General features: G+C 72.2%; 52 protein-coding genes and 1 tRNA gene (1 of these 53 running past the window's edge). 26 read left to right on the top strand and 27 right to left on the bottom strand.

What is annotated here, in order from left to right; translation table 11 throughout:
* Positions 1-92 precede the first annotated feature (92 nt).
* A complete protein-coding gene (locus ABZ930_RS21395; RefSeq protein ID WP_361549985.1) occupies positions 93-251 on the bottom strand; it encodes a hypothetical protein in 159 nt (52 codons plus the stop codon).
* A 124-nt stretch (positions 252-375) separates the two neighbouring features.
* Between ABZ930_RS21395 and ABZ930_RS21400 the strand changes: the two genes are divergently transcribed.
* From ABZ930_RS21400 to ABZ930_RS21410, 3 genes are all read left to right on the top strand, one after another.
* Positions 376-726 carry a DUF485 domain-containing protein gene (locus tag ABZ930_RS21400; protein ID WP_361549987.1) on the top strand — a complete coding sequence of 117 codons (351 nt, stop codon included), beginning with the start codon at positions 376-378 and terminating at the stop codon, positions 724-726.
* A 29-nt stretch (positions 727-755) separates the two neighbouring features.
* Entirely contained in the window at positions 756-2,360 is a 1,605-nt protein-coding gene (locus tag ABZ930_RS21405; RefSeq protein ID WP_361550163.1) for a cation acetate symporter, read from the top strand.
* A gap of 124 nt (positions 2,361-2,484) precedes the next feature.
* Positions 2,485-2,934: a hypothetical protein gene (locus ABZ930_RS21410; RefSeq protein WP_361549989.1), complete on the top strand. Its 450-nt coding sequence runs from the start codon at positions 2,485-2,487 to the stop codon at positions 2,932-2,934.
* Positions 2,935-2,952: 18 nt separating this feature from the next.
* Here ABZ930_RS21410 and ABZ930_RS21415 read toward each other — a convergent pair whose 3' ends face one another.
* Positions 2,953-3,477, bottom strand: coding sequence for a CAP domain-containing protein (locus tag ABZ930_RS21415; protein WP_361549991.1), 525 nt, complete (start codon positions 3,475-3,477; stop codon positions 2,953-2,955).
* A 187-nt stretch (positions 3,478-3,664) separates the two neighbouring features.
* On the opposite strand from ABZ930_RS21415, the gene ABZ930_RS21420 reads away from it, so the two are divergent.
* Complete coding sequence (locus ABZ930_RS21420; protein ID WP_361549993.1) at positions 3,665-4,507, top strand: ABC transporter ATP-binding protein; 843 nt, start codon at positions 3,665-3,667, stop codon at positions 4,505-4,507.
* Entirely contained in the window at positions 4,504-7,032 is a 2,529-nt protein-coding gene (locus tag ABZ930_RS21425) for an FtsX-like permease family protein (protein ID WP_361549995.1), read from the top strand. Before ABZ930_RS21420 ends, ABZ930_RS21425 begins: the two co-directional genes overlap by 4 nt.
* 47 nt (positions 7,033-7,079) lie before the next feature.
* On the opposite strand, the gene def is transcribed toward ABZ930_RS21425, so the two are convergent.
* The 5 genes from def to ABZ930_RS21450 all read right to left on the bottom strand — a co-directional run bounded on the left by def (position 7,080) and on the right by ABZ930_RS21450 (position 13,494).
* Entirely contained in the window at positions 7,080-7,682 is a 603-nt protein-coding gene (gene def / locus ABZ930_RS21430; protein ID WP_361549997.1) for a peptide deformylase, read from the bottom strand.
* 107 nt (positions 7,683-7,789) lie between these two features.
* A complete protein-coding gene (locus ABZ930_RS21435; protein WP_361549999.1) occupies positions 7,790-8,719 on the bottom strand; it encodes a cellulose-binding protein in 930 nt (309 codons plus the stop codon).
* A gap of 146 nt (positions 8,720-8,865) precedes the next feature.
* Positions 8,866-9,939 carry an LCP family protein gene (locus ABZ930_RS21440; RefSeq protein ID WP_361550001.1) on the bottom strand — a complete coding sequence of 358 codons (1,074 nt, stop codon included), beginning with the start codon at positions 9,937-9,939 and terminating at the stop codon, positions 8,866-8,868.
* A gap of 80 nt (positions 9,940-10,019) precedes the next feature.
* Entirely contained in the window at positions 10,020-12,488 is a 2,469-nt protein-coding gene (locus tag ABZ930_RS21445) for an SUKH-4 family immunity protein (protein ID WP_361550003.1), read from the bottom strand.
* A gap of 7 nt (positions 12,489-12,495) precedes the next feature.
* The gene (locus ABZ930_RS21450) at positions 12,496-13,494 is read right to left on the bottom strand and encodes an HNH endonuclease (RefSeq protein WP_361550005.1); all 999 of its coding nucleotides are present in this window, start codon (positions 13,492-13,494) and stop codon (positions 12,496-12,498) included.
* A 243-nt stretch (positions 13,495-13,737) separates the two neighbouring features.
* Between ABZ930_RS21450 and ABZ930_RS21455 the strand changes: the two genes are divergently transcribed.
* Positions 13,738-14,286, top strand: a complete 549-nt coding sequence (locus ABZ930_RS21455; protein ID WP_361550007.1) for a YwqJ-related putative deaminase — start codon at positions 13,738-13,740, stop codon at positions 14,284-14,286.
* Positions 14,286-14,792, top strand: a complete 507-nt coding sequence (locus ABZ930_RS21460) for an SUKH-3 domain-containing protein (protein WP_361550009.1) — start codon at positions 14,286-14,288, stop codon at positions 14,790-14,792. The genes ABZ930_RS21455 and ABZ930_RS21460 overlap by 1 nt, the downstream gene beginning before the upstream one ends.
* A 305-nt stretch (positions 14,793-15,097) precedes the next feature.
* Here ABZ930_RS21460 and ABZ930_RS21465 read toward each other — a convergent pair whose 3' ends face one another.
* Positions 15,098-16,432: a histidine kinase gene (locus tag ABZ930_RS21465; protein WP_361550011.1), complete on the bottom strand. Its 1,335-nt coding sequence runs from the start codon at positions 16,430-16,432 to the stop codon at positions 15,098-15,100.
* Between the two features lie 165 nt (positions 16,433-16,597).
* On the opposite strand from ABZ930_RS21465, the gene ABZ930_RS21470 reads away from it, so the two are divergent.
* The 7 genes from ABZ930_RS21470 (at position 16,598) to ABZ930_RS21500 (ending at position 22,214) form a co-directional block, all read left to right on the top strand.
* Positions 16,598-17,470 carry a hypothetical protein gene (locus ABZ930_RS21470; RefSeq protein ID WP_361550165.1) on the top strand — a complete coding sequence of 291 codons (873 nt, stop codon included), beginning with the start codon at positions 16,598-16,600 and terminating at the stop codon, positions 17,468-17,470.
* A gap of 11 nt (positions 17,471-17,481) precedes the next feature.
* Positions 17,482-17,552 (top strand) — tRNA-Gln (locus tag ABZ930_RS21475).
* 118 nt (positions 17,553-17,670) lie between these two features.
* On the top strand, positions 17,671-19,128 hold the full coding sequence (gene glmU / locus ABZ930_RS21480) for a bifunctional UDP-N-acetylglucosamine diphosphorylase/glucosamine-1-phosphate N-acetyltransferase GlmU (protein ID WP_361550013.1): 1,458 nt from the start codon (positions 17,671-17,673) through the stop codon (positions 19,126-19,128).
* Positions 19,129-19,248: 120 nt separating this feature from the next.
* On the top strand, positions 19,249-20,226 hold the full coding sequence (locus tag ABZ930_RS21485) for a ribose-phosphate diphosphokinase (RefSeq protein WP_361550015.1): 978 nt from the start codon (positions 19,249-19,251) through the stop codon (positions 20,224-20,226).
* 200 nt (positions 20,227-20,426) lie between these two features.
* Positions 20,427-21,011 (top strand): 50S ribosomal protein L25/general stress protein Ctc, encoded by a 585-nt coding sequence (locus ABZ930_RS21490; RefSeq protein ID WP_361550017.1) that lies wholly within the window; start codon positions 20,427-20,429, stop codon positions 21,009-21,011.
* A gap of 111 nt (positions 21,012-21,122) precedes the next feature.
* Complete coding sequence (pth, locus tag ABZ930_RS21495) at positions 21,123-21,716, top strand: aminoacyl-tRNA hydrolase (protein ID WP_361550019.1); 594 nt, start codon at positions 21,123-21,125, stop codon at positions 21,714-21,716.
* 33 nt (positions 21,717-21,749) lie between these two features.
* Positions 21,750-22,214, top strand: a complete 465-nt coding sequence (locus ABZ930_RS21500) for a hypothetical protein (protein WP_361550021.1) — start codon at positions 21,750-21,752, stop codon at positions 22,212-22,214.
* 1 nt (position 22,215) lies between these two features.
* On the opposite strand, the gene ppc is transcribed toward ABZ930_RS21500, so the two are convergent.
* Entirely contained in the window at positions 22,216-24,954 is a 2,739-nt protein-coding gene (gene ppc, locus ABZ930_RS21505; RefSeq protein ID WP_361550023.1) for a phosphoenolpyruvate carboxylase, read from the bottom strand.
* 359 nt (positions 24,955-25,313) lie between these two features.
* Between ppc and ABZ930_RS21510 the strand changes: the two genes are divergently transcribed.
* Together ABZ930_RS21510 and ABZ930_RS21515 are read left to right on the top strand one after the other, a co-directional pair.
* Positions 25,314-26,312, top strand: coding sequence for a fatty acid desaturase (locus tag ABZ930_RS21510; protein WP_361550025.1), 999 nt, complete (start codon positions 25,314-25,316; stop codon positions 26,310-26,312).
* Between the two features lie 12 nt (positions 26,313-26,324).
* Positions 26,325-27,008: a TetR/AcrR family transcriptional regulator gene (locus tag ABZ930_RS21515; RefSeq protein ID WP_361550027.1), complete on the top strand. Its 684-nt coding sequence runs from the start codon at positions 26,325-26,327 to the stop codon at positions 27,006-27,008.
* On the opposite strand, the gene ABZ930_RS21520 is transcribed toward ABZ930_RS21515, so the two are convergent.
* Entirely contained in the window at positions 27,005-27,373 is a 369-nt protein-coding gene (locus ABZ930_RS21520; protein WP_361550029.1) for a VOC family protein, read from the bottom strand. The two genes, ABZ930_RS21515 and ABZ930_RS21520, sit on opposite strands and share 4 nt — an antisense overlap.
* On the bottom strand, positions 27,370-28,185 hold the full coding sequence (locus tag ABZ930_RS21525) for a trans-aconitate 2-methyltransferase (RefSeq protein ID WP_361550031.1): 816 nt from the start codon (positions 28,183-28,185) through the stop codon (positions 27,370-27,372). Before ABZ930_RS21525 ends, ABZ930_RS21520 begins: the two co-directional genes overlap by 4 nt.
* A gap of 89 nt (positions 28,186-28,274) precedes the next feature.
* Between ABZ930_RS21525 and ABZ930_RS21530 the strand changes: the two genes are divergently transcribed.
* Positions 28,275-28,772: a MarR family transcriptional regulator gene (locus tag ABZ930_RS21530; protein WP_361550033.1), complete on the top strand. Its 498-nt coding sequence runs from the start codon at positions 28,275-28,277 to the stop codon at positions 28,770-28,772.
* Between the two features lie 286 nt (positions 28,773-29,058).
* Here ABZ930_RS21530 and ABZ930_RS21535 read toward each other — a convergent pair whose 3' ends face one another.
* Positions 29,059-29,808, bottom strand: a complete 750-nt coding sequence (locus tag ABZ930_RS21535; protein WP_111665963.1) for a response regulator transcription factor — start codon at positions 29,806-29,808, stop codon at positions 29,059-29,061.
* Between the two features lie 265 nt (positions 29,809-30,073).
* On the opposite strand from ABZ930_RS21535, the gene ABZ930_RS21540 reads away from it, so the two are divergent.
* Positions 30,074-30,520: an N-acetyltransferase gene (locus ABZ930_RS21540; RefSeq protein WP_361550035.1), complete on the top strand. Its 447-nt coding sequence runs from the start codon at positions 30,074-30,076 to the stop codon at positions 30,518-30,520.
* Positions 30,521-30,618: 98 nt separating this feature from the next.
* Here ABZ930_RS21540 and galK read toward each other — a convergent pair whose 3' ends face one another.
* The 3 genes from galK to galT are packed head-to-tail and all read right to left on the bottom strand — an operon-like array spanning position 30,619 to position 33,840.
* On the bottom strand, positions 30,619-31,782 hold the full coding sequence (gene galK, locus ABZ930_RS21545) for a galactokinase (RefSeq protein ID WP_361550037.1): 1,164 nt from the start codon (positions 31,780-31,782) through the stop codon (positions 30,619-30,621).
* 13 nt (positions 31,783-31,795) lie between these two features.
* The gene (gene galE, locus ABZ930_RS21550; RefSeq protein WP_361550039.1) at positions 31,796-32,776 is read right to left on the bottom strand and encodes a UDP-glucose 4-epimerase GalE; all 981 of its coding nucleotides are present in this window, start codon (positions 32,774-32,776) and stop codon (positions 31,796-31,798) included.
* Positions 32,776-33,840 (bottom strand): galactose-1-phosphate uridylyltransferase, encoded by a 1,065-nt coding sequence (galT, locus tag ABZ930_RS21555; protein ID WP_361550041.1) that lies wholly within the window; start codon positions 33,838-33,840, stop codon positions 32,776-32,778. Before galT ends, galE begins: the two co-directional genes overlap by 1 nt.
* 230 nt (positions 33,841-34,070) lie before the next feature.
* Between galT and ABZ930_RS21560 the strand changes: the two genes are divergently transcribed.
* Together ABZ930_RS21560 and ABZ930_RS21565 are read left to right on the top strand one after the other, a co-directional pair.
* A complete protein-coding gene (locus ABZ930_RS21560) occupies positions 34,071-35,756 on the top strand; it encodes a sodium:solute symporter family protein (protein ID WP_361550043.1) in 1,686 nt (561 codons plus the stop codon).
* Between the two features lie 18 nt (positions 35,757-35,774).
* Positions 35,775-36,068, top strand: coding sequence for a hypothetical protein (locus ABZ930_RS21565; protein ID WP_361550045.1), 294 nt, complete (start codon positions 35,775-35,777; stop codon positions 36,066-36,068).
* A 247-nt stretch (positions 36,069-36,315) separates the two neighbouring features.
* On the opposite strand, the gene ABZ930_RS21570 is transcribed toward ABZ930_RS21565, so the two are convergent.
* The 10 genes from ABZ930_RS21570 to rsmI all read right to left on the bottom strand — a co-directional run bounded on the left by ABZ930_RS21570 (position 36,316) and on the right by rsmI (position 47,214).
* Positions 36,316-37,020 (bottom strand): response regulator transcription factor, encoded by a 705-nt coding sequence (locus ABZ930_RS21570; protein WP_361550047.1) that lies wholly within the window; start codon positions 37,018-37,020, stop codon positions 36,316-36,318.
* 231 nt (positions 37,021-37,251) lie between these two features.
* Entirely contained in the window at positions 37,252-38,922 is a 1,671-nt protein-coding gene (locus ABZ930_RS21575; protein ID WP_361550049.1) for a PQQ-binding-like beta-propeller repeat protein, read from the bottom strand.
* A 105-nt stretch (positions 38,923-39,027) separates the two neighbouring features.
* The gene (locus ABZ930_RS21580) at positions 39,028-40,833 is read right to left on the bottom strand and encodes an ABC-F family ATP-binding cassette domain-containing protein (RefSeq protein ID WP_361550051.1); all 1,806 of its coding nucleotides are present in this window, start codon (positions 40,831-40,833) and stop codon (positions 39,028-39,030) included.
* A 139-nt stretch (positions 40,834-40,972) separates the two neighbouring features.
* Positions 40,973-41,209: a hypothetical protein gene (locus ABZ930_RS21585; RefSeq protein ID WP_361550053.1), complete on the bottom strand. Its 237-nt coding sequence runs from the start codon at positions 41,207-41,209 to the stop codon at positions 40,973-40,975.
* A gap of 48 nt (positions 41,210-41,257) precedes the next feature.
* Positions 41,258-42,157, bottom strand: coding sequence for a 4-(cytidine 5'-diphospho)-2-C-methyl-D-erythritol kinase (locus tag ABZ930_RS21590; RefSeq protein ID WP_361550055.1), 900 nt, complete (start codon positions 42,155-42,157; stop codon positions 41,258-41,260).
* Entirely contained in the window at positions 42,154-43,020 is an 867-nt protein-coding gene (gene rsmA / locus ABZ930_RS21595; RefSeq protein ID WP_361550057.1) for a 16S rRNA (adenine(1518)-N(6)/adenine(1519)-N(6))-dimethyltransferase RsmA, read from the bottom strand. The genes ABZ930_RS21590 and rsmA overlap by 4 nt, the downstream gene beginning before the upstream one ends.
* Before the next feature lie 237 nt (positions 43,021-43,257).
* Positions 43,258-44,595 carry a ubiquitin-like domain-containing protein gene (locus tag ABZ930_RS21600; RefSeq protein ID WP_361550059.1) on the bottom strand — a complete coding sequence of 446 codons (1,338 nt, stop codon included), beginning with the start codon at positions 44,593-44,595 and terminating at the stop codon, positions 43,258-43,260.
* A gap of 149 nt (positions 44,596-44,744) precedes the next feature.
* Entirely contained in the window at positions 44,745-45,626 is an 882-nt protein-coding gene (locus ABZ930_RS21605) for a TatD family hydrolase (protein WP_361550061.1), read from the bottom strand.
* A 23-nt stretch (positions 45,627-45,649) separates the two neighbouring features.
* Complete coding sequence (locus tag ABZ930_RS21610; protein WP_361550063.1) at positions 45,650-46,105, bottom strand: hypothetical protein; 456 nt, start codon at positions 46,103-46,105, stop codon at positions 45,650-45,652.
* A 197-nt stretch (positions 46,106-46,302) separates the two neighbouring features.
* On the bottom strand, positions 46,303-47,214 hold the full coding sequence (rsmI, locus tag ABZ930_RS21615; RefSeq protein WP_361550065.1) for a 16S rRNA (cytidine(1402)-2'-O)-methyltransferase: 912 nt from the start codon (positions 47,212-47,214) through the stop codon (positions 46,303-46,305).
* A gap of 183 nt (positions 47,215-47,397) precedes the next feature.
* Between rsmI and ABZ930_RS21620 the strand changes: the two genes are divergently transcribed.
* The 5 genes from ABZ930_RS21620 (at position 47,398) to ABZ930_RS21640 (ending at position 54,173) form a co-directional block, all read left to right on the top strand.
* A complete protein-coding gene (locus ABZ930_RS21620; protein WP_361550167.1) occupies positions 47,398-49,092 on the top strand; it encodes a phospholipid carrier-dependent glycosyltransferase in 1,695 nt (564 codons plus the stop codon).
* 126 nt (positions 49,093-49,218) lie between these two features.
* Positions 49,219-50,874 carry a penicillin-binding transpeptidase domain-containing protein gene (locus ABZ930_RS21625; RefSeq protein ID WP_361550067.1) on the top strand — a complete coding sequence of 552 codons (1,656 nt, stop codon included), beginning with the start codon at positions 49,219-49,221 and terminating at the stop codon, positions 50,872-50,874.
* A gap of 288 nt (positions 50,875-51,162) precedes the next feature.
* A complete protein-coding gene (locus ABZ930_RS21630; RefSeq protein WP_361550169.1) occupies positions 51,163-52,770 on the top strand; it encodes a penicillin-binding transpeptidase domain-containing protein in 1,608 nt (535 codons plus the stop codon).
* Between the two features lie 57 nt (positions 52,771-52,827).
* Positions 52,828-53,331 (top strand): YbaK/EbsC family protein, encoded by a 504-nt coding sequence (locus tag ABZ930_RS21635; RefSeq protein ID WP_361550069.1) that lies wholly within the window; start codon positions 52,828-52,830, stop codon positions 53,329-53,331.
* Entirely contained in the window at positions 53,328-54,173 is an 846-nt protein-coding gene (locus tag ABZ930_RS21640) for a DMT family transporter (RefSeq protein ID WP_361550071.1), read from the top strand. The genes ABZ930_RS21635 and ABZ930_RS21640 overlap by 4 nt, the downstream gene beginning before the upstream one ends.
* A gap of 188 nt (positions 54,174-54,361) precedes the next feature.
* Here the strand turns inward: ABZ930_RS21640 and ABZ930_RS21645 are convergent, their stop codons facing one another.
* Positions 54,362-55,135, bottom strand: coding sequence for an SDR family NAD(P)-dependent oxidoreductase (locus ABZ930_RS21645; protein ID WP_361550073.1), 774 nt, complete (start codon positions 55,133-55,135; stop codon positions 54,362-54,364).
* 110 nt (positions 55,136-55,245) lie between these two features.
* Between ABZ930_RS21645 and ABZ930_RS21650 the strand changes: the two genes are divergently transcribed.
* Positions 55,246-55,830 carry a hypothetical protein gene (locus tag ABZ930_RS21650; protein ID WP_361550075.1) on the top strand — a complete coding sequence of 195 codons (585 nt, stop codon included), beginning with the start codon at positions 55,246-55,248 and terminating at the stop codon, positions 55,828-55,830.
* On the opposite strand, the gene ABZ930_RS21655 is transcribed toward ABZ930_RS21650, so the two are convergent.
* Positions 55,776-56,648: the 3' portion of a serine hydrolase domain-containing protein gene (locus tag ABZ930_RS21655; RefSeq protein ID WP_361550077.1), read on the bottom strand. Its footprint extends 300 nt past the window's final position; the window shows 873 of its 1,173 coding nt (coding positions 301-1,173); its start codon lies beyond the right edge, outside the window; it ends in the stop codon at positions 55,776-55,778. The two genes, ABZ930_RS21650 and ABZ930_RS21655, sit on opposite strands and share 55 nt — an antisense overlap.

Genomic DNA, 56,648 nt, shown 5'->3' on the forward strand with positions numbered 1-56,648 from the left:
GTGAACGACGAGGTGTTCACGATCGACCCGCCGCCCGCCTCGGCGATCTCCGGGGCGATGGTCTTGATGCCGAGGCCGCCCCCGGGCGGGTCCTACTCGTAGACGACGGTGACCGGGGCGTGGTCCGACCAGCGCTCCGCGTGGGTGGCCACGCTGATCCTCGGGCGGGTGCCGGACTCGCTGGAGCAGTGGCTCGCGGGGTACCGAAGGGGCGCGGGGAACTGCGCGACCAGCCACGACGAAAGCCGCACCCGACGACCGGTTCGTTCAAACCCTCCCCCAACTCGCCTACCTACGAGTAACGTTCCGGCTCCCCACGCCCCTCCCTGCGGTCCGCCCGTCCCCGGCGGCCCCGAGCCAGGCAAGGAGACCGGGATGCCGCACCGCCCACCCCAGGCACACACCCACCGCCTCCCCCGACACCCCGACCTGCCACCGCCCTCAGGCCCGACCGGCGACCTCCGTCTGCTGCGCACCGCCTACCGCTGGCAGCGCCGCGTCGCCACCCTCACCGCGCTCGGCTACTTCACGCTCTTCCTGCTCCTGTCGGCGTTCGCCCCCGGCCTGATGAACCGCTCCGTCACCGGCGGCCTCTCCTCGGGGCTCCTCATCGGCCTGCTCCAACTTCCCGTCACCTGCCTGGCGTTGTACCTCTACGAGCGCACGGCCCGACGCCGCGTCGACCCGCTGGCCCACCGGCTGCGCCGGATCGGTGGCCGGAAGTGACCGCGCTGGTGGACACCCCGGCCGAGTCCATGTCCCTGGCCGCGTTCACGGCGGTGGCGACGGCCACGCTGCTGCTGTGCATCGTCACCAGCCCCGAGCGCGACGACCTGGAGGAGTTCTACACGGGCTTCGGCCGGCTGACGCCGATGCGCAACGGTCTGGCGATCGCGGGCGACTACATCTCCGCGGCGACCGTGCTGACCACCACCGGCATCGTCGCGCTGGTCGGCTACGACGGCGTGGTCCTGGCCCTGAGCACCGCGCTCTCCCTGATGCTGCTGATGTTCCTGCTGGCCGAACCGCTGCGCAACGCGGGCCTGTTCACCATGGGCGACGTCCTCGCCCGCCGGATGCCGGGGCGGGCGGCGCGCATGGCGGCCTGCGCGGTGACCCTGGCCGCGCTCATCCCGCTCATGCTGGTGCAGCTCGCGGGCGCGGGCGACCTGCTGGCGTTCCTCCTGGGCTTCAGCAACCAGACCTTCAAGACGGTCTGCGTGATCGGCGTCGGCGGCCTCATGATCAGCTACGCGGCGATCGGCGGCATGAAGGGCACCGCCGTCATCCAGATCTTCAAGATCGTGATGCTGCTCGGCTCGGGCATCGCCGTCTCGGCGGTGATCCTGCACCGCTTCGACTGGGACCCGGGCGCCCTGCTCGCCCAGGCGGCCGCCCGCAGCGGCGTGGGCCGCGCCTATCTCACCTCGGGGTTGCAGTTCACCGGCAGCAGCTTCCCCCGCCTGGACATGATCAGCTCGGAGCTGACCGTGGTGCTCGGCGGCGCCGCGCTCCCGCACGTCACCATGCGCATGTACACGGCGCGCAACGCCCGCGAGGTGCGCCGCTCGATGTCCTGGGCGGTCTCCGCGGTCGGCGTCTTCGTGCTGGTCATCGCGGTGATCGGGGTCGGAGCGGCGGCCCTGGTGGGACGTACGGGGATCGTGGCGGACAGCGCGCAGGGCAACACGGCGTTCCTGCTCGGCGCGCGGGCGGCGTTCGGCGCCACCCTCTCGACGGCGGAGTCGCTCCTGTTCACGGCGGTCACCACGGCCATCTTCCTGACGCTGCTGGCCTCGGTGGCGGGCATGATCCTGGCCTGCGCCAACTCGCTGGCCCACGACGTGTTCGCGTACGGCAGGAAACGGCTGACGCCCCGCGGGGAACTGAAGACGGCCCGGATCTCGGCCCTCGCCGTCGGCGTCCCCGCCATCCTCCTGGCCACCGTGGTCCAGCACCGCAACCTCCAGCCCCTGTCGACCCTCTCCTTCTGCCTGGGCGCCTCCGCCCTGGCCCCCGCACTGATCTACAGCCTCTTCTGGCGCCGCTACACGAGAGCGGGCCTGCTGTGGACCCTCCTCGGCGGCACCGCGGCCTGCCTGATCCTGATGACGGGCTCCAATCTGGTCTCGGGCTCCCCCACCTCGGCCTTCCCGGGGCACGACCTGAACTGGTTCCCGTTCACGACCACCGGCATCGTCTCGATCCCGCTGGGCTTCCTCTTCGGCTGGCTGGGCACGGTGCTGACCTCCCCGGGGAAGGCGGCTCAGCAGCAGCGGCAGTACGAGGCGGTGGAGGGCTGGATCCTGGCCGGGGCGAGCAGGCCGGTACCGGGCACGGACCGGCGCTCCGCCCGCTGACCCGTTCCCCGCCTGCCGTACGCGTCACCCGCGGGCCTCCGCCGGCCACCGGCCGGCAACCTGACGCCGGCCATCCTGCTACGTTCCCCCGAACACACGAACAGCGAAACCGAGTTCGGAGGGCATGGGCATCGTGGGTGCGTCAGGGTGGGAGTACTACGTCCCGTACCGGGAGGATGTCGCGGCGGCTCTGGAGGAGCTGCGGGCGCGGGTCTTCCGGGACGAGGACTACTACTGGTCGGGGGATCATCCGCTGGGCGAGGACGCTCCCACGCCCCGGCCCGCCACGATCGAGGAGCTCTGGGAGGACGAGGGGGTCCAGGAGGAGGGCACCCACTCGATACTCGACATGGAGCGGGTCCTGCGCCCCGGCGAGCGCCCCCGCGTCGGCGCGGTCCGCCCGGTCCAGCCCGACGAGGCCTGCCGCCTCACCGGGACGGACATCCTCACGCGCGAGCACGTCGAGGCGATCGAACCCCTGGTCGGGGAGGGCTGGTCCGGACGGGTGGCGGTCCTGCACGACGGCGCGGGCCGGCCCAGCGAGCTGTACTTCTGGGGCATCTCGGGGGACTGAGCCCCGCCCGCCCCGCCGTCAGGCGGCCGGTGCGCAGACCGGGGCCCGGGTGACCAGTCCGCGGTGCGGGCCGAGGAGGTCCACGTCCCAGTACGTCCGGTCGTAGCCGATGCCGACGGCCGTGACACCGGGGTCCATCAGGGACGCGTAGATGTCGTTGCCGGGGTCCGGGTCCGTGATCGTGTCCGCGAAGTAGCCGTCGTCGCGGTAGCCCGCGTACATGAACTCCTCGGCGTGGGCGGAGAACAGCCCGGCGTCGGTCAGCCGGGACCGCAGGTCCCGGCCGTCGCTGCCCGTGCCGGTGAGCTTCCCCTGGCCCGCCATGTCGCGGGCGTGGGCGGTGGCCACCTCGGCCGCCTTGTCGGACAGCCGCAGCCCCGGCAGCCCGTGCGCGGCCCGCTCCTCGTTGACCTGGCAGGTGATCCAGTCGACGTCCGGGTAGTAGGCGGGTGCGGCGGCCGCCGCGGCGGGCAGCGCCGTTCCCACGGTTCCGCCCAGAAGGGCCACCACGGCCGCCGCCATCGCCATCGTCCTGCGCTTCACGCTCGTCCCTCTCCGCACGCCGCGCCCCCGGACCGTTCACCGGAGGCGTTGCGAGCAGTGTGCCGACGAGGAGGGGCGGGAACCGGCGCAACATGCCGGTGGAACCTGGGGTCCACCGAGTGGTGGACCCCAGGTTCCACCGGGCGAGGCTGTCGGCGTGCGGGGCGCCCCGGACAGCATTGCTCCCATGATTGATTCCCTTGCGGACACGGCGAGTTGGACAACGGACAGCACCGGCCGGGACGACGTCGTACGGCTCGACGACGTGCGCCGGGTCTACGGCGGAGCACGCGGCAGGCGCGATCGGGTCGCCGCCCTCGACGGGGTGAGCATCGGGCTGCGGCGGGGTTCGTTCACCGCCGTGATGGGCCCCTCCGGCTCCGGCAAGAGCACCTTCCTGCACTGCGCGGCCGGGCTCGACCGGCCGACCTCCGGGTCGGTGACGCTCGACGGGGTGGAGCTGGGCACGCTCGGCGAACGCCGGCTGACCCGGCTGCGCCGCACCCGCATGGGTTTCGTCTTCCAGTCGTACAACCTGCTGCCCGCGCTGACCGTGCGGGACAACGTCACGCTGCCGCTGCGGCTCGCCGGCCGCCGCGTGAAGCGGGCCGAGGTGGACGAGGTCCTGGAGCGCGTCGGCCTCGCGGGACGGCAGCGCAGCCGCCCCGGCGAACTGTCCGGCGGTCAGCAGCAGCGCGTCGCCGTCGCCCGCGCCCTGGTGACCCGGCCCGCGGTCGTCTTCGGCGACGAGCCCACGGGCGCGCTGGACACCACCACGGCCCGGGAGGTCCTGACCCTGCTGCGGGAGGCCGTCGCCCGGACGGCGCAGACGGTGGTGATCGTCACGCACGACCCGGTGGCCGCCGCCCACGCGGACCGGGTGGTGTTCCTGGCCGACGGCCGGATCGCGGGCGCCCTGGAGCGCCCGACCGTGGACGCGGTCGCCGAGCGGATGACCCGGCTCGGCGCATGGGACGCGTCGGTCCGGCAGAACGCACCGGCCCCGAAGAGCGCCGAGGCACGGCGATGACCGGGCTCGCGCTGCGCACCCTGCGCTTCCACAAGGGCGGTTTCATCGCCTCGTTCCTCGCCCTGTTCCTCGGCGCGGTGCTCGTCATCGCCTGCGGCGGGCTCCTGGAGACCGGCATCCACCAAGCGGCCCCGCCGCAGCGGCTGGCCGCCGCGCCGGTCGTCGTCACCGGCGACCAGCGCTACCACGACACCGTCGAGGAACTGGTCTTCCCCGAGCGGATCCGGCCCGCGGCCGCCCTCGCCGACCGGCTGGCGAAGGTGCCGGGCGTGCGCGCGGCGGTGCCGGACGTGTCGTTCCCGGTCACGCTCGACCGGACGGCGGCGACGGGCCGGGCCACCGGTCACGGCTGGTCGTCCGCCGCGCTCGCCCCCTACCGCCTCACCGGCGGCGCCCCGCCCGCCGGGGCCGGCCAGGTGGTCGTCGGCGCCGCCCTCGCCGACCGGGCGGGCCTGCGCGTCGGCGCGCGCGTCGACCTGCTCGCCCACGGCACGGCCAAGCGCTACACGGTCTCCGGCATCGCCCGCGGCACGGACGACGGCGACGCCCTCTTCCTCTCCGACACGGAGGCGGCCCGCGTCTCGGGGCACCCCCGACACGCCGACTCCATCGCCCTGTTGACCACCCCGGGCACGGATCCCGGCGCACTCGCCCGGGACGTGCGCGGCGCGCTCGCGGGCAGCGCCACCCCGCTCGCCGTGCTGACCGGCGACGCGCGCGGCCGGGCCGAGGACCCGGCCGTGCTCGCCGACGGCGGCGACCTGATCCCCCTCGCGGCGGCGTTCGGCGGCCTCGCGGTGCTGGTCACCGTCTTCGTCGTGGCCGGCACCCTCGGCCTGTCGATCCGGCGGCGGGAACGGGAGCTGGCCCTGCTGCGCGCCGTCGGCTCCACCCCGGGACAGCTGCGGCGGATGATCGTCGCGGAGACGCTGGTGCTCGCCGCCGTCGCCACCGCGCTCGCCTGCGTACCCGGTCCGCGCGCCGGCCGGTGGCTGCTCACGGCGTTCGCGGACGCGGACGTGGTGCCGGGGTCGCTCGCGTACCGCGCGGGCCAGGTGCCGCTGATCGTCGGGATCGGCACCGCACTGCTCACCGCGGTGTGCGCGGCACTGGTCGCCGCCCACGGCGCGGCCCGCACCCGGCCGACGGAGGCGCTGGCCGACGCGGGGCCGCAGCGCCGCTGGTTCAGCGCCGCCCGCACGGTCCTGGGGGTGCTCTGCCTCGCCGGGGGCACCGCGCTGGCGCTGGGCACGGCCCGCTCGGCGGGACCCGACGCGGGCGGCGTCGCCACCCCGGCGGCGCTGGTGTGGACGGCCGGTTTCGGGCTGCTCGGGCCGGTGCTCGCCCGTGCCTGCACCGCGCTGCTGAGCCGCCCGCTGGGCGCGCTGCCCGGGCTCGCCGGGCAGCTGGCCGCCGCGAACGCGCGGGCCCGCACCTCGCGGCTCGCCGCCGCCGTCATGCCGGTCATGCTCGCCACCGGCCTGGCCCTGACCCTGGCCTACCTCCAGACCACGCAGTCGGCGGGCGCCGAGCGGGCGTTCGACGAGAGCCTGCGCGCCGACCTCGTGGTCACCTCACCGTCCGGCGGGCTGACGCCCGGGACGCTGGCCGCGGTCCGCGCGACCTCCGGCGTCGCGGCGGCCACCGCGCAGATCCCCGGCACCGGCTACCTGGAGTCCGACCGGGCCCGGTCGGCCGGACCGCGCCCCACCGAACTGGCCCTGCGCGGCGTCACGGCCGAGGGCCTGGAGCGTACGACGTCCTACCGGGCCGCCACCGGCAGCCTCGGCGCCCTGCTCGGGCGCACGGTCGCCCTCCCCACGGCCGACGCCGAGGCCCGGGACCTCCGCATCGGCGACCCGGTCCCCTTCCGGCTCGGCGACGGCAGCCCCGTCACCCTGAAGCTGGTGGCCACGCTGGACGCCCGCCGCGGCTACGGGACCGCGCTGGTCCCGGCCGCGCTCATGCTCGCCCACACCGACTCGGGCCTGATCCCCCAGATCATGGTGACGGCAGCCGAGAACACCGACCGCGCCGCCCTCACCGCCGCGCTCACGGACCGCTCCGGGAGCGGTCCGGTGCTGACGGTGACATCACGGGACGCCGTCGCCGCCGCGTACTCCGAACAGGACGACACCCAGGCCTGGATGGCGTACCTGGTGCTCGCGGCGGTCGTCGGTTACGCGGTGATCGCGCTGGTCAACACCCAGATCCTGGCGACGACCGAGCGCCGCCGCGAGTTCGCCCTGCAGCGGCTGATCGGGGCGACCCGCGGTCAGGTCCTGCGGATGACGGCGGTGGAGTCCGTGCTGACCGCGGCGGTCGGCATCGCGCTGGGCACGCTGGTGGCGGCCTGCACCCTGGTCCCGGCGGGCCTCAGCATCCTGGGCTCGGCACTGCCCAGCGGCTCCCCGCTGATCCTGGGCACGGTCCTCGCCGCGGCGCTCGGCCTGACGGTGTCCGCGACCCTGCTCACCACGGGCGCGGTCCTGCGCACCCGCCCGGGCGACGAGGCGGCCGCCTGAACGAGGAGACGTCCGGGGCGCGGCGGCCGACGGCCGCCGCGCCCCGCTCACTTCCCCAGCCGCTCCGCCACCGCCGCCCGCCGGGCCAGCACCCCGTCGCGCAGCTCCTCCATCTCCCGCAGCGCGTCCCGGCGTTCCCGCTTGCCGAGACGGTCGAGGTACAGCCGACCGTAGAGATGGTCCGTCTCGTGCTGGAGGCAGCGGGCGAAGTAGCCGCGGCCCTCCACCACCAGCGGGGCGCCGTCCTTGTCCTGCCCCCGCACGACCGCGTGGTCGGCGCGGGCGACCGCCTTGTAGGGGCCGGGCACGGAGAGACAGCCCTCCATCCCCTCGACGAGCCTGCGGTCGGCGGGCGGCTCCTCGTCGAGCACCGGGTTGGCGATGGCGCCGGTGTGCCGCACGCCCCAGTCGTCCTCCATGTCGTACACGAACAGCTGGAGGTCCACGTCGACCTGGTTGGCGGCGATGGCCGCGCCGTGCGCGACATGGTTCGTGGCGAACATGTCGTCGATCAGGCGGGCCAGTCCGGGGGTGCCGAAGTGCTCCTGCGTGACCGGACTGCACCGCCGCCGCAGCACGTCCTCACCGACCACGGTGATGCGCCGCACGTCCCCCCGCTCGACCTCCGGCAGCAGCCGCCCTCCACTCATCACCGTCAACCCCTGTTCTCCGTGAGCCACTTGACGCCTCTTCACGGCAACGTAGCGCACGCGTGCCCCCGTCAGGGGCGCGGGGAACCGCGCGAGCGACCCGGCCCCTACTCGGAGTCCGCCGGTGCCCGCCCCGTCAGCGCCGCCAGAGAACTCCGCACATGATCCATATGGGCCCGCATCTCGTCCCGCTCCTCGGAATGCTCGCGCAGCACCCCCTCGGTCTCCCGCCCGATCCGCTCGGCCCGCGCCCGCGCCTGCGCCACCAGCTCCGCGCCGGAGGCCTCCGCGTCCTCCTGCCGGTGCCGCGCCGCCTCCTCGGCCTCGGCCAGGGCCCGCTTCGCCTCGGAGAGCCGCGCCTCGGCCCCGGCGACGGCGGCGGCCTCCCACTCGTCCGCGGCGGACTCGCGCCCGGCGCTCTCCCGCTCCAGCGCGTCGATCCGCTCGGCCTGCTCCTTGGCCTGGTCGGCGAGGACGCCCTCGCAGCGGCGCCGCATCTCGCGCAGCGCCTCCAGCGCCTCGCTCCGCGTCTCCTTCACGTCGCGGCGGGCGGCGATCCGGATCTCGTCGGCGGTGGCCCGGGTGGCGGCCTCCCGGGCCGTGGCCCGCTCCTCGGCCGCGCCGCGCACCTCGTCGGCGTGGGCCTGGGCGGCGTCCCGCAGCTCGCCGCCCGCCCGCTCGGCGGCCTCGGCGGCACTCTGCGCGTCGCTCCGCCCGGTGTGCCGCACCGCGGCGGTCTCCTCCTCCACGAGCTCCAGGAGGTACTGGGCGCGCTTGCCCAGCGAGGCGTACGTCTGCGGGGCGAGCCGCTCGACGGCCGCGCGCAGCCGCTCGGCCTCCGCCTCCATCTCCTTGTGCAGGACGGTCAGCCGCGCGGCCCGCTCCCACGCGTCGTCCCGTTCCTTGGACAGCCCCGCGGCGAAGGACTCCACCTGCTCGGGGCGGTATCCGCGCACACCCCGGCCCCTCGTGACCACGAAGCCGTACGCCGACGCCTGGGAGGCCGACGCACCCGTACCCGCACCGCTAGCGCTCATTCTGGGTTTCCCCTCTCCACACCGACACAGCGACCGACCGACGCACGACGTTCTGCGTGATTGGCGCACATCTTTGTGGATCAGACGGAAGCGCTCATAACGCGACACACGTGACACACCGCATGACCCACTCGGTCAAGGATGCGTCAATTGCTGCCGAAAGTCGGAATCGTCGTGTCGGCGCGCAGGGCGGAGAAGAGTTCGGCGGCCTCCGCCGCGTTCCACTCGACGACGTCGCCGACCCCGGGGACGGAGGGTGTGGCGGCGATCGGCACGGTCGTCGTGGAGCCGTCGCCGTGGGAGATGTCGTCCATTTCGAGGCCCAGTTTCCCGAGGTTCAGCAGGCCCGCGTCCCGGTCGACGGTGAGCGCGTTCAGCGAGGCGTTCAGGAACGGCAGCAGCTTCCACGGGGCCAGCAGCGTGCCGGGGCTCAGCGCCTTGCCCGCGATCGCCGCGATCAGCTGCTGCTGCGCCTTTACGCGGCCCAGGTCGCCGTCGGCGTAGCTGTGCCGGTCGCGGGCGTAGGACAGGGCCTCGGTGCCGTTCATCGTCTGGCAGCCGGCCTTGAAATCGGCCCCCGAGTACGAGTCGTTGAGATCCTTCGGGACACAGACGTCGACGCCGCCCAGCGCGTTCACGACGTCCACGAACCCGGCGAAGTTCACCTCGGCGTAGTGGTCGAGGCGCAGCCCCGTCGCCTGCTCGACCGTGCGCGCGAGCAGCGCGGGGCCGCCGAGCGCGTACGAGGCGTTGATCTTGTTCTTGCCGTGGCCGGGAATGCTCACGTAGCTGTCGCGCGGGAGGGAGACCAGGTACGGGCCGCTCGCGCCGTAGTGCAGCACGATGATGGTGTCCGTCTCGTCGCCCGAGTCGGAGCCGACGTGCAGCTCCCGCTGCTGCTCCTTGGTGAGGTTCTTGCGGGTGTCGGAGCCGACGAGCAGCCAGTTCGTGCCCTTGCCCGCGGCGGGCCGCCCGCTGTAGTCGCCCAGGGCGTCCGTCCGCTGGACCTGCCCGACCGCCCAGATCCCGACGCCGACCGCGTACGCGACGACCACCACGCACACCACGAGCAGCGTCAGGAGGATCCTTTTGGGCAGGCTCCGGCGCTTCTTGCCGTTCTTCCCGCTCCTCCCGCGGGTGCGCCTGCCCGAGGCCCGGTACACCGTGGTGCTGCTCGCGGGCGGCAGCGGGTGCTCCGGCGGATCTGGCGGCGTCGTCATGGAACGAACCTGACACAGCACCAGAAATGCCGCAGGGCGACACACCCTTACGGTGCATCGCCCCACGGCTCACGGCCCCGCTACAGCAGGCCGTCCCACATCTGCTCGAGCAGCACCGACCACCAGGTCTCGGGCGAGCCGAGCGCGGCCGGGTCGAGCGCGCTCAGCTGGGCCTGGAAGTCGACGGTCCAACGGCCCGCCTGCTCGGGGTTGAGCCCGTAGCGCAGCCGCCACATCCGGCCGAGCAGCGCCAGCGACCGGGCGAACTCCGGCAGCCCGCTGTTCACGAACTGCGGCGGCACCGGCGCCCCGCCGCCCTCGACCGGCACGGCCACGATGTGCGCCGTCCCGTACTGCACGCAGAGCGCCTTGCCGAAGTCGGAGCCCATCACCAGGTACGAGCCCGCGTCCGGCCCCGGCTGCGCCCCGCGCTCCTGCGCCAGCTCGGCCAGGGTCGGCACCGGGCGGCCCGGCTGGGCCTGCGCCCAGAAGAACGGGCCGAAGTCGGCGGGCAGCCCCGCGACGACGAGGGTGTGCGCGACGACGTCCGGCACGCCCTGGCGCGACACCGCCCGCTGGTCGAAGCGGAACACCCCGGGGCCGAAGGCCGACGCCAGCTCCTGCGCGATGCCCTCCGGCGGGATCGGCGGCGCGGGCTGCGCGGGCGGCAGCGGCGCCCGGACCGGCGCCGGACGCGCCGGACCGTCCGCGACCTGGTGCAACTCACCCTGGTGCGCGAGCAGTTGCCGCATGCCCTGCTGGCGCGAGGCGTGATCGGTGCCGTACGGCGCGATCGACGTGATCCGCGCCTGCGGCCACTGCTCGTGGATCATGCGGGAGCAGTAGGCGCCGGGCAGCGCGCACGACTCCAGCTCCGTGTGCAGCTCCAGGACCTGGTCCGGCGGGATGTTCATGCCGCGCAGCTCGTGGAAGATCTGCCACTCCGGGTGCGGCACACCGGGCGCGGAACGCCGGATGAGCTGCTGCTCGGAGCCGTCGGGCGCGCGGTAGCGCAGCACCGCCTGGTAGCCGGGGCCCACGGTCGGCGGACCGGCCGGGCGGCCGGGGGGCGGCTGCGTCTGCGGATATCCGTACGCGGGCGGCGGCCCACCGGGGATCTGCTGCCCGGGCACGGGCGGCGGCATCGCACCGGGCGGCATCCCGCCGGGCGGCGGCGGCTGCATCCCGGCGGGTGCCGGGGGCTGCATTCCGGCGGGCGGGGGCGGCTGCATCCCCGCGGGCGGAGGCGGCTGCACACCGGCCGGCGGAGGCACCTGTGGGCCGGGGCCCGACAGCATCGTGGCCGCGTGGTGCACCGAATCGCCGCCCTGCGCCGGGGGCGGCGGGGGGCCGGGCGGACCGGGCGGGGGCGGGGTGCCGGGAGCGCCGGACGGGCCGGGCTGACCGGGGGCGCCGGGAGCTCCGGGCGGGCCCGGGGGCAGCGGCGCACCGGGCGGACCCGGCGGCGGCGGAGTGCCGGGCGCGCCGGGGCCCGCGATCGGCGGGCCGGAGAGCATGGTCGCGGCGTGGTGCACCTCGGCGCCGGGCGGCGGGGGCTGCGTCGCGGCCGGGGGCTCGGGCGGTCCGGCGGGGCCGGGCGCGGGCACCAGCTGCGTCGGGACGTAACCGCCGCCGGGCAGACCGGGGCTGCCGGGCGGCGGCGGGGTCTGCGCGCCCCCGCCGCGCGGCGGCCGCGCCTTGCTGGTGGCGGCGTTCGCGATGTCCTCGGCGTCGGGCGCGAGCGGGCGCCCGGTGGCGTCCCGGCCCGCGGCGGGCGCGGAGCCCTGCGGATACCCGTAGGCGGGCACGGCGCCGGGCGGCGGCGTGATCGGCACGGCGGTCCCCGGCACCGGCGGCGGCAGCGTCCCGCCGTCCTGGCCGGGCCCGGACGGCGGGGGCGGCGGAGGCGGAGGCGGGGCGCCGACCGGCGCCGGGTCGGGCTTCGCGTCCTCGGTCAGCGGCGGCGAGAACACGGTGTCGGGCAGCGGGACCAGACGGTCCTCCTCGTCCCCCACACCGTTGGTGTCCGTACCGGCCCACGGCGTCGCGTCGACGGGCACCGGCGCGGGCGGCGGCGGTGGTGGCGGCGGCGGGGCGGACGCGGCGGCCGGCACCGCGTCCTGCGGCTCGGCGTCGTCGGCCGGCGCCGCGGCGGACGCGCCGCCCCCGGCGATCCCCAGCTTGTCCGCCGCCTCCTGGAGCCACTCCGGCGGCGACAGCAGGAACGACGTCTGATTGAGGTCCACGCGCTCCGGCGGCCGCGGCGCCGCGGGCCCGGCCGGGGCCTCCGGCAGCCCGTACTCCTCCTCGTACCGCCGGATCACCTCGCCCACCGGCAGCGCGGGCCACAGCGTCGCCTCGGCGGAGTCCCGGGCGATCACGAGCCGCTGGCGGCCCCCGTCGGAGACCGCACCGCCCTCGCGGTCCTCGGCCCACACCACGAACCCCAGCTCGAACTCCCGCACCCGCACCTCACGGTGCTGGTACGCGGGCACATCGCCGTTGATCCACTCCTCGGCGCGCTCCTGCGCCTGTGCGAACGTCACCATCGGACCCTCACCCCTCGTCCGGTGCGTCGGTCGGTACGGCGTGCGCGAAACCGCCGTCCACCATCAGGTTCGCCACCGTCTCCAGCTCCGGCGGATTGCCCGCGAGCCGGGACAGGAAGTCGTCGAAGTCGGCGCCGCAGGGCAGCAGCAGCCGCTCCACCCGCTCGGGCACCGACCAGTGCGCCGTGTCGCCGCCGTCGCGCGCGTCGTCGTACGCGCAGAACCACACCGACCCGATCGCCTCGCCCTTCACCTTCACGGCGAGGATCCCGCCCTGCACGAAGGCGACGCCCAGGTAGTCCTTGGTCAGGTGATCGCGCAGACACTTGTTGACGTACACCACGTCGTTGACCGCCGCCTCGTCGCGCACCGTGAAGAACGGCTGGTCGATCAGCAGCCCCAACTCGGCGTCCAGCGCGGCCCCCACCGGGGCGCACCCGCCGCCCGCCTTCAGGAACGAGCGGTACGCGCCCGGCAGCCGACAGCCCAGGTCCTCCTCGACGCCCAGCACCTGATGCTCGGTCACCGCCACCGCCGACTTCGGCAGGGCGAAGTGCGCGGGCCGGGTGTCCTGGAGGGAACGCGTCCCCCGCTTGTGCTGGTCGACGGCGGCCGTGGCCAGCCCGCCGTGATGACGCAACAGCGCCTTCACCTCCACGGGCACCAACTCGAGCCGGCGCGAGCCGCGCACGTGGTGCCACGTCCAGCCGTGCGGCGTCGCCACCGGCGGGATGGTGTCCCACAGTTCGTGCCCCGCCGCCGCCTGCACCGCGTTCGCCGACACATAGTCCGTGAGCCGCAGTTCGTCGACGCCGAACCCCTGCGGCGGCTCGGCGATCTCGGCCGCCGCGCGCGCGTACGCGGAGAAGTCCGGATAGCCGTCATGGTCCACCCGCACTCCTCTCGGGTGCCGGGTGGCACGGACCGGGTCCGGGAAGTGCACTACCTGCCCGGCATAGGCCGCGTTCGGCGGCGCGGCCTGCTGCCCGAGCCGACCTGTCGTCATGGCGGTTGCCCCCTGCGGCGCTGTGGACGATGTTGATGGTTAGCCGTCATGACAGCCTATGCGGTTGTACGACACCGGTCATCGGGCCTCCGGTTCCATGACCAGCAGTCACCCCACTGTCACCACCCCGTGACGATCGGGCGTGTCGCGGGGGACCGACTACCGCACCGCCCGCCCCATTTGGCACTCTGTCCAGGCAACCCGGGGGTTTGCAGCGGGCGACCGCAGGAGGGGAAGCACCACATGAACAGCGGCACGGCAGAGTCCGTCACACCCACCGACAGCGGGGTGGGTGCCGACCCACGCGTGGGCTGGAGCGCCACCGACACGGCTCCGGCCCCGGTGCTGCGCGGCCGTCGGGACGGGATCCTGCCGACGGTCGCCGCGGCCCTGTCCGTGCGCGGCAGCACCCTGACGTCCACCGCGGCCCGCGGTGAACAGGCGCCGGTGCTGCATCCGTTGGTCCAGGACTTCCTCGACACCCTCACCTCCGCCCAGCGCGACCGCTTCACCGGCCGCTGCGCGGAGGCCATCCTCATCTCCCGGCACCTCGCCTCGACCGACACCGAGCGCACGGAGAAGTCGAAGCGGGCCCGGCGCCGGCCGATGACGATGAGCGAGGCCCGCAAGTCCCTCAAGCACGCCAAGCTCACCACCCGCCGGATCCGCGAGGACGGCGACCCGCTGCACGGCGGCTTCGCCCGCCCCTGCCGTGGCTGCGCCGCGCTGACCGCCCACTTCGGCGTCCGCGTCGTGGACCCGACCGACGACTCCGACGAGGCCGCCCGCTGATGCCCGACTCCGCCACCGCGAACGGCACTTCGCCCGCCCGCTTCACCACCCCCGCCGACGCGGCCCTGCGCGCCGCCGGCTGGCAGCCCGGCCGCTGGGACATCAAGCAGGCCGAGTTCTGGGCCGACGCGCTGCGCACCCATGTCTCCCCGGCCGGCCACCGGCACGCCGTCTTCCCGGCGGCGGTCGAGGCGTGGGCCGAGTTCGGCGGCCTGCATCTCACGCCGACCGGGCCCGGCCGGCACATAGCCCCGTCCCAGCCGCACCTCGACCCGCTGCACGGCCTGCACATGGCACGCACCCTCGGCGACCTCGGCCGCGCCCTCGACACCGAGGTCTGTCCGCTGGGCGCCGAATCGGGCACCGAGGCGCTGCTGGCCATCGACACCGAGGGCCGGGTCTACGCCCTCGACCACAGCGGCGACTGGTATCTCGGCCCCACCATCGACCAGGCCCTGGAAACCCTGACCACCGGCCTCCAGCCACCCCGCCTCCAGTCGGCATAACCACGAACCAGCCCCTCACACGCGGCTCTCGTCGTGGCTGGTCGCGCAGTTCCCCGCGCCCCTGAGATGCGCACTGCGTGCGCCATCTCATCAAGAGAGGCGCGGCGGAGCCGCAGCCTCAAGGGGAGGCTGCGCGTCAGCGCATGCCTCAGGGGCGCGGGGAACTGCGCGACCAGCCACGACGGTGGCGCACACGAAGAACGGCCCAGGGGCGCGGGGAACTGCGCGAGAAGCGGCCGCCGGGTCGTCACCCGGCCGACCACCCGACCAGCCACGACGAGAGGCGCGGACGGACGGGCCCCCGGTCAGGCCCCGGCGCCGAGCACCCCCGCCGGCAGCACGGCCGACACCCGAAATCCCCCCGCGTCAGTGGGCCCGGACACAAACACCCCGCCGAGCCCGGCCACCCGCTCCTTCATCCCCACCAGCCCGTTCCCCCCGGAGGGCAACCCCACGGAGGCCGCCGTGAGAACCGGCGGCGGCTCGTTCTCCACCTGCATCGCCACCTCGGCACCCCGGTGCGCGAGCCGTACATAGGTCTTCGCGCCCGACGCGTGCTTGTGCACATTGGTCAGCGCCTCCTGCACCACCCGGTACGCGGTCTGCTCCACCACGGCCGCGTACACCCGCACATCCCCCTCGACCAGCATCTCCACGACCATCCCGGCGGCCCGCGACTGCCCCACCAGCTCCTCCAGCTCGGCCAGACAGGGCCCGCCCTCCCCCTCCGCCTCGGCCTCGGCCCGTGAGGCGGCCGCCGCGGCGGCGACCCCGACGGCCTGGAGCGGCACCTCGGGCACCCGCTGCGGCGCGGCCTCGCCGGCGCGCAGCACCCCGAGCATCTCCCGCAGCTCGGTCAGCGCCTGGCGGCCCATGTCCCCCACGAGCGCGGCGTTCTTCACCGCCTTCTCCGGGTCCTTGCGGGCCACCGCCTGGAGCGCCGCCGCGTGCACCACCATCAGCGACACCCGGTGCGCGACGACATCGTGCATCTCCCGCGCGATACGGGTCCGCTCCTCGCCCCTGGCCCACTCGGCCCGCTCCTCGGCCCGCTCGGCCAGCAGCGACAGCTCGCGCTCCAGCGACTCGTTGCGCTCCTGGAGGCTCTCCATCAGGCGCCGGCGCGCTCCCACGTACATGCCGAGCAGCAGCGGCGGAGCCGTGACGCCCAGCGCCGTGGTGATCGCGATGAAGGGCACCAGCCAGCTGCCCACCTGGAACGCGTCGACCCCGCGCGCCGCGTCCTGCTGCGCCCGTACGACCGTCACGATCAGCGTCCCCGCGAACGACATCGATGCCAGCGCGCCGATGATCCGCCGGGGCATCTCGGACGCCGCCAGGGAGTACAGGGCGACGACGGTCATCAGAACGCCCATCTCGGCCGGTGTGATCGCCACCGACACCAGGACCACCGCGATCGGCCACTGGCGGCGCAGCACCAGGGTCGCCCCGGCGAGCACGCCGAAGACGACACCGACCGCGGCCGGCAGCCCGGCCTTGTGCGCGAACGAAACTCCCTCGACCGCGCACTCCGCGGCCGACAACACCCCCAGTCCCGCGTCGAACAGCGCACTGCGCCGCCGCTCCCACCACCACGGCCCCCCGGCCGTGGCTCGGTGAACTTCCCCCGTCGTGGTCATACCTCCACCCTACGGGCGCCGCACAAGGGTTTTCCGGTGAGTTTTGTGGACTGCCCTGCACCACGTACCGGTCTCGAACAGAAGCGAAACCGCCTGGAATCACTCGAACTGCTGGCCCCCATGCGTTTCAACCCGGAACGCTGCCTTCCGTCCGAGCCTTTGCCTATGGCAGACACCACAGGCAAGTACGCCGATTTCGAGTCGCTGCGAGAGAGCGCAGTACATCTGCGCCGGGAGGGACTGAGCCGCCGCCAGATCCGCGACCGGCTGCACATCGGCAACAACGACATCCTCAACCGCCTCCTGGAGGGCGAGCCCCCTCCGGACTGGACCAGGCGCCCGAACGCCAAGGCCGACCTTCGCGGCCGCGCTCGCGAACTGCGCCTCCAGGGCTGGACCTATGACCGCATCCAGGTCGAGCTGGGCTGCTCGAAGAGTTCGATCTCGCTGTGGGTGCGGGATCTGCCGAAGCCGGAGCGGCGCGACCCGTCCGAGCAGGCGAAGCTGGCGGCACGCAAGCGGTGGGAGCACGAAAGCGCGATGCGGGAGAACGCGCGACAGCAGACCAAAGACGCGGCACGGCGAGCCGTCGGCACGCTGTCGGATCGCGAACTGTTCCTCACAGGTGTCGCCCTCTACTGGGCGGAGGGCACGAAGGACAAACCGCACGCGCGCCGGGAGACCGTCACCTTCGTCAACAGCGACCCGGGCATGATCCAGGTGTTCCTCGCCTGGCTCGACCTTCTCGACGTCGACCGCGGTGACCTCCGCTTCGGCGTGCTGATCCACGAATCCGCGGACGTGGCGGGCGCCGAACAGTACTGGGCCGACCTGACAGGAGCGCCCCGAAACGCCTTCTACAAAACGACGCTCAAGACACACAATCCCAAGACGGTCCGCAAGAACGTGGGCGAGAGCTACCGGGGCTGTCTCGTGATCAAAGTCCGGCAGAGTGCCGACCTGTACCGTCGCATCGAAGGGTCTTGGTACGGCATAGTAGGGGCGGCGCTCGACACCGACTCAACGAATCGGACATAAGGCGCAGGCGATCCCGAGTCGTCTAATGGCAGGACAAATGGTTTTGGTCCATTGAATGAGGGTTCGATTCCTTCCTCGGGAGCACCACTACGGGGCCCGACCTATCACCGGTCGGGCCCCGCCCTTATTTCCCCCCAGAAACCCCCCGGTATCCTGCGAATGTCCACCCCACATCGCATCCAGAGCCGAAGGGCACCCCCGTGAGCAGCGCCACGAACCCGGCCGCCGTAGTCGTTCTCGCCGCGGGTGAGGGCACCCGCATGAAATCGGCCACCCCCAAAGTCCTGCACGAGCTCTGTGGCCGCTCACTGGTCGGCCACGTGCTGGCCGCCGCACGGGAGTTGAGCCCGGAGCGGCTCGTCGTGGTCGTCGGCCACGAGCGCGAGAAGGTCACCGCGCACGTGAACACGATCGACGCGGGCGCCGTCACCGCGATCCAGCACGAGCAGAACGGGACGGGCCACGCCGTCCGCATGGGCCTGGAGGGCATCGACCCGTCCGGCTCCCTCGACGGCACCGTGATCGTGGTGTGCGGCGACACGCCGCTGCTCACCGGCGGCACCCTGACCGACCTGGCCGCCACCCACACCGCGGACGGCAACGCCGTGACGGTGCTGACCGCCGAGGTCCCCGACGCCACCGGCTACGGCCGCATCGTGCGCGAGAGCGGCACCGGCGCGGTGACGGCGATCGTCGAGCACAAGGACGCCACCGAGGCGCAGCGCGCGATCAGCGAGATCAACTCGGGCGTCTTCGCCTTCGACGGCCGCCTCCTGGCCGACGCCCTGAAGAAGGTCCGCACGGACAACAGCCAGGGCGAGGAGTACCTGACCGACGTCCTCGGCATCCTGCGCGAGGCCGGCCACCGGGTCGGCGCGTCGGTCGCCCGCGACCACCGCGAGATCGCCGGGATCAACAACCGCGTCCAGCTGTCCGAGGCCGGCCGCATCCTGAACGACCGGCTGCTGCACGCGGCGATGCTGGACGGCGTGACCGTGATCGACCCGGCGTCCACCTTCGTGGACGTGGCGGTGACGTTCGAGCGGGACGCGACGGTCCTGCCCGGCACCCAGCTGCACGGCACGACGCACCTCGCCGAGGGCTCGGTCGTCGGCCCGAACACCCGGCTGACGAACACGGTCGTGGGCGCCGGCGCCCGGGTGGACAACACGGTCGCGTACGACTCGGAGATCGGCCCGCAGGCGTCGGTCGGCCCGTTCGCGTATCTGCGTCCGGGCAGCCGTCTCGGCGTGAAGGCCAAGATCGGCACGTACGTCGAGACGAAGAACGCGACGATCGGCGACGGCACGAAGGTCCCGCACCTCTCCTACGTGGGTGACGCGACGATCGGCGACTTCACCAACATCGGCGCCGCCAGCGTCTTCGTGAACTACGACGGCGAGAGCAAGCACCACACGACCGTGGGGTCGCACTGCAAGACCGGATCCGACAACATGTTTGTGGCGCCTGTCACGGTCGGGGACGGTGCCTACACCGCCGCGGGCTCCGTGATCACGAAGGACGTACCGGCCGGTTCGCTGGCCGTGGCCCGGGGCCAGCAAAGGAATATCGAGGGTTGGGTGGCCCGCAAGCGTCCCGGGAGCGCGGCCGCGAAGGCGGCCGAAGCCGCTGCTCGGGAGCAGGGCAACGAGGGCTGACCGGAAACAGGTGCGTCCGACACGGCGTACCGTGATAGGTGCACACGATTCGCCTGGCTCGCTGCTATAGGGACGCGCGGGCAGCTGCGGCGGACGAACTCGTCTGAGGAGACTAGTGCTGTGAGCGGGATCAAGACGACCGGCGAGAAGAAGCTCATGCTCTTCTCCGGCCGCGCCCACCCCGAGCTTGCCGAGGAGGTCGCGCACCAGCTCGGTGTCGGGATCGTTCCGACCAAGGCTTTCGACTTCGCCAACGGCGAGATCTACGTCCGCTACCAGGAGTCCGCTCGTGGCGCCGACTGCTTCCTGATCCAGAGCCACACGGCTCCGATCAACAAGTGGATCATGGAGCAGCTCATCATGATCGACGCGCTGAAGCGCGCGTCGGCCCGCTCCATCACCGTCATCGTGCCGTTCTACGGTTACGCGCGGCAGGACAAGAAGCACCGCGGACGTGAACCGATCTCGGCGCGTCTGATCGCGGACCTGCTGAAGACGGCGGGTGCGCACCGGATCCTCACGATCGACCTGCACACGGACCAGATCCAGGGCTTCTTCGACGGCCCGGTGGACCACCTGTTCGCGCTGCCGATCCTGGCGGACTACGTGGGCGCGAAGGTCGACCGCGACAAGCTGACCGTCGTCTCCCCCGACGCCGGCCGCGTGCGCGTCGCCGACCGCTGGTGCGACCGTCTCGGCGCCCCGCTGGCGATCGTCCACAAGCGCCGTGACAAGGACGTCGCGAACCAGGTGACCGTGCACGAGGTCGTCGGTGACGTGAAGGGCCGCGTCTGTGTCCTGGTCGACGACATGATCGACACCGGCGGCACGATCTGCGCGGCCGCGGACGCCCTGTTCGCGCACGGCGCCGAGGACGTCATCGTGACGGCGACGCACGGTGTGCTGTCCGGTCCCGCCGCGGACCGCCTCAAGAACTCGAAGGTGAGCGAGTTCGTCTTCACGAACACGCTGCCGACGCCGAACGAGCTGGAGCTCGACAAGATCACGGTCCTGTCGATCGCCCCGACGATCGCCTCCGCGGTGCGCGAGGTCTTCGAGGACGGCTCGGTCACCAGCCTCTTCGAGGGCGAGGCCTGATCCTCGTAGGGATCTCGAAGTAGAAGATCCATTTGGGTGCGGCCTCCTTCGCCGGGTAATCTGTCCAGGTTGCTCGGCGAGGGAGGCCGCACTTCTGTTCTCAGAGGTCGCGGCGGTCCGTTATCGACGCGCTCTTCGTAGCAGGCCGTTCGTGGCCGGGTGACCTTTCCCCCGAGAGATCTACGAGGAGTTGAGAGCACATGTCCGAGGTCAAGCTCGCCGCCGAGACCCGTTCCGAGTTCGGCAAGGGCGCCGCCCGCCGCATCCGCCGTGAGAACAAGGTTCCCGCGGTCGTCTACGGCCACGGTGGCGACACCCTCCACATCACGCTGCCGGGCCACGAGCTGCAGCTCGCCCTGCGCACCCCGAACGTGCTGCTGTCCCTGGACATCGACGGCACGAACGAGCTGGCGATCCCGAAGGCCGTGCAGCGCGACCCGCTGAAGGGCTTCCTGGAGCACGTCGACCTGCTCCTCGTGAAGCGCGGCGAGAAGGTCACCGTCGAGCTCCCCATCGTCGCCGAGGGCGAGCTGGCCCCGGGCGCCAACCTGCTCGAGTACGTGCTGAACACGCTGGCCGTCGAGACCGAGGCCACGCACATCCCCGAGTCGGTCACGATCTCCATCGCGGGCCTGGACGCCGGTGACGCCGTGCACGCCAAGGACGTCAAGCTGCCCTCCGGCACGACGCTCGCCGTCGACGAGGACGCCATCGTCCTCCAGGTCCTGGCCGCGCAGGCCGAGGAGGCCCCGGCCGAGAGCGACGAGGCCGCCGCGGAGGCCTGAGCCGTCTAGCTTTTTCGACGCTCCGTACGGGGTGGTGGGCCCGGCCCGCCACCCCGTTCGGCTCTCCACCACCGACAGCCCCACCGACAGCGCGACACCGGAAGAAGGCTCATGTCCGACGACAACGCCCCCTGGCTCATCGCCGGGCTGGGCAACCCCGGTCCCGAGTACGCGATGAACCGGCACAACGTCGGTTTCATGGTGGCCGACCTGCTCGCCCGGCGGATGGGCGCCAAGTTCAAGCGGGCGACGAAGGGACAGGCGCAGGTCGTGGAGGGGCGGATCGGTCCGCCCGGGCCCGCCAATCGCCGGGTGATCCTCGCCAAGCCGATGTCGTACATGAACGTCTCCGGCGGTCCGGTGACGGCGCTGCGCGACTTCTACAAGGTGCCGACGGACCGCATCGTGGCCGTCCACGACGAGCTGGACATCGACTACGGGGTGCTGCGCCTCAAGCTGGGCGGCGGCGACAACGGCCACAACGGGCTGAAGTCGATGACCAAGGCGATGGGCCCCGACTACCACCGGGTGCGGTTCGGGATCGGCCGGCCGCCGGGCCGGATGCAGGTCGCCGACTTCGTGCTGAAGGACTTCTCCTCGGCGGAGCGCAAGGAGCTGGACTACTTCGTGGACCGGGCGGCCGACGCGGTCGAGGCGCTGGTCACGGAAGGGCTCGAGCGGGCCCAGTCCTCGTACAACAGTTGACCGTTGACGGGTTCATGGCCAAGGATCCCGGCCATGGCTTCAGCGGTGTCGGTCTCGCGGCAGGTCGTGTCGGCGGCTCTTGCCCTGCTTCTGCTGGTCGCGGGGTTCTGGGCGTCCTGGGGGACGGCTCAGCACGTGATCTTCCAGACGGGGCGGGAGCACGGTCACATGGGTCTGGCCCGGTGTGACGGCGGTACGTGCACGGGATCCTTCGTGCCCGCGGCCGAGGGCCCCGTACGGACTCCGACGGTGACGATCAGCCGCTCGGTCGGTGAGAAGAAGGGCGTCCGGCTGCCCGTCGTGATCAAGCCGGACACGGCGCAGGCCGTGCGGGTCGGCCCGGCCGGGTTCTTCAAGGCGTGGATCCCGCTGGGCGGGGCGCTGCTGCTGGCCTCGGTGGTGATCGCGGGCGGGATGCGCCACCGGCGCCTCGCGTGGATCACGGGAGGCGCCGGGGCGGTACTGCTGTCGGCGGCCTGGGCCACCCTGAGTCTCTAGGTCAGCCGGTGTTGCGCAGACCGGCCGCCACACCGTTGACGGTGAGCAGCAGGGCGCGGGCCAGCGTCGGGTCCGGCTCGTGGCCCGCCGCGGCGTCCTCGCGCTGCCGCTTGAGCAGGGCGACCTGGAGGTACGAGATCGGGTCGAGGTAGGCGTCGCGGATGGCGAACGTCTGCTTCAGCACGGGCTGCGTGTCGAGGAGTTCGGCGCCGCCGGTGATCCGCAGGACCTCGGCCACGGTGAGCGCGTGCTCGGTCTCGATGGCGTCGAAGACGTGCTTCAGGTTGTCCGGGACGAGCGTGTCGACGTAGTGCCGGGCGATGCGCAGGTCCGTCTTCGCGAGCGTCATCTCGACGTTGGAGATGAAGTTGCGGAAGAAGTGCCACTGCCCGTGCATCTCGTCGAGGACCATGTCCAGGCCGGCCTCGCGCAGCGCCTTCAGCCCGGAGCCGACGCCGAACCAGCCGGGCACGATCTGCCGCGACTGGGTCCAGCCGAACACCCACGGGATGGCCCGCAGGCCGTCGAGCGAGACGCCCGAGCCGGGACGGCGGGACGGCCGGGAGCCCAGGTGCAGGTCGGCGAGCTGGTCGACCGGCGTGGAGGCGACGAAGTACGTCGGCAGGTCCGGGTCCTCGACCAGCTTGCGGTACGCGGCGTGCGCGGCGTCCGAGACGACGTCCATGGCCGCGTCCCAGCGGGCCAGGGCCTCGTCGGACTGGCGCGGCGCGGTGTGCAGCGCGGAGGCCTGGAGGGTGGCGGCGACGGTCAGTTCGAGGTTCTCGCGGGCCAGCGACGGCACCAGGTACTTGTCGGAGATGACCTCGCCCTGCTCGGTGACCTTGATGGAGCCTTCCAGGGTGCCCCAGGGCTGGGCGAGGATCGCGTCGTGCGAGGGGCCGCCGCCGCGGCCGACGGTGCCGCCGCGGCCGTGGAAGAGGCGCAGGCGGACGCCGTAGCGGTGGGCGACGTCGCGCAGCCGGCGCTGGGCGCGGTGGATCTCCCACTGCGAGGTGGTGATGCCGCCGAACTTGGAGGAGTCGGAGTAGCCGAGCATGACCTCCTGCACGTCCCCGTTGAGCGCGACCAGGCGCCGGTAGGACGGGTCGGAGAGCATGTCCTCCAGGATCGTGTCGGCGGCCTTCAGCTCGTCGGTGGTCTCCAGGAGCGGCACGATGCCGATCTTGGCCCAGCCGGCGTGCAGGTCGATCAGACCGGCCTCGCGGGCCAGCACGGCGGCGGCGAACACGTCGTCGGCGCCCTGGCACATCGAGATGATGTACGACTCGATGACCTCGGGGCCGAAGACCTCGAGGGCCTTCTTGACCGTGTGGAAGACGCCGAGGGTCTTCTCGCCGGCGGCGTCCAGCGGGGCCGGGGTCGGCGCCAGCGGGCGGCGCGAGCGCAGCTCCTTGGCGAGCAGCTTGCCGCGGTAGTCGCGGGGCATGTCCGCGTAGCGCCAGGACTCCTCGCCGAGCCGGTCGAAGAGCTGGCCGAGGGCGTGGTGGTGGGCGTCGGCGTGCTCGCGGACGTCCATCGTGGCGAGCTGGAGGCCGAACGCGGCCAGGGTCCGGATCGTGCGGTTCATCCGGCCCTCGGCGAACAGGCCGCCGCGGTGCTCCCGCAGGGAGGTCTGGATGAGGGTGAGGTCGTGCAGCAGCTCGGCAGTGCCCAGGTAGTCGCGGCCGTCGACGTGCGGGGTGTTCTTGGCGAGCCGGTCCTTGGTGTTCTCCAGCTTCTGCCGGATCGCGGTGGCCTTGAGCCGGTAGGGCTCCTCGGCGTTCAGCCGCTTGTAGCGGGGGCTGATCTCCGGCAGCCGCTCCAGGTCGGACTGGAGCGAGGTCAGCAGCTCCTCGGTCGCGCCCGTGTAGCGGATGGAGTTGGAGAGGAAGCCGCGCAGCTCGTCGATCATGTCGAGCGCGTCGTTGATGCCGTGCTCGTGCTGGAGGATCAGGACGTCCCAGGTGACCTGCGGGGTCACGTTCGGGTTGCCGTCGCGGTCGCCGCCGATCCAGGTGCCGAAGGTGAGCGGGCGGCTGTCCTCGGGGAGCTTGAAGCCGACCCGCTCCAGCTCGGCGGTGAGGTCCTCCAGGACGTCGCCGACCGCGCCGGCGTGCAGCTCGTCGAGGTAGTAGATCGCGTTGCGCGACTCGTCGGTGACCTCGGGACGCACCACGCGCAGCTCGTCGGTCTGCCACACCAGGTCGATGTTCTCGGCGAGGCGGGTGTCGTAGCGGCGGCGGTCGGTCTCCAGGACCGGCGTCTCCAGCAGCTCGGCGATCCGGCGGAGCTTGTTGAGGACGCTGCGCCGGGCGGCTTCCGTCGGGTGGGCGGTGAAGACCGGGCGGACGTTCAGGTTCTGCACGGTGGCGCGCAGGTGGTCCGGGTCGGCGTCCTTGAGCCGGTCCGCGGTCCGGGCGAGCAGTCCGCCCTCCGCGGCGCGCATGGCGCGCAGCTCACGGCCACGGTGCACCTGCTCCGTTACGTTGGCCAGGTGGAAGTACGTGGAGAAGGCGCGGACCAGCTTGGCCGCGGTCTCCAGTTCGGTCCCGCGCAGCAGCTCGGCGGCGGCCTCGCCGTCCTCTCGGGTCAGTCGGCGGACCTTTTCGACGAGATCGAGGAGCTCGGGCCCCTCCTGGCGGACGAGCGTCTCGCCCAGCAGATCTCCGAGGCGGCGGATGTCGGCGCGCAGCTCGGCACTGGTGCTCGTCGCAGTCGTCTGATCGTCGGCACTGCTCACAGGTGCGGCTCCTTGCAGTGGTGAAGCACGTCTGGAGGGAAGGATCCCCTGAACCGGGTACTAGTCCGGGGTGGAGATTCGAAGCGGACCGCGCTGTCCGACCGTTCCCCAGGATATGTGCCCGTGCTCTTGGCGCGGGCCGGGGCCTCTTGCCGCCGGTCAGAGCGCTGCCATACTGACGGCGCCGTAGGTTACGGAACCGTAGGTATGACGGTGACGCGCTGTCGGCGGTCTCAGTGGCTCCCGCGGATCCCGAGGGATCCCGGAGGATCTCCTGACCCGTCCGGCACCTTCTCAATCCTTGATTTATCTCACCCCTCGACGATTCATCTCACCCCTCGACCCTCAGGGACGCCCCCATGGCCACAAGCCCCGATGTGATCGACGACGCCCCCCGTCAGACGTCCGCCGATGCCGACGCCGCGCTGCCGTCGGCGACGCTGGGCGGTGAGCAGAAGCGCTCGCTGGAGCAGATCACGCTGCTCCTGTTCATCACCGTGCCGTTCCTGGCCCTGGTCGCGGCGGTGCCGCTGGCCTGGGGCTGGGGTGTCAGCTGGCTGGACCTGGGCCTGCTGGTGCTCTTCTACTACATCGGCTGCCACGGCATCACGATCGGCTTCCACCGGTACTTCACGCACGGTTCCTTCAAGGCGAAGCGCCCGCTGCGGATCGCGCTGGCGGTCATGGGGTCGCTCGCGGTGGAGGGCCCGCTGGTCCGCTGGGTCGCCGACCACCGCAAGCACCACAAGTTCTCCGACGCGGAGGGCGACCCGCACTCGCCGTGGCGGTTCGGGGAGACGGTTCCGGCCCTGATGAAGGGCCTGTGGTGGGCGCACATCGGCTGGATGTTCGACGAGGAGCAGACGCCGCAGGAGAAGTACGCGCCCGACCTGGTCAAGGACCCGGCGATCCGGGCGATCTCGCGCCAGTTCATCATGTGGACGCTCGTCTCCCTGTTCCTGCCGCCGCTGATCGGCGGTCTGGTGACGATGTCGTGGTGGGGCGCGTTCACGGCGTTCTTCTGGGGCTCGCTCGTGCGGGTGGCGCTGCTGCACCACGTGACCTGGTCGATCAACTCGATCTGCCACGCGGTCGGCAAGCGCCCCTTCAAGTCCCGCGACCGCTCCGGCAACGTGTGGTGGCTGGCCGTGCTGTCCTGCGGCGAGTCCTGGCACAACCTGCACCACGCCGACCCCACCTCGGCGCGGCACGGCGTGATGCGCGGCCAGGTCGACTCCTCGGCCCGGCTGATCCGCTGGTTCGAGCAGGCGGGCTGGGCGTACGACGTGCGCTGGCCGTCGAAGGACCGCATCGCGGCACGGCGCGTGCCCGAAACCACGGCCGCCGACGCCGCGTGACCCCGGCACGGCATGATGGGTGACGTGGCGACCGACTCAAGCACCCCGAGCACTGACAGGCCCGAGAAGCCACGGCGTGCGCGCCGTACGCGGATGACGGGGGCGGAGCGACGGCAGCAGTTGCTGGAGATCGGCCGCACCGTCTTCGCCGCGAAGGGGTTCGAGGGCACATCGGTGGAGGAGATCGCGGCCAAGGCCGGGGTCTCCAAGCCGGTGGTGTACGAGCACTTCGGGGGCAAGGAGGGCCTGTACGCGGTCGTCGTGGACCGTGAGATGCGCCAGCTCCTCGACATGGTGACCGGCTCCCTGACGGCGGGCCATCCGCGCGAGCTGTGCGAGCAGGCGGCGTTCGCCCTCCTCGACTACATCGAGGAGTACACGGACGGTTTCCGCATCCTGGTCCGCGACTCCCCCATCCCGCAGTCCACCGGTTCCTTCGCCTCCCTCATCTCCGACATCGCCACACAGGTGGAGGACATCCTGGGCCGCGAGTTCAAGGCCCGGGGGTTCGACCCGAAGCTGGCGCCGATGTACGCGCAGGCGCTGGTCGGCATGGTGGCGCTGACCGGCCAGTGGTGGCTGGACGCCCGCAAGCCGAAGAAGGCCGAGGTCGCCGCCCACCTGGTCAATCTGGCCTGGCACGGCCTGGACGGCCTGGAGCCGAGGCCCCGCCTGATAGGGCACCGGAAGAGCTAGGCGTCCGTGAGGGGCTCCAGGAACTCAAGGCGGTTGCCGACGGGGTCGGTGCTGTAGAACCGCCGGTGGCCGGGGAGGTCGTCGTCCCAGGTCACCTCGGCGCCCCGCGCGGAGAGCCGGCCCGCGAACGCCTCGATGTCCCGCACCCGCAGCCCGGGGTGCGCCTTGCGGGCCGGGCGGAAGTCACGCTCGACGCCCACGTGGAGCTGGACGCCCCCGGCGGCGAACCAGCACCCGCCGCGGGCGGCGAGCACCGGCGGCTTGGGGATCTCGGTCATCCCGAGGACATCGGCGTAGAAGGCCCGCAGCAGCGCCTCGCTGCCCTCGGGCGCGGCGAGCTGCACATGGTCGAGCGCGGTGATCACGCGGGCTTCACCGCGACCACGAAGATCCGGCGGAACGGCAGGACGGTGCCGTACAAGGTCGCCGGGTAGGCCTCCCGCAGCAGGTCCCGGTAGGCGGTGACGAACGCGTCCCGTGCCGCGGGGTCGTCGGCGAGCGCGGTGAGCACCGGCCGTAGTCCGGTCCCCTTCACCCAGTCCAGAACCGGGTCCTCGCCCTCCAGCAGATGCAGATACGTGGTCTCCCAGGCGTCCACGGCGCAGCCGAGCCCGGCGAGCCGCTCCAGGTACACGGCGGGGTCGAGCACCGCGTCGGCGTGCCGGAGCACGGCGCCGAGCCGGTCCTTCCAGCGCGCGGACCCGGCGAGCTCGCGCATCAGGGTGTGGCTGGGCGCCTCGAAGTTGCCGGGGACCTGGAAGGCGAGGGTGCCGCCGGGGGCGAGCGCGGCCAGCCAGCGCGGGAAGGCGTCGAGGTGGCCGGGGACCCATTGCAGGGTGGCGTTCGAGGCGATCAGGTCGTACGTCTCCGTGGGCGCCCAGTGCGCGGCGTCGGCGTGCGCGAAGTCGAGGCGGCCGCCGCCCGCGGTGGGGCCTGCGTGCTCCTCGGCGCGGGCGAGCATGTCCGGGGAGTTGTCGTAGCCCGTGATGTGCGCGTCGGGCCAGCGGGCGGCGAGCAGGGTGGTGACGTTGCCGGGGCCGCAGCCGAGGTCGGCGATGCGGGGCGGGGTGCGGGGCGGCTCCGGGACCCGGGCGAGGAGGTCCGCGAAGGGGCGGCCCCGGTGGTCCGCGTGGCGGAGGTATTGCTGCGGGTCCCAGGTGGGTGAGCTCGTCGTCATGTCCTTCAGGCTCCCTCCCGAAGTATCTCGATGTCAAGAGACTCGACTTCAAGAGACTTCATGTCGACACACCCTCTACACTGATCGCCATGGAGGACGAGGTCGACCGATTGGTCGCAGCGTGGCGCCGCGAGCGCCCCGACCTCGACGTGGAGCCCCTGGAGGTGCTCAGTCGGGTCAGCAGGCTTGCGCGCCATCTCGACCGGGCTCGCCGGCTGGCGTTCGCCGAGCATCAGCTGGAGCCGTGGGAGTTCGACGTCCTGACCTCGCTGCGGCGGGCCGGGGCTCCGTACCAGCTCTCTCCCGGGCAGTTGCTCACGCAGACGCTGGTCACGTCGGGCACGATGACCAATCGCATCGACCGGCTCACGAAGAAGGGGCTCGTCGAGCGGCTGCCCGATCCCAGTGACCGTCGGGGCGTCCTGGTCCGGCTCACCGCCGAGGGGCAGGACCGGGCCGATCAGGCGCTCGCGGGGCTGCTCGACCAGGAGCGCGCCATCCTCGCCGAGCTCTCCCGAGGGGACCGGGCCGAACTGGCATCGCTGCTCCGGCAGTTGACGGCGCCGTTCGACAACATCCCGGGGTAGTTCGTCGGGTACCGGCCGGTGGGGGCTGGTCGCGCAGTTCCCCGCGCCCCTGGGCAGTTCCCCACGCGCGGCCCGGTGGCCGCTTCTCGCGCAGTTCCCCGCGCCCCTGTCGGGTCGACCTTCACCCGCGGCTCGGCGGCCGCTTCTCGCGCAGTTCCCCGCGCCCCTGAAACGAGCTTCGCTCGCTCAGGGGAGGCTGCGCGTCAGCGCATGCCTCAGGGGCGCGGGGAACTGCGCGACCGGCCACGGCGGACCGGCACTCGCGCGCGTCGGGCGACCCGGCAGATCAGCTGGCGGCCTCCAGGTCCACAGGTCCGACCCCGGCCCTGCGCGCGAGCGCCACCGCTGCGAGGGTCGAGTGCACCCCCAGCTTCCCCAGCACGTTCTGCATATGGGTCCGGACGGTGTGCGGCGACAGGAACAGCCGCTCGGCGACGGCCTTGCGGCCGAGCCCGGCGACCATGCACCGCAGAACCTCCCGCTCCCGGGGCGTGAGCGACTCCACCAGCCGCTCCGACTCGGTGCGGTGCTTACGGGCCGCGGTCAGCTCCCGCAGCACCCCGGTCAGCAGCGCCGGAGGCAGATGCGTCTCGTCGCGCAGCACCCCCCGTATGACATTGAGCAGCCGCGACAGGGAACAGTCCTTGGCGACCCACCCGGACGCCCCGGCCTGCAGCGCGAGCGCGGCCCGGCGCGGATCGTCCCGCTCGGCGAGCACCACCGTCCGCACGGCCGGCTGCCCCGAACGGACGCCGGCGACGAGGGAGATGCCGTCCACGAGACCGTCCTGCGCCCCGCCCTCGGGCACCACGGTCGGCGGGCGCATGCCCTGCAAGGACGCGGCGCCCAGGTCCGCGTCGACGAGCAGCACATCGAATCTGCGCCCCTCGGCGGCCGCCCGCTCCAAGGAGCGCAGCGCGGCCGGACCGCTGCCCGCGGCCGACACGTCGACGTCCGGCTCGGCGGCGAGCGCCGCGGCGAGGGACTCGGCGAAAATGCGATGGTCGTCGACGACCAGAACCCGAATACGTACCACTGAAACCCCCACTGGTCGGGAGGATGACCAACGCAGGTACGGCGCCCGGAGCTTCAGGTCACCGCAGCCGCACGGCCGCCGCCGTGCATGAACCGCTACCCCCACTCCGGGCGTCGTACCCGGCTGTCTCGCCCCCTGATCAACACCGGCCCCCACCGGTGCTGTCCATCAGACTAGGGCTGCGGGCCCCAAGGGGAAGCCAATTCGCAGAACTGGTTCCCAGTTGACCGACCAGCGACTGTCCAGCGCGTTTATCGTGGGACGCATGTTTCGCTTTGAGACAGAAGTCGACAAAGAGCGCGGTCTTCTGCTCCGCTCGCTCCTGAGGGACACCAACACGACGGCATCACCCGCGATCCGCGCCCTGCGCGGCACCCCTGACGAGCGCGAACTGCCGTTGCAGGTATGGGCGTTCGATCCGGCCGACGGCTCGCTCGCCGGCGGGCTCGACGCCCATGTCTGGGCGACCTGGCTGCACGTCGACCTGCTGTGGGTCGCGGACCGTCACCGCGGCGCGGGCCTCGGCTCCCGCCTGCTGACCGAGGCCGAAAACATCGCGACCGACCAGCACGGATGCGCCAACTCCCGCCTGGAGACCTGGGACTTCCAGGCCCCCGGCTTCTACCGCCAGCACGGCTACGAGGTGGTGTCGGTGATCCCGGACTATCCCCCGGGGGTAAAAGAATTCACTCTGACGAAGCGACTCGGCTGAGGACAAGCGCCCCGCAGGGGCGCGGGGAACTGCGCGACCAGCCACGACGATGAGACGATCGCGCACTCCCCAGGACCCCTACGGCGAAGGCGAAACCCTCAGCCCAGTCGCCGAGCCCCCGCAGAGGGCACCGCAGGAAACACCCGGGGAGCCGTGAACCCGGCCTCCTCGAAGGCGTCCATCACCGACTTGGTGACGGCCTCGACATCACCGGTCTCGACCAGCACCACGGCGGACCCCCCGAACCCACCCCCGGTCATCCGCGCCCCCACCGCGCCGGAGGCGACAGCGGTGGCGACGACCAGGTCCAGCTCCGGGCACGAGATCCGCAGATCGTCGCGGAGCGAGACGTGTCCCTCGTTCAGGACGGGCCCGATCCCGCGCACGTCCCCGGCGTCGAGCAGCTCGATGACCCGCTCCACCCGGTGGTCGTCGCTGACGATGTGCCGGACGTAGCGGACGACCTTCTCGTCGACCCCGGCGCGCTCCAGCGTGCCGATGGCCTCGTCGAGTCCGGCGAACGGCACGTCGCGCAGGTGCGAGACGTCGAGCACCCGGGCACCCTCCTCGCAGCCGGCCCGCCGCTCCGCGTACGCCCCGTCGCCCAGCTCGTGCTTGACGCGGGTGTCGACGACGAGGAGCTGCAGCCCCTCGTCGGCCAGGTCGAACGGGACCTGGCGGATCGACAGGTCACGGCAGTCGAGGTGCAGCGCGTGCCCCTCGTTCGCGCACGCCGACGCCATCTGGTCCATGACGCCGCACGGCACGCCGACGAACACGTTCTCGGCGCGCTGCGCGAGGACGGCCAGCTCCTGCGTGGTGAGGCCGAAGCCGAACAGGTCGTTGAGCGCGTACGCCGTCACGACCTCCAGGGCCGCCGAGGAGGACAGGCCCGCCCCGGTCGGCACGGTGGAGGCGAGGTGCAGGTCGGCGCCGGTGACCGTGTGCCCGGCCTCGCGCAGCGCCCACACGACACCCGCCGGGTACGCGGCCCAGCCGCCCTGCCCGTACTTGCTGAGCGGGGTCAGCTCGTCGACGCGCAGTTCGGCGACGGGGGCGTCGATGTCGGCCGAGTGCAGCCGCAGCACGCCGTCGTCCCGCTTGGCCACGGCCGCCACGGCGGTGTGCGGCAGGGCGAGGGGCAGCACGAAGCCCTCGTTGAAGTCGGTGTACTCACCGATGAGGTTCACGCGGCCCGGGGCCGCCCACACCCCGGCGGGCTCGTACCCGTACAGATCACTGAACTGCGCGGCGATGGACATGGCTCGGGGCCCCCTACTTCTCCTGCTGGCGCGCCTGGGCGAACTCCCAGGCGTCGGCGACGATTCCCGCGAGATCCGCGCGGGACGGGTTCCAGCCGAGGCGCTCGCGCGCGGTGGCCGCGGAGGCGACCAGGACCGCCGGGTCGCCGCCGCGGCGCGGGGCGATGGTCTCGGGGATCGGGTGGCCGGTGACCCGGCGGACGGTCTCGATCACTTCGCGGACCGAGAAGCCGTTGCCGTTGCCGAGGTTGCAGATGAGGTGCTCGGACGGGCGGGCCGCCTCGACGGCGAGCAGGTGGGCCTCGGCGAGGTCCGCGACGTGGATGTAGTCGCGCACGCAGGTGCCGTCGGGGGTGGGGTAGTCGTCGCCGTAGACCGAGATGGCCTCGCGGCGGCCCTGGGCGACCTGGAGGACGAGCGGGATGAGGTGCGACTCGGGGTCGTGCCGCTCGCCGCAGTCGCCGTACGCGCCCGCGACGTTGAAGTAGCGCAGGGAGACGGCCGCGAGTCCGTGGGCCGTCGCCTCGCCGCTGATCATGTGGTCGACGGCCAGCTTGGAGGCGCCGTAGGGGGAGGTGGGCGCCGTCGGGTCGGTCTCGGTGATCGGGGTGCTGACCGGCTCGCCGTAGGTGGCGGCGGTGGAGGAGAAGACGAGCTTCTTCACGCCGGCCGTGCGCATCGCGGCGAGCAGGGCCATGGTGCCGCCGACGTTGTTGTCCCAGTACTTCTCGGGCTTCACGACGGACTCGCCGACCTGCGAGAAGGCGGCGAAGTGCAGCACGGCGTCGAAGGAGGCGTCGAGCCACTTGGCGGCGTCGCGGATGTCGCCCTCGACGAAGGTCGCCCCGGCGGGGACGCCCTCGCGGAAGCCGGTGGAGAGGTTGTCGAGGACGGTGACCTCGTGGCCCGCCTCCAGCAGGTGCTGCGCGACGACGCTGCCGACGTATCCGGCGCCGCCCGTGACCATGTACTTCCGAGAATCGGCCTTGCCCATTACTTGCTCGCTACCTCTCGCAGTCGCTCGGCCGCGGTCTCCGGCGGCACGTCGTTGATGAACACGCTCATACCGGACTCGGAGCCCGCGAGGAACTTCAGCTTGCCGGAAGTGCGGCGGATGGTGAAAAGCTCCAGGTGCAGCGCGAAGTCGTCACGGGTGACGCCCTCGAACTCGTCCAGCGGGCCGAACGGAGCCTGGTGCCAGGCGGCGATGTACGGCGTCACCGGCTGGTCCTCCCCGAAGATCCGGTCGAAGCGCCTCAACAGTTCCAGATAAATCTTGGGGAACTCTGTGCGGGCGGCCTCGTCCAGCGCGAGCAGGTCCGGGACCTGGCGCTTGGGGTAGAGGTGGACCTCGTACGGCCAGTGGGCGGCGTAGGGCACGAAGGCCACCCAGTGCTCGCCCTCCAGGACGATCCGGCTGCCGTCCTCGATCTCCTTCTCGACGACGTCGGCGAACAGGTTCCGCCCGCCGGTCTGCTCCTTGTGCTGGGCCGCCGAGCGGAGCATCAGCGCGGTGCGCGGAGTGGTGAAGGGGTACCCGTAGATCTGGCCGTGCGGGTGGCCGAGGGTGACGCCGATCTCGGCGCCGCGGTTCTCGAAACAGAAGACCTGTTCGACGGAGTCGAGGTGGGACAGCTCCGCCGTGCGGTCGGTCCACGCCTCCAGGACGAGCCCGGCCTGCTCCTCGGTGAGGTCGGCGAACGACTTGTCGTGGTCGGAGGTGAAGCAGACCACCTCGCAGCGGCCGGCGTCGCCGGCGAGCGAGGGGAACCGGTTCTCGAAGACGACGACGTCGTAGGAGGAGTCGGGGATCTCGGAGAGCCGCTCGCCCTCCGAGGGGCACAGCGGGCACTCGTCGGCCGGCGGGTGATAGGTGCGGCCCTGCCGGTGCGAGGCGACGGCGATCGCGTCGCCGAGCAGCGGGTCGCGGCGGATCTCGGAGGTGGTGACCGTGGGGTCGAGGGGGCGCCGGTCCACGGCGTCCCGCACGACGTCGTCCCGCGAGTCGTAATAGATCAGTTCACGACCGTCGGCGAGCCGGGTCGACGTCTTCTTCACGTCCGATGCTCCTCATCGCACCAACAAACAAACAGAACCAAACACAACAAAGCATAAGGCAACACGGGCGTCAAGGCATGCAACGCGATCAAGCGGGAACCCGCAGGATCCAGCACGATCCGGAGGCCTCGATCACAATCAAACAAAGAACATCAAAATAAGTGTTCACTTATTGAACGCGGAGGCGTAGGTTCCGGACTGTTTCAGTTCGCGCAACGAAGCGAGTACTCATGCTGTCCCCCACAACCCCACTCGCGGCCGAGCTACGGCTGCCCACCAACGGCCTCGACTACGCGATCCTCGGGATCTACTTCGTCGTCGTCCTCGGCATCGGCTTCGCGGCCCGTCGCTCGGTGAAGACCAGCCTCGACTTCTTCCTCTCCGGGCGTTCCCTGCCCGCCTGGGTGACGGGTCTCGCCTTCGTCTCCGCCAACCTGGGCGCCACCGAGATCCTCGGCATGGCCGCCAACGGAGCGCAGTACGGCGTCTACACCGTCCACTGGTACTGGATCGGCGCCATCCCGGCCATGGTCTTCCTGGGCCTGGTCATGATGCCCTTCTATTACATGTCGAAGGTGCGCTCGGTCCCCGAGTTCCTGCTGCACCGTTTCGGGCCGTCCTCCCACCTGCTCTCGTCGATCATCTTCGCCGTCTCGTCGGTGCTGATCGCGGGCGTCAACCTGTACGCGATGGCCCTGGTGCTCCAGGCGCTGCTGGGCTGGCCGCAGTGGCTGGCCATCGTCATCGCGGGTCTCTTCGTCCTCGCCTACATCACGATCGGCGGCCTCTCCTCCGCGATCTACAACGAGGTCCTTCAGTTCTTCGTCATCCTCGCCGCGCTGATCCCGCTGACCATCGTCGGCCTCAAGCGCGTCGGCGGCTGGGACGGCATCACCGACTCGCTGTCGCACTCGCAGGGCGATTCGTTCATGACGGCCTGGCAGGGCACCGGCATCGGGTCCTCGAACCCGCTCGGCGCGAACTGGCTGACCATCGTGCTCGGCCTCGGCTTCGTGATGAGCTTCGGCTACTGGACGACCAACTTCGCCGAGGTGCAGCGCGCCCTGTCGGCGAAGAACCTCTCCGCCGCCAAGCGCACGCCGCTGATCGCCGCGTTCCCGAAGATCCTCATCCCGATGGTCGTCGTGGTCCCGGGCCTGATCGCCCTGGTGATGGAGCCCTCGCTCGGCAAGGGCGGCAAGGACGGCCTCCAGTACAACGACGCCATCCCCGTCCTCATGCGCGACCTGCTCCCCAATGGTGTCCTCGGCATCGCGGTGACCGGTCTGCTCGCCGCGTTCATGGCCGGTATGGCGGCCAACGTCTCGTCGTTCAACACGGTGTTCACGAACGACATCTGGGGCGCGTACATCAAGAAGGGCCGCAGCGACGGGTACTACCTGAAGACCGGCCGGGTCGTGACCGCCGTCGGCGTGTTCATCGGCATGGGCACCGCGTTCATCGCGGGCAGCTTCAGCAACATCATGAACTACCTGCAGACGCTGTTCTCCTTCTTCAACGTCCCGCTGTTCGTGGTCTTCATCATCGGCATGTTCTGGAAGCGCACCACGGCCGCGGCCGGCTTCTGGGGCCTGCTGTCGGGCACGGTGGCCGCGATGGTGAACTACTTCTGGTTCTACAAGCAGGGCGTCATCTCGATCCCCTCGGACCAGGGCGCCAACTTCGTCTCCTCGATCGTCGCGTTCGTGGTCGGCGGCATCGTGATGTTCGTGGTCACGATGTTCACCAAGTCCAAGCCCGCCGAGGAACTGGCCGGTCTCGTCTACGGCACCAAGTCCCCGGGCATGGAAGAGCCGCCCGCCGAGGGTGACGACGCCTGGTACCGCAAGCCGGCCCTGCTGGGCTGGGGCGCGATCGTCCTCGCCGCCATCTGCTACATCCCGTTCTCCTTCTGAGGTCCGAGGTAACACGACATGAGCGACCACACGAACAGCCACGTGGACGAGGTGAAGGAGCTGGAGGCCAAGTCGGCGACGGCCGCCCGCCTCTTCGACGTGCGCCGCATCATCGGCGGACTCTTCGTGGTGTACGGGATCATCGTCACGATCGCGGGCATCACGGCATCCGACGCGGACCTCGAGAAGGCCCAGGACATCAACATCAACCTGTGGGCGGGCATCGGCATGCTGGCCCTCGGACTCTTCTTCCTGATCTGGCTGAAGCTGCGCCCCACGGCGCCGCCCACCCCGGACCAGGACGACGCGTGACCGGATAACCGGAACGGGCCGGGCGCGCCGCGACCATGCGGCGCGCCCGGCCCGTTCGCGTGTCACACCTCCGGACGACGCAGAAGGCCCGCCCCGTCGAAACGGGGCGGGCCTTCTGTTCATGGAGCGCCGGGCAGGCCTTGCACCTGCATTTCCCCGCAGGAAGCGGGGCGTCTTTCCTTGGACCACCAACGCACTGTTCCGCTCTGCCAGTTGCAGCGCCGAACGCAAGATCGACTATAGCCCACTACTCCTGCTCCTGTGAAGCGGAAGGCTGTTCGCCGCCGACCGGGCCGGCCCGGTCGAGCAGGCCGGTGCGGGCCGCGAGGGCGGCGGCCTCCAGCCGGGAGCCGACGCCCAGCTTCATCAGGACGCGCTGGACGTGGGTGCGGGCCGTGGACGGGGCGATGCCCATGCCGGCCGCGATCAGCCGGGTGTCCTCACCGTCCGCGACCCGGACCAGGACCTCCACCTCGCGCGGGGTCAGCATCTGGAGCAGCCGCTGGCCCTCGTCGTCCGGCTGGGCCGCCGGGTTGAGCAGTTCGCTGAACGCGCCCTGGAGCAGCGCGGGAGCCACGGCGGCCTCACCCGCCCGCGCCTTCATCAGGGCCCGCTCCACCCCCTCTATGCGCTCGTCGTGTCGGACGTACCCGGAGGCGCCCGCGGCGAACGCCGCCGCGATGCCGCGCGGGGACGGCACCGGGCCGAGGACCACGACCGCGACCTGGGGGCGCTCCTTCTTGATCCGGACGACCGGGTCGAAAGTGCCCGGCTCGGCCGGGGCCGACGTGCCGAGCAGGCAGACCTCCGGGGCGCGGGAGATGACCAGTTCGGCGGCGCCCGCGGCGGGCGCGGCAGCGGCGAGGACACGGTGCCCGCGCAGTTTCAGGGCCGAGGCGAGCGCCTCGGCCAGCAGTCGGTGGTCGTCGACCACCATGAGCCGCACTCCCATCGGGCCAACCCCCCAGTTCGACCCAGAAGCAGCACATGTCCCCTGGGCCCCCCACGGACAGGCGAGCCCCCCGACTCCCCGTCCTCCTTCATCCACCGGAAGCTACACGCTTGTTCGACGTCGCGCGCCCCCTACCGGTCAGAAGCGGCCCGCAATGCTGAAATCGCAGCTTTTCGGGGGTGATTGGGGGTGCGGGAGCGTAAAAGCAGTTCACCTGAAGCCCGGTTGTGATCAGGGCGTACGGCCGCCCGCGGTGAAGGCGACCGCCGTGTACTCCTTGTGGTCCTTCGAGGCGGGCTCACTGATCAGGGCCTTGCCGAGGAACAACCGGCCGCCGGAGTAGCGGACTTCGGAGCCGCTGAGCCCGACGACCATACCGCTCACCGCGTACGTGGCCGTGTCGCTGGTCGGGGTCTGCAGCAGCGTCGTCCGCTTCATCGTCCGGGGATCGATGGAGACGATCCGCACGCCCTTGTCGAACGAGCCGTCCTCGTAGGCGAGGACGTTCCCGCCGTCCATCCGCAGGGGGAAGACCCGGTAGGCGCCGCCGTCGACGCGATCGCCGGTGAGCCGCCCGGAGGTGAGGCTGTAGGAGACGATCTCGTTGGTCGTGCCGGTGGGGCCGCCGTCGTGTTGGCGGGTGGCCAGATAGACCCGCCCGTTGCCGACGACGATCTTCCGGCAGCCGTCGGTGCGGCCCACGTCGCAGCCGAGGTCGTACGCGTCGGCGTCGAGCGGGATGGTGGTGAGCGGCTTGCCGGTGGCGCTCATCGGGATGACGTCGGTGACGGTGCCCGCTCCGTCCTCACCGGTGCCGACGCCGACCACGACCGGGTCGGTGGAGAGCACCCGGGCGCTGCGGACGCCGTCGGCGAGCTGGTACGTCCACTTGGGGCGGCCGGTCTTCGGGTCGAGGAGCTGGACCTCGTACTTCTCCTGGCCGGAGCCGACGCACCTGCGGACGGTGGCCAGTTGCGCACCGCCCGCGTAGCCGACGTCCTCGCAGGTGCCGCTCTGCGGCTGCCACAGGATCCTGCCGGTCTTGACGTCGAGGGCGGCGCCGCCGCGCAGGCCGCCGCCGAGCGCCAGGGTGTCGCCGGAGAGGACCGGCTCCTCGAACGGGACGGCCGCGGTGCCCGTGCCGATGCTCTTCGTCCACACCTTCTTGCCGGTGTTCACGTCGAACAGCGTGATCTGCGAGCAGGTCCGGCGCCGGCCGTCCGCGGCCCGCGCGCCGTTCTCGCTGACGACGGCGGCCAGCGCGTCCTTGGTGACGTCCTCGGTGGCGCCGCAGGTCTGGCCGGGCAGCGGCAGCGTCCAGGTCTGCTTCCCGGTCGCGGGGTCGTGGCCGACGATCCGGCCCACGCCCGCCTTGGCGTACGTACGGTCGGTCAGCCAGGAGCCCACGACGCTGTCGAGGTGGTCGGCGGCGACCTTCGGCGCGGGCACGGTGAAGGCGAGCCGGGCGGCCGGGTCGGAGGGGACCTTCTCCTCGCCCGGGGCGCCGAAGCCGGACCCCGAGCCGGATCCGTCGCCCCCGCTCCGCTTGCCGTCGGCGGCGGTGCTGCCCGGGCTGTCGGCGCCGCCGTCGTCGGAGGTGGCGTACAGGACGCCCACGCCGATGATCAGGGCGATGGCCACGACGGCCGCGACGATGATCCAGACCACCGGAGCGCCGGGGCGCCCGGCCGGCGGGGTGGCGGGCGGCTGCGGATATCCGTACGGGTACTGCTGCGGGGCGGAGGGCGGGCCCGGGTGGCCGTAGCCCCGCGGGGGGACGTCCGGCGGGGGCGGGGGGCCGAAGGCACCGGCGGGCGGTGCGGCCCACGGCTGCTTCCGGAGCGGGTCCCCCTGGGGGGCGGAGGCGCTGCCGGACGGCCGCGGGTCGGGCGGCTGAGTCATCAGCCCTCCCCTTTCTTCGCTGACGGCCCCCCGGCGAGAGTCCGGACGTGCGCCTCCCCAGGGCGTCCGGACGCCTCTTTCTACCACCCGCGGAGCGGCCCGGGGTCAGGCGTCCTCGGCCAGCTCCAGCCAGCGCATCTCCAGCTCCTCGCGCTCGGCGACGAGTTCGCGCAGGTCCGCGTCGAGCTTGGCGACCTTGCCGAAGTCCGTCGCGTTGTCCGCGATCTGGGTGTGCAGCTTGGCCTCCTTCTCGGAGATCTTGTCCATCTGCCGCTCGATCTTCTGGAGTTCCTTCTTCGCGGCGCGGGTGTCGGCCGCCGAGGGGCCGGACCTGGCGGCGGGGGCGGCGGCGGCCGGGGCCGGGGCGGCGGCCTCGATCATCCGCTGCCTGCGCTCCAGGTACTCCTCGATGCCGCGCGGCAGCATCCGCAGCGCGCCGTCGCCGAGCAGCGCGAAGGTGTTGTCGGTGGTGCGCTCGATGAAGAACCGGTCGTGGGAGATGACGACCATGGAGCCCGGCCAGCCGTCGAGCAGGTCCTCCAGCTGGGTCAGGGTCTCGATGTCCAGGTCGTTCGTCGGCTCGTCGAGGAACAGGACGTTCGGCTCGTCCATGAGCAGGCGCAGCAGCTGGAGCCGGCGGCGCTCACCGCCGGACAGGTCGCCGACCGGCGTCCACTGCTTCTCCTTGCCGAACCCGAACTGCTCGCACAGCTGGCCCGCGGTCATCTCGCGGCCCTTGCCGAGGTCGACGCGGTCCCGGATCTGCTGCACGGCCTCGAGCACCCGCAGGGAGCCCGGGAGTTCGGTCACGTCCTGCGAGAGGTAGGCGAGCCGCACGGTCTTGCCGACGATCACCTTGCCCGCGACGGGCTGCACGTCGCCGCGGCTGGTGGCCGCGTCGGCCAGCGCGCGCAGCAGGGACGTCTTGCCCGCGCCGTTCACCCCGACCAGGCCGATGCGGTCGCCGGGGCCGAGCTGCCAGGTCAGGTGCTTCAGGAGCACCTTGGGCCCGGCCTGGACGGTCACGTCCTCCAGGTCGAAGACGGTCTTGCCGAGCCGGGCGTTGGCGAACTTCATCAGCTCGCTCTTGTCGCGGGGCTCCGGCACGTCCGCGATCAGTTCGTTGGCCGCCTCGATGCGGTAGCGGGGCTTGGAGGTGCGGGCGGGGGCGCCGCGGCGCAGCCAGGCCAGCTCCTTGCGCATCAGGTTCTGCCGCTTGGCCTCCTCGGTCGCGGCGATCCGCTCGCGCTCGGCGCGGGCGAACACGTAGTCCGAGTAGCCGCCCTCGTACTCGTAGACGTCGCCCTTCTGCACGTCCCACATGCGGGTGCAGACCTGGTCGAGGAACCAGCGGTCGTGGGTGACGCAGACGAGGGCGGAGCGGCGGGCCTGGAGGTGGCGGGCGAGCCAGGCGATGCCCTCGACGTCCAGGTGGTTCGTGGGCTCGTCGAGGACGAGCAGGTCCTGCTCGGCGATGAGCAGCTTGGCGAGCGCGATGCGGCGGCGCTCGCCGCCGGAGAGCGGGGCGATGACCGTGTCGAGGCCCTGCGGGAAGCCGGGCAGGTCCAGGCCGCCGAAGAGGCCGGTGAGGACGTCGCGGATCTTGGCGTTGCCCGCCCACTCGTGGTCGGCGAGGTCGCCGATCACCTCGTGGCGGACGGTGGCCGCGGGGTCGAGGGAGTCGTGCTGGGTGAGCACGCCGAGGGTCAGGCCGCCGCTGTGGGTGACGCGGCCGGTGTCGGCCTCCTCCAGCCTGGCCAGCATGCGGATCAGGGTGGTCTTGCCGTCGCCGTTGCGGCCCACGACGCCGATCCGGTCGCCTTCCGAGACGCCGAGGGAGACTCCGTCGAGCAGTGCTCGGGTGCCGTACACCTTGGAGACGTTCTCGACGTTGACCAGATTGACTGCCATTTCGCTCCTGCCGCGGGGGTTCGGCTGTCCAGCGTAGTCGGGGGCCGCGTCTGCCTTGTCCCGCCGTCCGTCACCCGCGGCTCTCGTCGTGGTTGCTCGCGCAGTTCCCCGCGCCCCTGAAGCGAGCTTCGCTCGCTCTTCAGGGGCGGCGGGAAGGGCGCACGACGGCCGGGCGGGGCAGATGGAGGCGGGTTCTGACCAGCGGGGCGACCTCGCGGGGTCGGACCACTCGCCCGGCGCCGCCGCCCAGGCCGGGCGGCGGAAGCGGGTGCCCGCGCGCGGTGAGCGCCGCGTTCAGGCCGAACAGGGCGACGGCCCCGAGCGGCACCGCGGCCCGGCGCAACCGACGACGGCGACGTCCTCCAGGTCTCTGCATGGGCACAGCGTCCCGCGCCGGGACACCGGCCCGGCACCGTGCGCGTACTCAGTTACCGCTGAGTACGGTCGCCCCGGGCGCCGGCGAGCCCGCCACCCGCACCGACCGGCACGTCCCCGACGCGGCCAGCCCGTCGGCGACGGACCGCGCCGCCGCCTCGTCGGCCGCGAGGAACGCCGTCGTCGGGCCCGAGCCGGAGACCAGCGCGGCCAGGGCCCCGGCTGCCGTACCGGCGTCGAGGGTCTCCTTCAGCGACGGGAAGAGGGAGAGCGCGGCGGGTTGCAGGTCGTTGGTGACGGTGGCGGCGAGCCGCTCCACGTCACCGGTGCGCAGCGCGTCGAGCAGCGCGGGCGAGGCGACGGGCTCGGGCGCCTCGGGGCTGAGCCGGTCGAACTCGCGGTACACGGCCGGCGTCGAAAGCCCCCCGTCGGCGGCGGCGAACACCCACCAGAACTCCCCGCCCACGTCGAGGGGGTGCAGCTTCTCGCCGCGGCCGGTGCCGAGCGCCACCCCGCCGACCAGGCTGAACGGCACGTCGCTGCCGAGTTCGGCGCAGATGTCGAGGAGTTCGGTGCGGGACGCCCCGGTGCCCCACAGCGCGTCGCACGCCACGAGCGCGCCGGCCGCGTCGGCCGAACCGCCCGCCATGCCGCCCGCGACGGGGATGTCCTTGGCGATGTGGATACGGACCTTCGGGTCGCCCAGGCCGTGCCGCCCGGCCAGCGCGATCGCGGCGCGGGCCGCCAGGTTCGTCCGGTCCAGGGGGACCTGATCGCTGCCCGGGCCCGTGCAGGTAAGACTCAGGGCGTCGGCAGGCTCGACGGTCACCTCGTCGTACAGGCCCACGGCGAGGAAGACGTTGGCCAGGTCGTGGAAGCCGTCGGGGCGGGCGCCGCCGACGGCGAGCTGGACGTTGACCTTGGCGGGGACGCGTACGGTCACACTCACTGCTGCTTGGCCTCCGCGATCCGGGCGAACTCCTCCACCGTCAGTGCCTCGCCGCGCGCCTGCGGGGAGACCCCGGCCGCGACCAGCGCCTCCTCGGCGGCCTGCGCCGATCCGGCCCAGCCGGCGAGCGCGGCGCGCAGCGTCTTGCGGCGCTGGGCGAACGCGGCGTCGACGACGGCGAAGACCTCCGCCTTCGAGGCCGTGGTGGCGACCGGCTCGGTGCGGCGCACGAGCGAGACGAGGCCGGAGTCGACGTTCGGCGCGGGCCAGAAGACGTTGCGGCCGATGCTGCCGGCGCGCTTGACGTCGGCGTACCAGTTGGCCTTCACGGAGGGGACTCCGTAGACCTTGTTGCCGGGGCGGGCCGCGAGGCGGTCGGCGACCTCCGCCTGGACCATGACCAGGGTGCGCTCGATGCTCGGGAACGTGTCGAGCATGTGCAGCAGGACCGGGACCGCGACGTTGTACGGGAGGTTCGCGACCAGGGCCGTCGGGGCCGGGCCGGGGAGTTCCGTGACCTGCATCGCGTCGATGTTGACCAGGTCGAAGGCGTCCTTCTTCGCCGGGAGGCGGGCGGCGATCGTCGCCGGGAGCGCCGCCGCGAGGACGTCGTCGATCTCCACCGCCGTGACGTGCTGGGCCACGTCGAGCAGGGCGAGGGTGAGCGAGCCGAGGCCCGGTCCGACCTCGACGACGGTGTCGTCCCCGGTGACCTCCGCGGTGCGGACGATGCGGCGGACCGTGTTCGCGTCGATCACGAAGTTCTGGCCGCGCTGTTTGGTGGGCCGGACGTTGAGTGCCGCCGCCAGTTCGCGGATGTCGGCCGCGCCGAGCAGGGGGCCTTGGGGGTCTGTGGTGCTCACCGTTCAAGGGTAGCCGTGGACCCCGGCCACCCTTCGGCTGCGGCCCGGTGGCCGCTTCTCGCGCAGTTCCCCGCGCCCCTGGGTCGTCGGTCGGCTGACGGCCGGTGGCCGCTTCTCGCGCAGTTCCCCGCGCCCCTGAAGCGAGCTCCGCTCGCTCAGGGGAAGGCGCGCGAAGCGCAGCCTTCAGGGGCGCGGGGAACTGCGCGGCCAGCCACGACGTGGGCCGCGGATGGACGACTAGCCGTGCAGGCGGGGCCCGCAATGGGGCCACGGGCTCGCCCCGCGACGGACGTACAGCTTCTTCGCGCGGTACGTCTGCTCGGCGGCCGGCGCGTCCTGCGGCCGGCCCGAGCCGCCCAGGCTCTGCCAGGTCTGCGTGTCGAACTGGTACAGCCCGCCATAGGTACCGGTCGCGTCGAGCGCGCCCGGCCGCCCACCGGACTCACAGGCGGCGAGCCCGGACCAGTTCAGCCCGTCGGCCCCGCCCACGGACGACGGCAACGGCTTGGTCCCGACCTTGACCACCCGCGCCCGCGGCTCCCGCACCACTTCGGACTTCGTGCGCCGCGGCTTCTGCTTGACGCCGTTGACGGTGCGCAGCTCGTACGTCACCCGCTTCACGCCGGCCTCCCCGGCCTGCTCGACGACCTCGGTGCCGAGGAACAGCGACGGGTCCCGGGTGCGCTCCACGGCGAACGGGATCGACTCCTCGCGGGTCTCCCTGCTGCCGGTCACCCGCATCACGGTGACGGTCTGCCCGTCGCGCGGGAAGCTGCTCGCCGGTACCGACGTGGTGTCCTGGCCGCGCAGCGTGATCCCGGCCTCGCCGACGGCCTCGCCCACGGTGGCCGCGTTGGTGCGGATGGTGCGGCGCTTGCCGTCGGCCATGACGGTGACGCTGCGCTCGGTGCGTACGGCGAGGTCGAGGCCGTGCCGGCCGATGCTCTGCGAGCGGGACGTGGAGACGTACGCGCCCTCGGCCCGCACCCCGAGCTGGCGGAGCGCCCCGTCGACGGTGTGGGCGGTCGTCCACACCTTGCGGCGCTGCCCGTCGAGGGTCAGCTGGACGGGACGGCCGTAGTGCACGCTGACCTGGTCGCCGCTGGCCAGGGCGGTGCCCTCGGCGGGGGCGACGAGGTCGTGCTCGCCGACCGGGACGCCCTCGTCGGCGAGGAGTTCGGTGACGTCGTCGGCGAAGGTGTGCAGGGTGCGTTCCTTGCCGTCGACGGTCAGCTCGATGGCCTTGTCGTTGGCGACGAACGCCGAGGTGCCGCCCGCCAGGAACGCGACGACGAGGGCCTGCGGCAGCAGCCTGCGCAGCCCGTCGGGCCGCGGCTCGGTCTTCTTGCGGCGGGCGGCCCGGCGCGCGGCGGCCCGCCCGCCGTCGCGTCCGCCGTCCCCCGCCGACTGGCGCGGCAGCCGCGGCTCGTCGGCGGGCGGGGCCTCGTGCGCGTAGGCGGGCCGGTACGTGTCGGCGTACCCGGGCTCGTAGGACTCGTAGGGCTCGTAGGGCTGGTACGAGTCCTGCGGCTCGTACGACGGCTGATACGTCGTCTCGTACGGCGAATTGCTCACGACGAGGCTCCAGGCGCTCCAAGGGTCCGGCCCCGGCGAGGGCGGATCGGGCGAGCAGAACCTAGCGGAGCTTTCGTCACTCTCCAAAGCAGCGCGACTACGCAGTGTCGCGATCATGCCCGAAGGTGAGCGGGTCCGATCGTTATGGGTCAGTAACCGAAGGCGCGCGCCGTGTTGGCGGAGACCGACGTCGCGAGGGCTTCTTCGCCGACGCCCTTGACCGCGGCCATCGCCCGCAGCGTGACCGGAATGAGATAAGGGGCGTTAGGCCGACCGCGGTACGGCGCCGGGGTCAGGAACGGCGCGTCGGTCTCCACGAGGACCAGTTCCGACGGCGCCACGGCGAGCGCGTCGCGCAGCGGCTGCGCGTTCTTGAACGTCATGTTGCCCGCGAACGACATGAAGTAGCCGTTCGCCGCGCAGACTTGCGCCATGTCGGCGTCGCCCGAGTAGCAGTGGAAGACGGTGCGCTCGGGGGCGCCCTCCTCCTTCAGGATGCGCAGCACATCCTCGTGGGCCTCGCGATCGTGGATGACGAGGGCCTTGCCGTGCCGCTTGGCGATCTCGATGTGGGCGCGGAAGGACTTCTCCTGGGCCGCCTTGCCCTCCGGGCCGGTGCGGAAATAGTCGAGGCCCGTCTCTCCGACGCCCTTGACCTGCGGCAACGCGGCGAGCCGGTCGATCTCGGCGAGCGCCTCGTCGAGCCCGGCGTCGCCGAGCGGGGTGCGGGCGCCCTGCCGGGACCAGCCGTCGGGGTCGCCGTGGACGATGCGGGGCGCCTCGTTGGGGTGCAGGGCGACGGTGGCGTGCACGGCGGCGTGGGCCGCCGCCGTGTCGGCCGCCCAGCGGGAGCCCGCCAGGTCGCAGCCGACCTGCACCACGGTCGTCACCCCCACCGACGCCGCCTTGGCGAGGGCCTCCTCCACGGTGCCCGCCTGCATGTCCAGGTGGGTGTGGGAGTCGGCGACCTCGACCGGGAGCGGTGCGGGCAGCGGTGGCGGGGTGACGTCCTTGGCACGATCGGGGCTCATGCCCCGATCCTACGAAGCCCCGGCTACGGCGCCTTCGGGCCGTCCTTGCGGTGGTGGCTGAAGGGGTGCAGGAGGTCGGACAGGTGCCAGTGGTGGTGTGCTCCGGGCTCGGGCTCGGTGGCCGGCCCGGGGACCTCCACGGGCCGGGCGGCCGGCGGGGTGTGCTTGCGCTCCATGATGTCGCGCACGGACGACACACGGCCGGACCGCATGATCCGTACGACGTGGCCGCCGCAGTTCAGACAGGTGGGGCTGGACAGCGGTGACGGCACTCGCTCGCCGTTCGCGACGTACATCACGAACTCCGCGCCCTCCCCGTCGATGTGGTGCTCTATCTCGTAGGACTGCTCCCAGCCGTGCCCGCAGCGCATGCAGGCGAACGCGTATGCCTCGTGGACGACGGATATCGCCGCGTCCCGGTTGGTCACCGGGGCCGCCGGTGTACTGGTGGCCGTCTTGGAGGCCGCGAACTCGCTCATGCCAGCTCCTCTTGTCCGCTGGACAAGCGCTGCCCGGAGGCAGCGTGGGGACGGGTGCGTCCCTTCAACCAGTGGACGCCTCCGCCGGGCCGAGCGCAAAAGACCTGTCGACTATTGGAGCCGATTTGGCATTTCCCTGCCGTATGGGGCCTGCGACCCGGTCTTCGCTTTGCTTTGAGGGGCTGTCCTTTACGCCCCTATGGGGTGCTTCGATCGGCATTCTTTGCCGCGACGACGGCATCGAAGACGACCCGCTTGGGTAGCCCGGCATCGGCCGCGACCGCCGCGATGGCCTCCTTGCGCCGCTCCCCCGCCTCCTCGCGCACGCGCACCCTGCGCACCAGCTCATCGGGGGTGAGGTCGGCGGCGGACTTCTCCGGGGCGCCCTCCACGACGACCGTGATCTCGCCGCGCACCCCGTCGGCGGCCCACTCCGCGAGGTCCTTCAGGGGGCCGCGCTTGATCTCCTCGTAGGTCTTGGTCAGCTCGCGGCAGACGGCGGCCCTGCGCTCGGCGCCGAACGCCTCGACCATCGCGGCGAGGGTGTCGTCCAGGCGGTGCGGGGCCTCGAAATACACCAGGGTGCGTCGCTCTTCGGCCACTTCTTTGAGGCGGGAAAGGCGCTCTCCGGCCTTGCGCGGCAGGAAGCCCTCGAAGCAGAACCGGTCGACGGGCAGCCCGGACAGGGCGAGGGCGGTGAGCACGGCGGACGGGCCGGGCACCGCGGTGACCCGGATGTCGCGCTCCACGGCCGCCGCCACCAGGCGGTAGCCCGGGTCGGACACCGACGGCATCCCGGCGTCCGTCACGAGGAGCACCCGCGCACCGCCCGCCAGCGCCTCGACCAGCTCGGGCGTGCGCGCGCTCTCGTTGCCCTCGAAGTACGACACGACGCGCCCGCCGACCTGCGCCCCGAGCGCCTGGGCGAGCCGCTTCATGCGGCGGGTGTCCTCGGCGGCGACGACATCGGCGACGGCCAGCTCCTGGGCGAGCCGCGGCGGGGCGTCCGAGACGGCGCCGATGGGCGTCCCGGCGAGCACGAGCGTCCCGGCCTGCGTCCCGGCGCCGGGGCCGGTCGGCGTTCCGGTGGTATCTGCGGTTCCTGTCACGGTTCCATCCTCGCAGGGACGGAGACCGGCCGACTCGGCCGCGCCCTCACACGGGACTCGCACAGCGCCGTTCCCTACGATGGCGCGGTGACCAGTACCTCGTCGTCGGCCAAGGCGAACGCGACCAGTCCCCCGCCGGACCAGGCCCCCTGGGCAGCCCCGTCAGCGCAGGCCTCGGCGTGGCTGCGCGGTCTGCGCAGGTTCGGCTACCGGGGCCCGGAGGCGGAAGGGGGCGCGGAGGTCAGAGACGGCGGTGTCCGCGAGCGCCTCGTGCCGTCGTACCCCGCGCCGTCGTCGCGGCTGTGGGCGTCGTTCGGGCTGAGCCGGTTCACCGCAGGTCAGATGTCCCGGCTGGTGGGCTGGGGCGGCCCGCTGCTCGTCACGCTCGTCGCGGGGCTGCTGCGCTTCTGGAATCTCGGCAGCCCCAAGGCCGTGATATTCGACGAGACGTACTACGCCAAGGACGCGTGGGCGCTCATCCACCGCGGATTCGAGGTGAACTGGCCCAAGAACGCCAATGACCTGATCCTGAAGAACAACGGCGACATCCCGATTCCGACCGACGCCTCGTACGTCGTGCATCCGCCGGTCGGCAAGTACGTCATCGGGCTCGGCGAGTGGATGTTCGGGCTCAACCCGTTCGGCTGGCGGTTCATGACGGCGCTGCTCGGCACGTTGTGCGTGCTGATGGTGTGCCGGATCGGCCGCCGCCTCTTCCGCTCGACGTTCCTGGGCTGCCTCGCCGGGGTGCTGCTCACGGTGGACGGGCTCGCGTTCGTGATGAGCCGCACCGCGCTGCTCGACTCGGTGCTGGTGTTCTTCGTGGTGGCGGCGTTCGGCTGCCTGATCGTCGACCGGGACCGGGCCAGGGAGCGGCTCGCGGCGGCGCTGCCGGTGGACGGGCACGGCCTGGTCCGTCCCGACGCGGACATCGCCGGGACGCTGCGTCTGGGATGGCGCCCGTGGCGGCTGCTCGCCGGGCTCTGCCTGGGGCTGGCGGCCGGCACGAAGTGGAACGGCTTCATCTACGTGGCCTTCTTCGCCGTCATGACGGTGCTGTGGGACGTCGGCACGCGCCGGATCGCCGGCGCCGAGCGCCCCTACCTCGCGGTGCTCAAGCACGACGTGTTCCCGGCGTTCCTCGTCACGGTCCCGGTCGCGATCGCCACGTACCTGCTGTCCTGGCTCGGCTGGATCCTCTCCCCCGACGACGGCACCGGCGGCTACTTCCGCAACTGGGCGGTGACCGCGGGCAAGGGCGGCGGCCACACCTGGCTGCCCGACTGGGTGCGCAGCCTGTGGCACTACGAGCAGGAGGTCTGGGACTTCAACACCAACCTCACCTCGGCGCACACCTACCAGTCCAACCCCTGGAGCTGGATGGTCGACGGCCGTCCGGTCTCGTACTTCTACGAGTCGCCGGCGGCGGGCCAGGACGGCTGCCCGGCGGACGCGACGGAGAAGTGCGCCCGCGAGGTCCTCGCCCTCGGCACCCCGCTGCTGTGGTGGGCGGCCTGCTTCGCGGTGCTCTACGTGCTGTGGCGCTGGCTGTTCCGGCGCGACTGGCGGGCGGGCGCGATCGCGTGCGCCGTCGCGGCGGGCTATCTGCCCTGGTTCAACTACCAGGAGCGGACGATCTTCTACTTCTACGCGGTCGTCTTCGCGCCGTTCCTCTGCCTGGCGCTGGCGATGATGCTGGGCGGGATCATCGGCAGGCCGGGATCGGGCGAACGCCGGCGGATGGCCGGCGCCGCGGGTGCGGGGGTGATCGTCCTGCTGATCGTGTGGAACTTCGTGTACTTCTGGCCGATCTACACGGGCACGGCGATCCCGATCGATTCCTGGCGTTCACGGATGTGGCTGGACACCTGGGTCTAGACCGCTTTCGGCCGTATTTGTGATCACTCTTCGGACACCTTCGGACACCAACTGGAAAACACCCCGTCCCCGTCCCGTCCGACGTGCCTAGAGTCCCTCCCGTACACCTGGGGAGGGGAAGCGCTCATGCGCAAGGGGGTCAAGGTCGCCATCGTCGGCGGGGTGTTCACCGTGATGGTGGGCGGCGCCGGGTACGGGGCCTACAACATCGTGTCGGCCGTCACGGGGGACGGCGGTTCGTCGTCGCTGGGCGGTGCGCCGGCCAGGCGGACGGGGCCGCCGTCGGGCGACGAGATCAAGGAGACGTCGCGCAAGTTCCTGGCGGCGTGGTCGAAGAACGACCCGGCCACGGCGGCGCACTACACCAACAACGCCGACGGCGCGCTGGCCTCGATCGAGGGCTGGCACGACGAAGCGCACATCACGCACACCGTGCTGACGCCGGGCAAGGCGGTCGGCGCCGAGGTGCCGTTCAAGGTGAAGGCCACGGTCTCCTGGGACAAGAAGACCAGGACGCTGGAGTACGCGTCGTCCCTGAAGGTCGTGCGCGGCGAGAAGACGGGCCGGGCGCTGGTCGACTGGGGGCCCTCCGTGCTCCACCCGGACATGGAGAAGGGCGACAGGCTCGTCACCGGTGAGGCGGCGGCGCCCCCCATCGAGGCCGTGGACCGCAACGGGGTGAAGCTGACCGCCGGGAAGTACCCGTCGCTCGGGCCGATCCTGGAGCAGCTGCGCGCCAAGTACGGCGACGAGACCGGGGGTTCGCCCGGCGTGGAGACGTCCATCGAGCGGACGGGCGCCGACGGCACGACGACGACCGCGAAGACGCTGGTGACCCTCACCAAGGGCAAGCCCGGCAAGCTCCGTACGACGATCAGCGCGAGCGCGCAGGCCGCGGCCGAACAGGCGGTGACGAAGTTCCCGAAGGCGGCCGTGGTGGCGGTCCAGCCGCAGTCCGGCGGGATCCTGGCGGTCGCCAATCACGGGTACGGGGAGTTCAACGCCGCGTTCTCGGCGACCCGTCCACCCGGCTCCACGATGAAGATCGTCACCGCGGCGGCGCTGCTCGACAACGGTGTCCTGTCGTCGATGAACTCGAGCGCCCCCTGCGACGACTCGGTGCTGGCGCTCGGCCAGACCTTCCACAACCTCAAGGGCATGGCCCCCGACGAGAACGCCACGCTCAGCAGCAGCTTCCAGCGCTCGTGCAACACCTCCTTCATCAAGCTCTCCGACGAACTGGGCGGCGACAAGTTCGCGACCGAGGCGTCCCAGCGGTTCGGGCTCGGCAGGGAACAGAACTGGCAGACCGGGGTCAAGTCGTTCGACGGCAACGTCCCGGTCAACGGCAACTCCCAGGACCCGGCCGGGATGATCGGGCAGGGCAATGTGCAGATGAACCCGCTGAACATGGCCTCGGTCACCGCGACCGCCATCACCGGCACCTTCCGCCAGCCGATCCTCGTCTCGCCCGAGTACGGCGACCGCAAACTCGCCACCGCGCAGGGCCTGCCGTCGCCGACCGTGACCCAGCTCAGGGCGATGATGCACGCCACGGCGACCTCGCCGATCGGCACGGCCACCCAGGCGATGGCCGGGGTGCCCGGGTTCGTCGGCGCCAAGACGGGCTCGGCCGAGAGCGACGGGCAGACGGTGTCCGACTCCTGGTTCACGGGCTTCCGCGACGGGGTCGCCACCGCCGCGGCGATGGTGGAGAACGGCGGCCACGGCGGCACCGCGGCCGGGCCCATCGTGGCGACGGTCCTCAAGAACGCCGGGTAGGAGCGCCCCGTAAGGGGCGCGAGGAACTGCGCGAGCAACCACACGAAACCGCAGGCACGTCTGCGGCGTTCTCTACTACGGCGGGTGCCGCTTGTTCGTGGCTGGCCGCGCAGTTCCCCGCGCCCCTGGCGGGGCTAGGCTTACCGTCCGCTACACCCCCGGAGGGAAACGTTGGGCACCAGAGGCAAGCGCCCCGAACCGGCGGCGCGCCGCAACTTCAACGCCCTGGTGATCGGCGGCGCCGCGGTCGTCGCCGTCGTCGGAGCCGGCGTCGGCGCCTACGCCCTGATGGAAGGCTCCGGGAGCGGCGACGGCAGCTCGGCCTCGGCCGACGAGAAGCCGAGGATCAAGACGGGCCCGCCCTCCGCCAAGGAGGTCCGCGCGGCGGCCGACGGTTTCCTGACCGCCTGGCAGCAGGGCGACGCGGCGAAGGCGGCCACGTACACCGACGACGCGACGGCCGCCGAGAAGGCGCTCACCGGACTGACGAAGGACGCCCGTCTCACCGGGGTGAAGCTGGCGGCGGGGCAGCGGACGGGCGCGAAGGTGCCGTTCCACGTGACGTCGACGGTCGTGTACGACCCGAGCGCGTCCGACAAGGGCAGGGCCGGCACGGGCGAGAAGCTGAGCAAGCCCCTCGCCTACGACTCCTCGCTGACCGCCGTGCGGCGCAAGAGCGACGGCAAGGTGCTCGTCGGCTGGCAGCCGTCCGTGCTGCACCCGGAGTTGAAGGACGGCGACAAGCTGGTCACCGGCGAGGCGGGCGATCCGCCGGTCAAGGCCGTGGACCGGGACGGCGCCGAGCTGGACGTGAAGAAGTACCCGTCGCTGGCCACGGTCGTGGACGGGCTGCGCGAGAAGTTCGGCAAGACCGCGGGCGGCACGGCGGGCGTCGAACTGCGCATCGTGCGCAAGGCCTCGTCGGGGAAGTCGAAGAAGGACGCGCAGCCGGACAAGACCCTGCTCACCCTCTCCGAGGGCACGCCCGGCAAGGTCACGACCACGCTGTCGCCCACGCTCCAGGCGGCGGCCGAGAAGCAGGTCGCCTCGCGCAAGCGGGCCTCGGTGGTGGTCATCCGTCCGTCGACCGGCGAGATCCTCGCCGTCGCGAACTCCAGCCCGGGCTTCAACACGGCCTTCCAGGGCTCGCTGGCGCCCGGCTCGACGATGAAGGTCATCACGTCGTCGCTGCTCCTGGAGAAGGGCCTCGCGGGCGTGAACAAGGAGCACCCGTGCCCGAAGTACTTCACGTACGGGCACTGGAAGTTCCAGAACGACGACAAGTTCCAGATCAAGAACGGCACGTTCAAGGCCAGCTTCGCCCGGTCCTGCAACACGGCCTTCATCAGCCAGGCGCCGAAGCTGGACGACGACTCGCTGACCAAGCAGGCGCAGCAGGTCTTCGGGCTCGGCATGAACAACTGGGCGGTCGGCGTGTCCAGCTTCGACGGCTCGGTGCCCGTGCAGTCGGACGCGCAGATGGCCGCCTCGCTGATCGGGCAGGGCGGCGTGCGGATGAACCCGCTGAACATGGCGTCGGTCGCGGCGACCGTGAAGAACGGCACCTTCCACCAGCCCTACCTCGTCTCCCCCGACGTCGACCACCGCACGATCGCGAAGGCCTCGCGCTCGCTGTCCGCCAAGACCCTCGCGGATCTGCGGGAGTTGATGCACTACACGGCGGTCGCGGGCACGGCGGTCGAGCCGATGTCCGGGCTCGGCTCCGACATGGGCGCGAAGACCGGCTCGGCGGAGGTCGACGGGCAGAAGCAGCCGAACGGCTGGTTCACGGCGTACCGCGGGGACCTGGCGTCGGCGGCCGTGGTGCAGGAGGGCGGCCACGGCGGCGACTCGGCGGGCCCGGTCGTCCGGCAGATGCTGCTGGCCGGGGGCTGACGGCCGCGCCCGATACCGGGTCGCGTGGGCGGTACACGGACTACTAGCGTGCCGCCCATGACGTCCTCCACCGATTCCGCCGGACCCCGTACCGCCCACCCCCGCTTCGCCGAGGCGGTGACCTCGATGGGGCTCGCCGACCTCCTGCCGCGCGTACGCAGCTTCCCCGAGGGGGCCCGTACCGCGCAGGAGGCGGCGGACGCCCTCGGCTGCGCGCTCAGCGAGATCTGCAAGTCGCTGATCTTCGCGGCGGACGGCGTGCCGGTGCTGGTCCTCATGGACGGCGCCTCCAGGGTCGACGTCGAACTGGTCCGGCGCGAGCTGGGCGCCGCGAAGGTGACCCGGGCCAAGGCGGACGTCGTACGCGAGTTCACCGGGTACGCGATCGGCGGCATCCCGCCCTTCGGCCACGCGCACCGCACCCGGGTGCTCGCCGACCGCTCGCTGCTCGCCCACGCCACCGTGTGGGCGGCGGCCGGCACCCCGCACACCGTCTTCCCGATGGCCCCCGCCGACCTGATCGCGCACGCGGGCGCCGCGCTCGTGGACGTACGGGAGTGACGCCGCTCGTCGCCGCGGCGGTGCTCCTCGCCGCGGTCACCCACGCGTCGTGGAACGCGCTCGCCCACCACATCACCGACAAACTGGTCGGCTTCACCCTGATATCCGGCGGCGGGACGCTGATCGGGCTCGCGATGGCCGGGTTCGTGCCCGTTCCCGCGGCGGGCGCGTGGCCGTATCTGGTGGTCTCCGCGCTGGTCCACATCGGTTACTACGTGCTGCTGATGACGTCGTTCAAGCTGGGCGACTTCGGCCAGGCGTATCCGATCGCGCGCGGCACCGCCCCGCTGGTGGTGACGGTGCTCGCGGCCGTCTTCGCGGGCGAGGTGCCGGACGGCTGGCAGGCGGCGGGGGTCGCGGTGTCCTGCGCGGGCCTGACCGGGCTCGCGCTGTGGGGGCTGCGGGGTTCGGCGCGCGGACCCGACTGGCGGGCGCTGGGCGCCGCGCTCGCGACGGGGGTCTCGATCGCCTCGTACACGGTGGTGGACGGGCTCGGGGTGCGCGCCTCGGGGTCCTCGCTCGGGTACATCGCGTGGCTGATGATCCTGGAGGGGATCGCGGTACCGGTGTACGCGGCGTACCGCTGGCGCGGGCAACTGGTGGCGCGGCTCCGGCCGTTCGCGGGGCTCGGGCTGCTGGGCGCGGCACTGTCCGTGGCCGCGTACGGGCTGGTGCTGTGGGCCCAGACCCGGGCGGAACTGGCCCCGATCTCCGCGCTGCGGGAGTCGTCGATCATCGTGGGCGCGGCGATCGGGGCGGTGTTCTTCAAGGAGCGGTTCGGGGCGCCGCGGATCGTCGCGGCCGGGGTGATGGTCGCCGGGATCGGTCTGATGCTGCAGTGAGCGGTCCCGCGGCCTAGGGCCTGTCTTCAAACTCCCCTCTGCCCCGCGACGCCTGGCACGCACTCTCGCCGCACCGGGCACAAGGCCGAGTACGTCCAGTACGAGGCCCTGCCCCCGGCGCGCCGAGAGCACGCACCAGACGCCGCGAGGCCGCCCTCCGGGCGACGAGGGGAGTTTGAAGACAGGCCCTAGACGGACGTGCCCTTGAACCCCGTGTGGACGGCGGTGAGGCCGCCGTCGACGGGCAGGACGATCCCGGTCACCCACGCGGCGTCCGGCGACGCCAGGAAGGCCACGGCCGCCGCGATGTCCTCCGGCTCCCCGACCCGCCCCAGCGGATACAGGCCGCGTACGGAGTCGGGGTCGTGGCCGGCGTCCGTCCAGGCCCGCGTGCGGACCGTCCCCGGCGCCACGAGGTTGACCCGCACGCCGCGCGGGCCCGCGTGTCCGGCGAGGGTGCGGGTGAGGGAGGCGAGGCCGGCCTTGGCGGCGCTGTAGGCGTGGTTGCCGAAGTCCTGGATGCCGTTCACGGAGCCGATGTTGACGATCGCGCCGCGGCCGGAGGCGACCAGATGCGGGAGTGCGGCGCGGCTGCACCGGTAGGCGCCGGTGAGGCTGAGGTCGAGGTCGCGGGCCCAGCCCTCGTCGTCCTCGTCCTCGAACAGCTCGGCGTCGGGGTGACAGCCGTAGGCGTTGTTCACCAGCACGTCCAGCCCGCCGAAGGTGTCGACGGCGTGCGCGACGGCGGCCCGGACGGAGTCCCCGTCGCCCACGTCGCAGCCGAACCCGACCGCCGTACCGCCCTGTTCGCGGATCTCGGCGGCCGTCTCGCGGGCGCCGGGCAGGTCGATGTCGGTGACGAGGACGCGCGCGCCCTCGGTGGCGAGCCGCCGGGCGACGGCGGCGCCGATACCGCGTCCGGCGCCGGTGACCAGGACCGCGTACCCCTCGAAACGTGTCATGGCCGGGACGCTACCCGGGACATCCCCCAGTGATCCCTCAGGGTGCGCTGCGGGGTCAACCAGGGTCGTTCCGGGTCGAGTTGAGGCCGGGACGCGCGGAGACTCGGCGCATGACCTCACCCCGCAGCGCATACATCGTCGGCCCCGCCCTCTTCGGCGCGTACGGCGTCATCAGACTCCTCGACGGCCTGGACGGCACCAAGGGCCCCGGGCTCGCCTGGACCACCGGGCATCTCTGCTTCCTCGTCGGACTCGGCTTCTTCGCGCGGGCGTTCTTCGCGATGCGCGCGGCCGCCGGGCGGTCCGACCGCTGGGCGACGGGCGGTCTGGTCGCCGCGCTCGCCGGGTCCTTCGCCCTCGCCGTGCAGTTCGGCGTGGACATCGTGACCGGCCTGATGGCCGCCGACCACGCCGAGATGGCGCGCCTCTCGGACCACTTCGGCTCGCTGCCGGGCGCCGAACTCGCCTTCTACGCCGTCGGCCCGATGTTCTTCTTCATCGGCCAGGTCGTCCTCGCCGTCCGCCTGTACGCGCTGCGCAGGCTGCCCGTGTGGGCGCCGTGCCTGATCTTCGCCGCCTCGCTGCTGCCGCTGACCACCAAGGACCTGATCCCGCTCGGCGCGGTGCTCATGCTGCTCGGCTACGCCCCGCTGTGGCGGTCCAGCGTCTCCCGTACGGCTTTGACCAGCGCCTGAGCGCGCGGGTCGGCGGTGACGCCGGTGCGCATCCCGTTCGTCACATAACCGAGGGCGATGCCGGACTCCGGGTCGGCGAGGCCGAGGGCGCCGCCGCGGCCCGGGTGGCCGAAGGAGCGCGGCGACAGGAGCGGGGAGGCGACACCGTGCAGCATGTAGCCGAGGCCGAAGCGCGAGGGGGCGACGAGGACCCGGTCCGGGCCCGAGGACGCCTCCGTACGGGCCAGCCGGACCGTCTCCTCGGTGAACAGCCGCCTGCCGCCGTCGACTTCGCCGATGAGCGCGGCGTAGAACCGGGCGAGGCCGTCCGCCGTGCCGATGCCGTTGGAGCCCGCGAGCTGTCCGGCGCGGTACGCCGGGTCGTTCTCGTCCGGGGCCGGGTCGACCGATCCGAAGGCGCGGCAGGTGAGCGAGTCCGGGTTTCCGTAGGCCTCGGCGATGCGGCGGCTCGGCCGGGCCCGCAGCCCGCCCGCGGTGACCGGCGCCTCGACCGGTCCGACCCGGCCCGCCCGGTCGGCCCGCGCGTCCGGCAGCCCGATCCACAGGTCGGCGCCGGCCGGTCCGGCGATCTCGTCGGCGACGAAGGACCCGATGTCGCGCCCGGTGACCCGGCGGACGAGTTCCGCCGTGAGCCAGCCGTACGTCTGCGCGTGGTAGCCGTGATCGGTGCCGGGCGCCCAGGACGGGGCCTGTGCGGCGACGGCCGCGGCGGCGCGCTCGGGGTCGAGGGCCTCGGCGGGGGTCAGCGGCCGGTCGAGGGCGGGCACCCCGGCGCGGTGCGCGAGCACGTCGCGGACCCGGGCGTCCTCCTTGCCGTG

The sequence above is a fragment of the Streptomyces sp. NPDC046716 genome (assembly GCF_040645755.1).
Taxonomy (GTDB): domain Bacteria; phylum Actinomycetota; class Actinomycetes; order Streptomycetales; family Streptomycetaceae; genus Streptomyces.

Coding starts and splice junctions, on each gene's coding strand:
- ABZ930_RS21410 (WP_361549989.1), top strand. CDS start 2,485: ATGGGCATCGTGGGTGCGTCAGGGTGGGAGTACTACGTCCCGTACCGG.
- ABZ930_RS21420 (WP_361549993.1), top strand. CDS start 3,665: ATGATTGATTCCCTTGCGGACACGGCGAGTTGGACAACGGACAGCACC.
- ABZ930_RS21635 (WP_361550069.1), top strand. CDS start 52,828: ATGACGTCCTCCACCGATTCCGCCGGACCCCGTACCGCCCACCCCCGC.
- ABZ930_RS21435 (WP_361549999.1), bottom strand. CDS start 8,719: ATGAGCGCTAGCGGTGCGGGTACGGGTGCGTCGGCCTCCCAGGCGTCG.
- ABZ930_RS21455 (WP_361550007.1), top strand. CDS start 13,738: ATGAACAGCGGCACGGCAGAGTCCGTCACACCCACCGACAGCGGGGTG.
- ABZ930_RS21540 (WP_361550035.1), top strand. CDS start 30,074: ATGTTTCGCTTTGAGACAGAAGTCGACAAAGAGCGCGGTCTTCTGCTC.
- galE (WP_361550039.1), bottom strand. CDS start 32,776: ATGGGCAAGGCCGATTCTCGGAAGTACATGGTCACGGGCGGCGCCGGA.
- ABZ930_RS21425 (WP_361549995.1), top strand. CDS start 4,504: ATGACCGGGCTCGCGCTGCGCACCCTGCGCTTCCACAAGGGCGGTTTC.
- ABZ930_RS21525 (WP_361550031.1), bottom strand. CDS start 28,185: ATGACGACGAGCTCACCCACCTGGGACCCGCAGCAATACCTCCGCCAC.
- ABZ930_RS21470 (WP_361550165.1), top strand. CDS start 16,598: ATGGCAGACACCACAGGCAAGTACGCCGATTTCGAGTCGCTGCGAGAG.
- ABZ930_RS21500 (WP_361550021.1), top strand. CDS start 21,750: ATGGCTTCAGCGGTGTCGGTCTCGCGGCAGGTCGTGTCGGCGGCTCTT.
- ABZ930_RS21400 (WP_361549987.1), top strand. CDS start 376: ATGCCGCACCGCCCACCCCAGGCACACACCCACCGCCTCCCCCGACAC.
- ABZ930_RS21405 (WP_361550163.1), top strand. CDS start 756: ATGTCCCTGGCCGCGTTCACGGCGGTGGCGACGGCCACGCTGCTGCTG.
- ABZ930_RS21490 (WP_361550017.1), top strand. CDS start 20,427: ATGTCCGAGGTCAAGCTCGCCGCCGAGACCCGTTCCGAGTTCGGCAAG.
- ABZ930_RS21445 (WP_361550003.1), bottom strand. CDS start 12,488: ATGGTGACGTTCGCACAGGCGCAGGAGCGCGCCGAGGAGTGGATCAAC.
- ABZ930_RS21580 (WP_361550051.1), bottom strand. CDS start 40,833: ATGGCAGTCAATCTGGTCAACGTCGAGAACGTCTCCAAGGTGTACGGC.
- ABZ930_RS21625 (WP_361550067.1), top strand. CDS start 49,219: ATGCGCAAGGGGGTCAAGGTCGCCATCGTCGGCGGGGTGTTCACCGTG.
- ABZ930_RS21440 (WP_361550001.1), bottom strand. CDS start 9,939: ATGACGACGCCGCCAGATCCGCCGGAGCACCCGCTGCCGCCCGCGAGC.
- ABZ930_RS21510 (WP_361550025.1), top strand. CDS start 25,314: ATGGCCACAAGCCCCGATGTGATCGACGACGCCCCCCGTCAGACGTCC.
- pth (WP_361550019.1), top strand. CDS start 21,123: ATGTCCGACGACAACGCCCCCTGGCTCATCGCCGGGCTGGGCAACCCC.
- ABZ930_RS21515 (WP_361550027.1), top strand. CDS start 26,325: ATGATGGGTGACGTGGCGACCGACTCAAGCACCCCGAGCACTGACAGG.
- ABZ930_RS21630 (WP_361550169.1), top strand. CDS start 51,163: ATGGAAGGCTCCGGGAGCGGCGACGGCAGCTCGGCCTCGGCCGACGAG.
- ABZ930_RS21560 (WP_361550043.1), top strand. CDS start 34,071: ATGCTGTCCCCCACAACCCCACTCGCGGCCGAGCTACGGCTGCCCACC.
- ABZ930_RS21450 (WP_361550005.1), bottom strand. CDS start 13,494: ATGACGACAGGTCGGCTCGGGCAGCAGGCCGCGCCGCCGAACGCGGCC.
- ABZ930_RS21460 (WP_361550009.1), top strand. CDS start 14,286: ATGCCCGACTCCGCCACCGCGAACGGCACTTCGCCCGCCCGCTTCACC.
- ABZ930_RS21530 (WP_361550033.1), top strand. CDS start 28,275: ATGGAGGACGAGGTCGACCGATTGGTCGCAGCGTGGCGCCGCGAGCGC.
- galK (WP_361550037.1), bottom strand. CDS start 31,782: ATGTCCATCGCCGCGCAGTTCAGTGATCTGTACGGGTACGAGCCCGCC.
- ABZ930_RS21645 (WP_361550073.1), bottom strand. CDS start 55,135: ATGACACGTTTCGAGGGGTACGCGGTCCTGGTCACCGGCGCCGGACGC.
- ABZ930_RS21570 (WP_361550047.1), bottom strand. CDS start 37,020: ATGGGAGTGCGGCTCATGGTGGTCGACGACCACCGACTGCTGGCCGAG.
- ABZ930_RS21650 (WP_361550075.1), top strand. CDS start 55,246: ATGACCTCACCCCGCAGCGCATACATCGTCGGCCCCGCCCTCTTCGGC.
- ABZ930_RS21610 (WP_361550063.1), bottom strand. CDS start 46,105: ATGAGCGAGTTCGCGGCCTCCAAGACGGCCACCAGTACACCGGCGGCC.
- def (WP_361549997.1), bottom strand. CDS start 7,682: ATGAGTGGAGGGCGGCTGCTGCCGGAGGTCGAGCGGGGGGACGTGCGG.
- ABZ930_RS21575 (WP_361550049.1), bottom strand. CDS start 38,922: ATGACTCAGCCGCCCGACCCGCGGCCGTCCGGCAGCGCCTCCGCCCCC.
- ABZ930_RS21605 (WP_361550061.1), bottom strand. CDS start 45,626: ATGAGCCCCGATCGTGCCAAGGACGTCACCCCGCCACCGCTGCCCGCA.
- ABZ930_RS21585 (WP_361550053.1), bottom strand. CDS start 41,209: ATGCAGAGACCTGGAGGACGTCGCCGTCGTCGGTTGCGCCGGGCCGCG.
- ABZ930_RS21565 (WP_361550045.1), top strand. CDS start 35,775: ATGAGCGACCACACGAACAGCCACGTGGACGAGGTGAAGGAGCTGGAG.
- ABZ930_RS21465 (WP_361550011.1), bottom strand. CDS start 16,432: ATGACCACGACGGGGGAAGTTCACCGAGCCACGGCCGGGGGGCCGTGG.